The following is a 47,670-nucleotide window of genomic DNA, read 5'->3' as shown; positions in this document are numbered from 1 at the left end:
TCAATTAAATTTTGTTGAGTCATGTATTCATTGATTCCACAAATATATTTTGTGTTGGTATCATCAATTTTATCTTGAGCAAGATGAAACAAACGCCAGTTAGTTTTAAGTGCTTTATATGGTCTAGATTTCTTATCTTGAATGCCTTTTAAAACAGAAGTTCTAACGTTGTCAAAAGCGCGATTTACCAGTTGTACAATGTGAAATCTATCTACAACAATTTGTGCATTTGGAAAAAGTCGATGTACAAAAGATTGATAAGACGGATTTAAGTCCATAACAATCGTTTTTACTGCTTGACGTTCTGATAATTTGTATCTATTTTCAAAATAGTCACAAATATCTTTGGATAATCTTGTATCTAGAACTTTAATAATTGAATGCCCTTCGGCATCAATGCATATAAATGAAAAACCTTTATTAACAGATCTAAATTCATCCCAATTCATATGAGTGCCTAAATTTTTAACCCTGTATGGCTCTTGATTGTTGCTGTACAATAACCGTTCTGCCGAACTGGGCGAAATATTTAAAACTTTTGCGATAGAAATAACAGAATGCGAAAGGCGGGCTTGTTCTACAATTTTTGCTTTGATATTAGTAGCTAAACTATGATTTGGTTTAACAATTGGAGTGTGCACACCACATGTTAAATGGCACGTTTTACATTGATACCGTTGTTTCTTTAAATACATGTATGTTTCAGGACCAGAAATAGTCGCCAAACGAATATGGTGCATAGTATATCCATTTTTAATTAGAGTTTCAGTTCGGCATTTAGGACACGTCGTACGGCTGTACGTGAGTACAGCATTGATAATTTTGATGCGCTTGACGATACCATTTTTTACTATTTTTTTATCTTCAACATTAATTGCATTAATATTTTCATCTGTTAATTCACAGAGACTTAGTATAGAGTTAGATTGGGGCATGACAATACCTTCTTTCGATTTTTGTTTAGGCGCTTAAATCTTACCATAGGATGTCATGTCCTTTTGTACGCAAAAAAATCTGATATTAGTTTTCACCAATATCAGATAGTGTAGACCCTAAATAACCGGGAGGAACTTGTGTCATGGAATTAAACCAAAAAACAATTGAAGATTGGCTCAATGGACTCGGCATTGATTTTGCTGGGGCCGTAGAAGTAGTTTAGAATGACAATGCGCATATTATTCACGTTACCGTTGATGAAGATAAAATTACGGAATCTCGTGAAAAGATTATTGCCATCGTGAAAGATAACCTTGCTAAAGGGGTTATTACGGAATATAATGCCAAAGAAGTGATTGAACACCTCTTTGTCACTGAATTTTACTTAGAGGGATTCTAAACAAGCCTAGGTATTGTTAAAAATCAATGGTAAAATATTGTTAATTTGATTAGAAGGAGATTTTCATGACAGAAGTAATTGAAACAAAAATGCTCCAGCAGCTTTAGGCCCATATTCACAGGCGATTAAAGTTGGCAACACCTTATATGGATCCGGTCAAGTTGGAATTGATCCAGAGACCGGTAAATTGGTTGGATTAGATATCGAGAGCCAAACCAAGCAAGTCTTTGATAATATCGCGGCAGTGGTAGCGCACGCTGGCTTCACACGCAATGACATTGTTAAAACTGTGATTTTTCTCGATGATGTTAATCAATTTGATAAGGTAAATGAGCTCTATGCAGATTTCTTCTCAAACAATCTAATTTTACCAGCTCGCTCAACGGTAGAAGTTTCTAAACTACCAGCGGGTGCATTAATTGAAATTGAATATGTTGTTAGTAAATAACATGAAAATACCAAAATCGTAAATATTATGATTTTGGTGTTTTTTTATCGTAAATTACAAAATTAGTTAGGTAAAACCATTTAAACACGAACATTAAATGATATTGTAATATAAATGTATGCAAAACGCGTTGACTATCTGACAGTTCGTTGTTACACTAAGAGTGAAATTTGAATAGTAGGGAGAACATGATGAACAAAATCGCCGTTGTGATGGGATCAATTTCTGATTGGCCCACAATGCAATTAACAACCCAGTTACTTGAACAACTCGGATTAGACTTTGAACCAAAAATCATTTCTGCACATCGAATGCCACAAGAACTACAGACGTTTTCACAAAATGCCAAACAAGATGGCTTTTCAGTTATTATCGCTGGTGCTGGTGGAGCAGCACATTTACCAGGGATGCTAGCCGCCAATACCATTCTACCAGTGATTGGTGTTCCAATTGAAAGCCACGCATTAAAGGGAATGGACTCACTACTTTCAATCGTCCAAATGCCAAGCGGAGTACCAGTAGCTACGACAGCCATTGGGAAAGCCGGCGCAAAAAACGCTGCTTTATTAGCAGCAGAAATCTTAGCAATCAATGATGAACAAATCACTCAAAACTTACTAGATTTTCGCCAGAAACAAACCGAGGAGGCCATCAAAAGTGCAGACCAACTCAAATAAGGTCGTATTGCCAGGACAAACCATTGGAATTGTAGGTGGCGGCCAACTTGGACAAATGATGTCATTTGCCGCCAAACAAATGGGTTATAAGGTGGGCATTTTGGATCCGACTCCTGATAGTCCAGCCGGGCAAGTCAGCGATTTTCAAATTGTGGCTGAATACGATGACCATGATGCGTTAATTAAATTGGCCAAACAAAGCGATGTCTTAACTTATGAGTTTGAAAATGTCGACGTCCAAACATTAAATGAAGCAGCACAATATACGCAATTACCTCAAGGAACCAAAATCCTTGAAATCACTAGTAACCGAATTAATGAAAAAAACTTCTTAAAAGAACACGGAATTCCGGTGACACCATTTAAAGCAATCGAATCTTTAGATCAACTTGAAGGGGCAGTCGCAGCACTCGGGTTTGGTAGCATTTTAAAAACGGCGAGTGGTGGCTATGATGGTCACGGCCAGCTCGATATCAATGATCAAATTGACATTGAAGTGGCAGATGATTTGTTAAGCCACGGCGAATGCATCTTAGAAAAGAAACAAGATTTTGTGAAAGAATTGTCAGTCATGGTGACTCGCAGTAGTCAGGGTGAAATTCAGGTTTTTCCAGTTTCTGAAAATATTCATCGACATCACATCTTGATGGAAAGCATCGTGCCCGCACGTGTGAGCGAAGCCACCAAACAAATGGCGGATAATATTGCGACACAGATTGCTCAAGCATTTGAATTACGAGGCGTGCTTGGCATTGAATTTTTCATGTTAGCCAATGGCGAGTTGTTGGTTAATGAGTTAGCGCCACGACCACATAATTCGGGACACTATTCAATCGAAGCTTGTAACGTGTCTCAATTTGAAGCCCACATTCGTAGTATCTGTGGTTTGGCGATACCACAGATTTTTATGTATCAAGCAGCGGTGATGGTCAATATTCTAGGTCGCCAGCAGGAATCAACAAGGGACTTGTTACCGACGCGACCTAACTGGCATTATCACGGATACGGCAAGGCCGAGCCAAAAATTAACCGGAAGATGGGCCACATTACCATTTTGAATAATGATTTAGAAGCAACACTCAAAAATTTAAAATCAGAAAATATCTGGGAGGCATAACAATGCAAAAACTTGCAGTGATTAAAGAGGGAAAAGCAAAACGCTTTTACGAAACTGATGAAGATGGCGTCGTTTGGGTCGAATATTTAGATCAAGCCACTGCCTTAAACGGTAAGCGAAAAGATCACATTGAAGGTAAAGGGAGTCTGAATAACCAAATTGATACAATTTTATTTGAAAATTTGATGGACAATGGGATTAAAACCCATTTCATTAAGCAAGTTTCAAGTAATGAACAGTTGGTCAAAACTATGAAGATGATTCCTCTAGAAGTTGTGATTCGTAATGCAGCTTCTGGTAGCTTTCAACGTAAATTTCAAATTGATTACCTCAAGCCACTGAATCCACCAGTTGTGGAAACCTTCTATAAATCAGATGCCCTCGATGACCCATTTATCAATGAGAGCCAAATCTTAGCCCTAGAAATTGTGACTGATGAAGAATTAAATTTCATTACTGATTATGCTTTAAAAGTAAATCAAGTTTTATCAACTCGCTATGCGCAAGCCGGCTTGAAGTTAGTTGATTTTAAACTTGAATTTGGTAAAACCAATGATGGCGAAATTGTGTTAGCTGATGAAATTTCCCCAGATAATTGTCGCTTAGTCGATCAGGACACCTTAGCATCGTTTGATAAGGATGTTTTCCGTAAAGATACAGGTGATTTGGTAGATGTTTATTCAGAAGTGTTACGTCGGTTGGTAGAAAGCAAGGAGGCTGCAAATGTATAGTGTCAAAGTGTATGTAACCTATAAAGCATCAATTCTGGATCCCCAAGGTGAAGCAGTCAAAACCGCCTTACATCGTCTCGATTTTACAAATGTCGAATCAGTGACTCAAGGTAAGTATTTCGAATTAATGATTAAAAAAACTGGCAAAAATATCGATGAACAAGTTGAAGAAATGTGTACGGAACTATTAACCAATACCAACATGGAAAGTTACACTTACGAAATTGAAGAACTGACAACCGTGGAGGGCTAATCAAATGAAATATGCTGTGATTCGTTTTCCAGGCTCGAATTGTGATTGGGACATGTTCTATGTTTTACGTGATCAATTACATGTCGAACCAATCTTTGTCGATTATCGTGAAACTGAATTACCAGAAGATGTTGCTGCGGTTTTAGTACCGGGTGGCTTCTCATATGGTGATTACTTACGAAGTGGTGCAATTGCTCGTTTTGCCCCAATTATGACGGACGTCAAACGGTTTGCCGGTGAAGGAAAACCTGTTTTAGGAATTTGCAATGGTTTCCAAATTTTGACGGAAGCTCGTTTATTGCCCGGAGGTTTACGTAAGAATCAACATCTTGAATTTGTTTGTCAGCAACAAGAACTGTTCGTTCAAAATAATCAAACCGCCTTTTCGAACCAATTTGAACAAGGTGAAAAAGTGATGATACCAGTAGCTCATGGTGATGGCAATTATTACTGTGATGAATCAACCCTTCAACAACTGAAAGATAACCATCAAATTGTGTTGACGTATTCTGAAAACCCAAATGGCAGTATTGATGATATTGCTGGAATTGTCAATGAGCAAGGCAATGTGATGGGGATGATGCCCCATCCTGAACGTGCGAGTGAAGATATTTTAGGCGGAACGGACGGATTACGTTTATTTCAAAGCTTTGTTGAAAACCAACAATTACAAAAATAAAAACACACGGTAAATACCAAGGGGAGAATAACCGATGATTGAGTTGCAACCACGCGAAATTGAAGCGCAAAAATTGTATGAACAATGGGGTTTAAGCGAAGCCGAATTTGATAAAGTTCAAGAACTATTAGGTCGCTTACCAAACTTTACTGAAACTGGTTTGTTCGCGGCAATGTGGAGCGAACACTGTGCATATAAAAATTCAAAGCCACTTTTGAAGCAATTTCCAACCACTGGTAAAAATATTCTGCAAGGACCTGGAGAAGGAGCCGGTATTATTGATATTGGTGATGGCCAGGCCGTTGTTTTCAAAGCTGAAAGTCATAATCATCCAACTGCAGTAGAACCTTATCAAGGTGCGGCAACAGGGGTTGGTGGAATCATTCGCGATATTTTCTCCATGGGTGCTCGTCCCATTGCTATGTTAGATAGCCTTCATTTTGGCTCACTAGATGACGCGCATACCAAGTATTTAATTGATCAAACCGTTGCTGGCATTGGCGATTATGGTAATTGTATTGGTATTCCAACTGTTGGTGGCGAAATGACTTTTGAAGACGTTTATCAAGGCAATCCTTTGATGAACGGAATGTGTGTTGGACTTTTAGATTCAGTTCAACAACAAAAAGGTGCCGCTGCTGGTGCCGGAAATTTAATTTTCTACGTGGGTGCCAAAACTGGACGTGATGGTATTCAAGGGGCAATTTTCGCGTCTGCTGAATTTAACGATGAACAAGAATCACAACGGTCTGCCGTTCAAGTTGGTGATCCATTTGCAGAAAAAATGGTGATGGAAGCTTGTTTGGATTTAATTGAAAATCACGCAGATATTTTAGTTGGAATTCAAGACATGGGTGCCGCTGGATTAGTTTCATCTTCTGCTGAAATGGGTGCGAAAGCTGGTTTTGGAATGGATTTGAATCTTGATTTAGTTCCTCAACGTGAAGATGGCATGATTCCTTATGAATTGATGTTGTCTGAATCGCAGGAACGGATGTTGTTATGTATTAAAAAAGGGTATGCAGCTGAAGTGATTGACTTGTTTAACCAATATGAAACTGAAGCAGTCGAAATTGGCACTGTTCGTGATGACCAACAATATATCTTACATCAACATGGTGAAGTAGTTGCAGATGTTGACGTGAAGGCGTTAGTTGATGAAGCGCCCGTTTATCGTAAACCTAGTGCTCGTCCCGCTCGTTTAGATCAGCCGAGTGCAGGCTTTGAACCTGATGCTTCCAAGTTAGCTGACACATTGATGTCAGTCTTACAACAACCAGCTATTGCTAGTAAAGAAAGTGTTTATCGTCGTTACGATTCACAAGTCCAAACCAATACGATTGTCTTACCTGGTTCTGACGCAGCTGTGATTCGCGTACGCGGGACTAACAAAGCCTTAGCGATGACCACGGATGCCAATCCACGTTACTTATTCTTGGATCCTCATCAAGGCGGTCAAATTGCGGTTGCCGAAGCTGCTCGTAACATTGTCGCTTCTGGAGGCGTACCACTAGGAATTACTGATTGTTTGAACTTCGGTAGTCCTGAAGATCCAGAAGTGTACTATGAACTGGAACAAGCTACTAAAGGAATGTCAGAAGCATGTCGCCAATTTGAAACACCCGTTATTTCAGGAAATGTTTCCTTATATAACGAATTCAATGGTGAAGCCATTTATCCAACTCCAATGGTTGGAATGGTTGGCTTGATTGAATCACTCGATTACGTAACCACCCAGAGTTTTAAGAATTCCGGTGATTTACTTTATGTCGTTGGTGAAACCAAAGCCGACTTCAATGGTACTGAAATTCAAAAAATGCAAACTGGTCAAATCGAGGGTCAATTATTCGATTTCGATTTAGCCACCGAAGCTGCTAATCAACAATTAGTCCAACAAGCTATCCGCACCGGATTGGTCAATAGTGTTCATGACATTTCTGAAGGTGGATTGGCCGTGGCAGTTGCAGAAAGTACTTTTGATAATGAAATTGGCGCTCAACTTAACGTTGATATGCCAGCCAGCTGGCTCTTTTCTGAGACACAATCACGCTTTGTTGTTTCAGTTCCCGCTACTCACCAAGCCGCCTTTGAAGAGTTAACTGGCGCACAAGCCATTGGTCAAACTGGTGGCGACCAATTAACCATTACGACTAATGATTTTGATATGAATCTTGATGTTAAAACTGCGAAGAAGGCATGGAAGGAGGCACTCGCTTGGCAAATGAAGTAAAAGGCTTAAACGAAGAATGTGGTGTGTTCGGTGTTTGGGGCGACAATCAAGCCGCGCAACGCACTTATTTTGGACTCCATAGTTTACAACATCGCGGTCAAGAAGGTGCTGGGATTGTGGTACGTAATGATGACGGGAAACTTGTTGGCCATAAGGGAATGGGTTTATTAGCCGACGTTTTTGATCGACAAGAGACAATTGATGAATTAATTGGCACTGCCGCCATTGGCCATGTGCGTTATGGAACGGCTGGCAGCCACGGGATTGAAAATATTCAACCCTTAAACTTTCATTACACTGACTACGACGTTTCGTTGGCCCACAATGGTAATCTGACTAATGCGGTCAGTTTACGTCGTCAACTTGAAGAAAACGGCGCAATCTTCCAATCTAACTCGGATACTGAAGTATTGATGCATTTGATTCAACGTCAACCACAAGCAAAATTTGAAGATCGTTTAAGTGCCAGCTTACGCCAAATTGAAGGTGGCTTTGCCTATTTGATTTTGACTGACCATGCCTTGTATGCTGCACTTGATCCAAATGGATTCCGTCCACTAGTCATTGGTCAACTCGAAAATGGTTCTTGGATTGTAGCAAGTGAGACCTGTGCTTTAGACGTTGTCGGAGCCAAATTTGTGCGTGACGTCCAACCTGGTGAATTAATTACCATTGATGACGAAGGTTATCGCGTGAGCAAATATACTGAAAATACCCAGTTAGCAATCTGCTCAATGGAATATATTTATTTTGCGCGTCCTGATTCAGATATCTATGGGGTTAATGTACATTTAGCTCGTCAACGTATGGGGCGCCAAGTGGCTCGAGAAAACAACATTGATGCTGATATTGTGGTCGGCGTTCCTAATTCTTCCTTATCAGCCGCATCTGGTGTGGCATTGGAGTTAGGCATTCCGGACGAAATGGGATTGATGAAAAACCAATATAGTACGAGAACTTTTATCCAACCTACGCAAGCTTTACGTGAACAAGGCGTCAAAATGAAATTGTCTGCCATTCGTGCAGTGGTCGAAGGTAAAAAAGTCGCGTTAGTTGATGATTCAATCGTGCGCGGTACTACCAGTACTTATATCGTTAAAATGTTACGTGATGCTGGGGCCAAAAGCGTCCACTTGCTAATTGCCTCACCACCGTTAAAATACCCATGTTTTTACGGAATTGACATTGAACATACGCGTGAATTGATGGCTGCTAATTATACGGTTGAAGAAATGCGCGAACAAATTGGTGCCGATTCATTAAGTTTCTTGAGTCTTGAAGGATTAATCAAATCAATTGGTTTAAATCAAGATGCACCGAATGAAGGCTTATGTGTTTCTTACTTTGATGGCGAATATCCAACGCCCCTCTATGATTATGAAGCCACTTTTGAAAATCCAAAAACGGCAAATGATCATGTACTTACCGCAACTTTAAATCAGGAGGTCAATACAAATGCCTAACGCATATGAACGGGCCGGAGTGAACATTGCTGCCGGGGATGAAGTAGTTCAAAATTTGAAGAAAAAAATGTCGCAACAAGATTCTCATGTCCTCGGACAATTGGGAGGTTTCGCAGGCCTGTATGAAATGGATGAGAGTCAACTCGATTCACCTGTTTTAGTAGCTGGAAGTGATGGCGTGGGGACTAAAGTGTTATTAGCCTCCGCGGCGAATAAAGTTGATACGATTGGGCAAGATTTAATTGCCATGTGCGTCAATGATTTGTTGGCACAAGGAGCATTACCTTTATTTTTCCTCGACTATATGGCGTTAGCCGAAGTCAAACCCGAACAGATTGACATTATTTTGAATCGAATTTTAACTGTCTGCCAAGAAAACGGCATTGTGTTGTTAGGTGGAGAAACAGCTGAAATGCCCGGGGTATATCAACCTGGACACTTTGATTTAGCTGGTTTTGCAGTTGGCTTGGCTCCCAAAAGTCAGTTGCTAAATCCGGCTAATGTTACAGCTGGTGATATTTTAATTGGTTTACCTTCAAGCGGATTACATAGTAACGGTTTTTCGTTAGTCCGCAAAATTTTGTTTGACGATAATGATTTTCAATTTGATGATCATTTGGATGAATTAGATGCAACATTGATTGATGAATTATTAAAGCCAACCAAACTGTATGTGGAAGCAATGAAACCATTGTTACAAAAGAAGCTAGTCGCTGGTGCAGCACATATTACTGGCGGAGGTTTGTTGGAAAATGTACCACGGATGTTGCCAGCAGATTTACAAGCTGAAATTGATATCAGTACTTGGTTAAATCAACCAATCTTTGATGTCTTAGTCCAAAAAGGTGATTTATCGGTTGAGGACCGATACGAAACCTTTAATATGGGGTTAGGGATGGTCTTAGCAATTCATCCAGAACAACTTGCAGAGGTTGAATTGGCTTTGGGTGATGAAGTCCATTACCAAATTGGTCAAGTGACACCATTAACTGGAGATCAACAAGTAAAATTGTTGGGAGAAAAAGATGATTAATATCGCAATTTTCGCATCAGGAACAGGCACAAATTTTTCTGCATTATTAGACAAAATTCAATCTAGTGAATTGAATATTAATGTGGTTTGTTTGGTTTGTGATCATCCCGATGCATTAGTCGTACAACGCGCTAAAGACGCTAATATTCCTGTGTGGGCACACGAAATGAAAGAGTTTGAGAATAAGCACGATTATGAAACAGCAATTGCACAATATTTAACATCATTAAAAGTTGATTTACTTGTCTTAGCTGGCTATATGAAAATTGTTTCGGATGTCTTACTGACAGCTTATCCGGGAAAAATTATTAACATCCATCCTGCGATGTTACCAAAATTTCCAGGCCGTCATGGGATTGAAGATGCGTTTGCTGCCGGAGTTAGTTCTACAGGTGTTACGGTTCATTACGTCGATTCCGGCGTTGATAGCGGCCCCATCATCGCACAACAAGCCGTCGAAATCTTGCCATCAGATGATATTGACACTTTAGCCAATCGTATTCATGACGTTGAACATGTTTTATATTTTGACAGTTTATGCAAAGTAATAGAGCGTGATTTCAATCGGTAAGTGGAGTGTGAGGCATTTCGCACAGCGGCTGAGCATAGTGAAGAATAACAAAGATTACGGGTTCAGTAATCGAGTTATTCAAGGCTAGGCGGAAGTCGTTGAAATGAGGAGCCGATTCAAGTAGAACAAATTGTTAGGGACTTCAAAAAATTAATCAATTAAAGGGGTAAATAAACACATGAAAACAGCATTACTAAGCGTTTCAGATAAAACAGGTGTCGTTGATTTCGCCAAAGGTTTAACTAACTTAGGTTATCGATTAATTTCAACTGGGGGAACCAAAAAAGTAATTGAAGATGCAGGTATTGATGTGACTGCAGTCGAAGAAGTTACGGGATTTCCTGAAATGCTAGATGGGCGTGTGAAAACACTTCATCCACGAATTCATGCTGGCTTGTTAGCTCGTCGTGATTTGCCAGAACATATGCAAGCACTCAAGGATCATAATATCGATACGGTCGATTTGGTCGCAGTTAATCTTTATCCATTTAAAGAAACAATTCAAAAGGATGGAGTGACTGAACCAGATGCAATTGAACAGATTGATATTGGTGGACCAAGCATGTTGCGTGCCGCTGCAAAAAACTTTGCTGATGTGATTACAGTTGTTGACCCTAACGAATATAATAATGTCTTAAATGCAATCCATGATGGCTCAGATGACCGAGCTTTCCGTCGCAATTTAGCTTTACAAGTATTCCGCCACACTGCGGCCTATGATGCACTAATTGCTCAATATTTGGGCGGTGACGAAGAATTCCCAGATAGCTTAACGTTGACCTACAATAAAGTTCAAGCACTGCGTTACGGTGAAAATAGCCACCAAAAGGCAGCTTTTTATGAAGACGCAATGCCAGAACCATTCTCAATCACTCAAGCTGAACAGCTTCATGGTAAAGAATTGTCATTTAACAATATTAAGGATGCTGATGCCGGTTTACGGATGAGTGCAGAGTTTGATCAGCCAGCTGTGGTGGCAGTCAAGCACATGAATCCATGTGGGATTGGACTAGCAGATAATATTGAAGAAGCTTGGGACCGCGCGTATGCTGCAGATAGTACTTCAATTTTTGGTGGGATTATTATCTTGAATCGGAACGTTGATTTAGCAACGGCTGAAAAAATGCATGCGTTATTTTTGGAAATGATTATTGCACCAAGTTTTGACGATGATGCATTTGAAGTGTTAGCTAAGAAGAAAAACTTGCGGTTATTGACGGTTGATTTCGATGCGCGTCCAGAAGCCGCATTAGAAACAGTCTCGGTGATGGGTGGATTGTTGCGTCAAGAACAAGATTTAGTTCACGAAACAATTGCTGACTTCAAAGTCGTTTCTGAAAAACAACCAACAGAGCAAGAATTAAAGGCATTAGAATTTGCACAAATTGTCGCTAAACATGTTAAAAGTAATGCAATTGTCGTGGCAACCGATGAAATGACACTCGGGATTGGGGCTGGCCAAATGAATCGGGTTGGTTCAGCTGAAATTGCCATTACACAGGCAGAATCTGCTGATAATTATGGTCAAGCCGTCCTAGCTTCTGATGCATATTTCCCAATGGGCGATAGTGTCGAATTTGCAGCCAAACATGGTATTAAGGCAATTGTTGAACCAGGTGGTAGTATACGTGATCAAGAATCTATCGACAATGCCAACAAATATGGTGTCGCCCTTGTCTTTTCAGGAAGAAGACACTTTAGACACTAGAAATGAGTGCAACAAGAAGCGTTCAGCTGCTGAGGATTAACAGAATAACTGTGTTAATCGGTTTAGGATTAATACAGTTATTATTGTTAAACGTAGGCAGTTGCTTTGTGGAACACGATTATGAAAAGTTGTGTCACTGACCGTAAAGCCAATGAGCATTAACAAAGCATCTCTAATTGTGATTTATACAATTGGAGATGTTAAGTTAAGCGGAGTTGGTTGTTCAGTGAAAGCACGATTATAAAAAAGTTGTGTCACTGACCGTAAAGCCAATGAGCATTAACCTAGACAAAAATTTTATCTGGTTTATGATAAAGGTGTTTTCGTAGTTAGGTAAGTGATTTGCTGATTTGAGCACATTTCAGATCAAAAGTGAGATTAACCAAAACCAAAATAATGATTACAGGAGTTTTCATCATGGCAAAAGTTTTAGTCATTGGTAGTGGGGCAAGAGAACATGCCATCAGCCGCCAATTTTTGAAAAGTGAACAGGTCGAAAAAGTATTCGTAGCACCGGGGAATCCTGGGATGGCTACGGCCAATTTAGAATTAGTTCCAATTGACGAATTAGCGTTTGGTGACTTAGTAAGTTTTGCTAAAACTGCTAGTATTGATTTGACTTTTGTCGGTCCAGAAGTGCCACTTCAAGCGGGAATTGTTGACTGCTTTTTGGATGCGGGACTCAAGATTTTTGGCCCCACCAAGAGTGCCGCTCGGTTAGAAGGATCGAAAACTTTTGCCAAAGAACAAATGGCGCAAGCCAATATTCCAACCGCTAAATATCAAAACTTTTCAGATGAGGCCAAAGCTGATCAGTATTTGAAGACAGTTGATTTCCCGATTGTGATCAAATCAGATGGTTTAGCGGCCGGTAAAGGCGTAGTCATAGCTCAAAATTATGATGATGCAATTGAGACTGTTCACGAAATGCTGGCAGAAAATAAATTTGCTGCGGATGAAATTGTGATTGAAGAATTTTTAAAGGGACAAGAATTCTCGTTTTTTGCATTTGTCAATGGCACAGAAATCATACCAATGCCATTAGCACAAGATCATAAGGCAGCTTATGATGGTGATAAGGGCCCTAATACGGGTGGCATGGGTGCGTATAGTCCAGTTCCTCAAATACCAGATGAAATGCAGGCAGAAGCGTTCGATACGGTTATTAAACCGATTGTGGAAACTCTACAAGCAAATGAAAATCCATTTTGTGGCATTTTATATACCGGTTTAATTGCCACCGATAATGGTCCTAAAGTAATTGAGTTCAATGTCCGCTTTGGCGACCCTGAGACCTCGGTTGTATTGCCTCAATTAAAGAGTGATTTTTTCAGTCTGTTAATCAAATTATTAGACAACCAACCACAAAAGGTTGAATGGGATATTGGGCAAACGTACTTATGTGTCGGTGTTGCATCAGAAAATTATCCAATGAGTTCTGGCTCAGGGGTTAATTTAAACGCGTTTAATCAATTACCAGCTCAGTTACATGTCGATTATGCGGGGACTAAACTTGATGGTAAAGCACTAGTGAGTGCTGGCGGCAGAATCCTAAGTGTCGTAACCAATGCAGATAGCGTTGAACAAGCACAAGATAATATTTATCAATGGTTGGATCAACAATCACTTGATGGATTACGTTATCGGCATGATATTGGTGACAAAGGATTAGAACCATTTCATGTAAATAGCTCGAGATATAAATAAATCAAAATATGGGTTGACGGAAAGTAATTTCTGGCAATCCATTTTTATTTTCCAAAATCACTTGCATTTGAGGTGAAAACAATTTATAGTGTAATAGTAAACTAATACACTAGCAAACGAGGAGGGCTGATTGAAATGCAGTTCGACGATAAAGTACCAATTTATTATCAAATCAAACAATACATTTACAAAGAAATTATCATTGAACACCTTAACCCAGGCGACAAGTTACCTGCAGTTCGACAATTAGCGGTTGATTTGACAGTCAACGTTAATACTATCCAAAGAGCGTTGAGCGAGTTAGTGGAAGAAGAAGTTCTAATCACACAACGCGGTAAGGGGAATTTTGTGACAACCGATATGGAAAAATTAGTTAGTTTAAAACAACATGTAGTTGAAGAACAAATTGAAGTGATGTATGACCATTTAACGGAACTACAAGTCACTCCAGATGAAGTCTTAGAATATTTAACAGCCTACATGAAGCAAAGAAAGGAACAAGATAATGGATAATTTATTAGTCATTAATCAGCTCACTTACAAGCGCAACATGCGGGTCTTGTTAGACGACGTTTCGTTAAGTATTCCAGCCGGATCAATTATTGGTTTGCTGGGAGATAATGGGGCTGGTAAAACAACTTTAATGCGATTAATTTCTGGTGCTGCAACCAATTATAGTGGGAGCATCATCATTGATGGTGAAGTTGATAAGCCTACTATGAAGGGGCTCGTTAGCTTCAGTGAACAACTTAACGGGGCGGCAACTGACGCCAAATTAGAGGATTTAGCCAAATTTTATGATACGATTTATCCAGAATTTAGTATGGATAATTTCAATCAATTAGTTTCGAATTTTAATTTGAATCTCAAACAGAAACTCAGTCAATTATCCAAGGGGATGCGTCGTAATTTTGTCATTTCAGTTACTTTAGCACGACGAGTAAAACTGTATTTATTGGATGAACCTTTTGATGGAATCGACAGCATGAAACGTAAAAAAATCATTGAAAATATCTTGGCCTGGATGCCAGATGACGCCTCAGTGATTATTAGTGATCATCATGTCACGGACATTGCTAATTTATTGGATCAAGTGGTGATTATCAAGAATCGAACGATTGTTAATCAGATTGATGCCGATAAGATTCGTGAGGAATATAACCAAAGCATTGAAGAATATTACGAAAGTTTCTATAAGGAGGTAAATGACCATGCCTAGTTTTGCAAAATTAACGGGTGCACTTTTTCGCGACAAGGTTCGCGCTGTGCATATGGTAGTGGGTATCGAAATTATTGGAATAATTGTATCTATAATTTTAATGTTCATATCTAATTCAAAAGGGTCAATGACGGATTCAATTTTAGCGACAACCCTTGGAATTGTGATGTTAGCAGCAGGAGTCATGTTTTTGGTGTTGGCAATTCGACAGGAACGAGTTTGGACGAAAAACTTTTACCGTTTAATTCCTGTCTCTGATGCGAAGTTATACCTGGCAAATGTCTTATCCGTCGTTTGTAATTATATTTACTTCGGTATTTTACAATTGATTCTTTTATTGGTATTCAATATTGGTAGTTGGCATTATTTTAAATACATGAAGGAACTTACCCCTTCATTGTACGGAGTGACCTTTTCAACTTTGTTAATTTTAGTTGTGACCACGCTATTCTTTTGGATTTTCTTTTCATTAATTCATTTGATTGTGGAAGCTCTGAGTTCATTTTTACCAACCTTACATGAGCGGTTGTATCGGATTGTCTTGTACGTGGTTGTCTTTTATGTGGTAATCAAAGTAATCAGCTACATTAGCGGCATGGTGGTTAAAGTGGTATCTAGTGTCTTTTCATTGAATATGACACATGCGGATGCGATGAGTACTGCTGCCGTTTCAATGCTAGTGGCATCAGGTTATATGGCAGTAGCTATTATTTTACTTTCATTTATTAATGTTTTCATCTTAAATAAATGGGTTGAAACTAATCCACAAAGTATTTAAAAAAAGTAAGTGTGACATAAGTCGTTCAGCTCTTGAGGATTGCTACGACGTCCATTGAACTACGGCGAAATTCGCCAAGTTCAAATGGCAATTTCGAATGATGGATGATTTGCACTTAGAATCTTCCATCATTCGTTATTAAACGAAGAGAGTTGATTTATGGAACAGATTAAAAAAAGTCTCATCAATCCTTGATTGATGGGGCTTTTCTGATGGAGTTATTCTTCTGCTAGTTCCACTGGGACATCGTAAGTCATTAGATCTGATAAATTCGCGATAGTTACAACAGGATGAAGAACGCCTTCGAATCGGTATTCTTGGGCGTTGAGATTCATTACACCGTAATAATGGGTGTAATCGTGGTTGTCATTTCGTTTTGGGATGGTGACGGTTTTTAAAAAGTCGGTCACAGTTGTGCTGTTAATTGTCAGGTTTCTACTATCGCGCCAGCGCCACAAATTAGTTTTAATGAATCGATCAGTTGTAATTGAACGATTGGGGGTTGGTCCCGTATAGTTTGCGAGTGAAGAGCGAATTGAATTCCAAGCTGTGAAGTCAGTTTTCATTAACTTCTTCAGATTGGTGAGTTGTTTATCTAAATTGGGAGTATTCGTTAAGACGTTACTTGGGTTCTCACGTAAGGTTAGCAAATGGTCAGTTGGTTCAATGATGTAAGTGCCAGAGGCATCTGTGATGATCCAATGAAACGGATATATGGCTTCATTGTCGTACCATTGGACCCCAATTAAGGCAATTTGAGCAAGCTTCGCACGAATTTCTTTAACCGTACCATTTTGAGTTAGAAGCCATGTGGTAAAGTCTTGCGGGGATAAATTGATTTTTCCTTCAACGGGCGCATCGTAGTAATTTGACTCAACGGGAAAATATAATTCAGCCACTGACAGTCCAGCACTATTGACGCCGTCTCCAATCAGATACCAGTCTTGAATGTGTCGCATGCCACCCAGGACTGCAAACTTAGATTGATATTTGGTTGTACCGGTAACTGGTTGCCATTCAAAGTTAACTGGCAAATAAGTGAGTCGCCAAGGTGTTTTAGTTGGAAAATCCATGGTTCTCCCAAGGAGTTGCTCATTTGAATAACTGGGAACAGTTAAGCTAGTGCACATAATGTAACCTCCAATTTTTACTTCTGTAGTCTTTAAGGTCATTATATGCTTTTTTTATGGTTTGTTTAACAAAGATAGATTTAAAATAAAATCGACTAATCAACAATTTTATTTGGCATCAATCGTTAAGCATTTTATTCAATTCTGAATGGTTGGTGGCACCTTCGAGTTTTAAATTACCGGATGCATCATGGATTACTTCAAAAAAACTGCTCAATACTTCTTGATTAGGTACACCGAGTTCTTCTGTTTTGATTTTACTGTCAGTACGAATATCAACATGAGAATCAAATTTTTTTTGGCTATTATTCATATGGTTTCACTCCTAAAATAAAAGTGTACGAGACTGCTGCATCTCAAGAATATTACATGATTTCCTTTATTACAAATATATGCAACAATGTTTGCTACTCATACATTTCATCGATAGTTGATATGGTATACTTTGGTCATCTATCAGTTTGTAGGAGGGGTTAACAATGTTGGAGATTCGCGGACTAACAAAAACGTTCGGATCGATGGTAGCGTTGGATGATGAATCATTTACGATTCAACCAGGTGAAATCATGGGGTTAATTGGCCAAAATGGTGCCGGTAAAACAACTACTTTTCGGATGATACTAAATTTTATTACTCCGGATCATGGTGACATTTTATGGGATGGGCATCCATTGACGAGTGAAGATTATGATATTTTGGGGTATTTGCCCGAAGAACGTGGGTTATATCCCAAAATGAGAATCAATGATCAAATCGCTTATTTTGCTCAGCTACGAGGTATGAAAGTTCGGGACGTAAATGCTCAACTAGATCAATGGTTTAAACGTTTCAATGTAAAAGGTAAAAAGACCGACAAGCTAAAAGATTTAAGTAAAGGTAATCAGCAAAAAATTCAATTGATTACCACATTAATCCATATGCCAAAATTAATTATTTTAGATGAGCCTTTTTCTGGTTTAGATCCAGTTAATGCGAGTCTACTACAAGATGGTATCAATATGATGCGCGATTCGGGCGCCTGCATCATTTATTCCAGTCATGACATGTCCAACGTTGAAGCTTTGTCTGATAAGCTGATTATGTTAAAAAATGGCAAAACAGTTTTAAATGGCACCGTTGATGAAATTCGTAATTCATATGGACGCATTAAGTTATTTATTGAATCTAATTTAACTCGCGATGAATTGACGAGTTTTGACGGCGTTATTGATGTCAAACATGAAGGTAATCGATTTGAATTGATGTTGAAATCGCCTGAAGTAGGACAAGAAATTTTTGTAGCTGCCACTAAGAATGGTTATATTCCTGAATTCAGCCAACAAGCTCCCACGCTTGATGAAATCTTCCGAATGAAAGTGGGTGAAGCTGATGCATAAAATGTTGATTATTGCCAAACAAGTCTTTATGAAAAACGTGCGCAGTGCTTCTTGGATTTTTCTCGTTCTATCACCAGTTTTGTTATTAGGGATTTCAATTGGAATTGGCCATTTAGTCCAGAGTTCGCAAAGTAAACCAACAATTGGGGTGGTAAGTAGCGTACCAGCAATTCGTAAAAATTTTGCTGACAGTTTGCCTGGGATGAAAGTTAAAGAATATCATAGTCAGGATAAAGCTGAGACTGCCATGCAGAATAAAAAATTAGATGCTGTGCTGGCAGTACCAATTAAAAATGGAGAAATTGCAGCTAATTTACAATTAAGAGATGGTGGTAAAGTTGTTTCCACCAAGACAATTCAAGCAGTCTTGTCACAAATTCAGCTACAAGCACAAGCTACTAAGTTGAATTTGAATTCTGAACAGTTGCAAGCTTTGCTCAAACCGGCTGTTTTGAGGTCTAAAACGGTTGTCGTTGACCACGGTAAGGCTTCAACAAAAAATCAGAAGACCGACACTAGCAATCACTTAATTGCTGTTGCAATTACTGTGTTAATGTTAGTTTTCACTTTGAGCTATGGATCGATGATAGCTCAAGAAATTGCGACGGAAAAGGGTTCAAGAATTATGGAGACTATTTTGTCGTCCGTTAGTGCTACCACTCAATTCTTTGGCAAACTGGCCGGAATACTAGCGTTATTAGTGGTAAATATTTTATTTTATCTGCTATTAATCTTAGTTGCCTGGAAACCTTTGATGAAAATTGATATTGTGAAAACGATGTTGGGTAATTTTGATTTTGGTGTTTTGACATCAACAAATGGGTTAATCTTCTGCGTATTTTTCATTTTGGCAGTATTAACTTATTCTGTCTTAGCGGCATTAACAGGTTCTCTTGTGGCTAATCAAGAACAAGTACAACAAGCTGTCATGCCTATCTCAATGATTGGATTGCTTGGGTACGTGTTTGCTTTGGCTGTTCAGGGTGGCGATAGCTTAATTGTTAAAATAGTTAGCTATCTGCCATTTGTTGGCGCCTCGGTCATGCCGGTACGCTTGGCCATGAGTTTTGCGACTGTGGGGGATGCTTGGATTAGCATTTTAATTTCAGTTATCTTTTTGATTCTCTTTACCTGGTTTACTGCCAAGGCGTACAAGAGTAACGTGTTGGTTTATAACCAAGGTGGTTTTTTGAAATCCATCCGGAGTACCTTTTCAATCATGAATGCAGAACGGAAGAGTAAATAATGATGAAACTTATCCTAATAGGGGTAAGTTTTTATTTTGCCTTGACAACGTGTCGAATTGACCTATAATTGTTTGGGTCGGTTCGACATATATTGGAGGTAAAAATGTACGAATTATTAATTTTAGGTTCTTTAATGCAACGTGATATGTCGGGGTATAAGCTCCGAATTATTTTGCAAAATTCGATGATACCACGTCGTCCAATTTCAAATAGTGTAATCTATCCAGTGTTAAAGAAATTGGCAGAACAACAATACATTGAGTTATATGACGAAAAGGAAAGTGAACATTCTGGCAAAATGGCGCGTATTACTGAAGCGGGAGCAGCTTATTTAAAAGAGTTGATGCTTCAGCCAGTTGAAATGACAGCTAAACGGGAATCAATTTATCGTTGTAAGCTCAGAGCCTTGGCGGTAGTTTCAAAACCGGAACAAATTCAAATCTTACAAGCGTACCAACATGATGTGGCGGATGATTTGGACACTTATCAAGAAGTAATGGATCATCTGACTTACCTGTTAACGGTTAATGAAAATAAAAAAGATTTCCTCAAATGGAGTATTAAAAATTTGGAGTTAGCGATTAAGTTAACTTCGACTACGCTTGAGTGGCTGCAAGCAGAAATAACAGAGATTGAAGAGAGTATTGGAGAGTAATATGAAAAAAACAACACCTGGGCAATGGATAGCATTGTCCGCAATGGCCTTAGGGGTCTTTATGGGATTACTAGATGTGACGGTCGTAAATGTTGCCTTACCCACGATGGCCACCGATTTAAATGAAACCTTCACCAATTTACAGTGGGTTTTAAATGCTTATACCTTAGTTTTTGCCGTGACCTTGCTCATTATGTCCAAATTAGGTGATATGTTTGGCCGCAAGAAAATTTTCGTGGCTTCCATGGTGATTTTTACCTTAGCTTCGATTATGAATGGCATGTCGACCTCGCTCACGATGTTGAACATCGGTCGTGGCATTCAAGCAATTGGGGGTGCCGGAATGATGTCACTCTCAATGGCATTAGTGGCGTCTAATTTTGCCGGTAAACAACGTGGAACTGCGTTAGGAATCCTTGGGTCCGTAATTGGCTTATCATCAGCTTCTGGTCCGTTAATTGGTGGGTACTTGGTCGAACACTTTGGCTGGCAGTCAATTTTCTTTATCAACGTACCTGTTGGAATTATCTCTGTCATTTTATCGGTGATTTTTATTAAAGAAACGCCAAGTTTTGGTGCGAATCAAAAAATTGATTTCGCGGGGATGTTTTTATCAGCTGCCGCGTTATTTACCGGTATCTATGGATTGATTCAAAAAGAAGGCCACTACAGTTGGGGATGGACTGATCCTCGTGTCGGTGGCTGGTTGATTGCTGCGATTATTTTATTAGTACTCTTTATAATTATTGAAAGTAAATTGAAAAATCCAATGATGAACCTCAAAATGTTTAAAAATCGGCATTTTGTTGGTGCCGTGTTAGTTGCCTTAGCATTAGGTTGGGGTATTTACTCATATAATGCTTATTTAACGGCATTAATGCAAAACTACATTGGTTATTCAGCTTTTGATACTGGTGTTCGTCAATTGACGATTAGCGTCTGGTCATTAATTTTAGGACCGTTAACTGGGATCTTAGGAGCACGTTTTTCTAATAAACGATTAATCAGTGGCAGTTTGTTTCTTGGAGGAATTGGATTTTTATTACTAGCAAACGCAATGACGACCAAAGTTTCCTTCGTTGAATTATGGCCAGGGATGGTCTTAATGGGAATTACTAACGGAATGGTTAACCCATTGTTAAATACGGCCGGAATGGAAGGCGTGGCAATGGAAGAAATGGGAATGGCCTCTGGACTATTGAATGTGTTCCGCCAATTTGGAACCACAATCGGTGTAGTTAGCTTAGGATTAATCCAAAGCTCACAATATGAAAATTATTTAAATGGACATATTCATTCAATTCCTGCTACCACGGCTGTCGCAGATAAAATTAAAGATGCTTTGATTGAAGCAGGTCCTTTTTCAGGCCACACAATTGCCTTTAGTGACAAAATGAATTTAGCGCCATTTGCCCACGAGTTACAACAAGTCGTTTTGCACGCATACGATAAGGGGATGACAGCTGCCACCTTATTGTCAGCGGGAGTTGTTTTCGTTGGTGCCATTGCTGCTGGTTTATTATTAAAGAAGAATAGTTAAACATTGTCAAAATGAAGTGAAAGAAGGGTTACAGATGTCGGAAGAAACACAAATTCCAAGTAAAAAAGTTTGGATTATTATTGCAGCAGTGGGGATGTTTGCGTTTATGTCGACGCTCGATTCTTCGATTGTGAACATTGCCTTACCAATCATGTCTAAACAATTATCAATCCCCATGAACCAAGCAACTTGGGTAGTTTCAATTTATTTAATTATCATTTCTGGATTACTGACTTTCTTTGGTCGTTTAGGTGATCAAATTGGTAAAATTCGAGTCTTTAGATTTGGCACTTATATCTTTACGGTTGGGTCATTAATTGCAGGAATTAATCTGGGATTGTGGTTCTTGTTGTTTGCCCGTACTATTCAAGCGATTGGTGCTGCAATGACAATGAGCAATAGCTTTGGTATTGTCACCACGATTGCACCACCTTCACAACGGGCACGAGGGATGGCCTTAAATTCCTCATTTGTGTCATTGGGTACGATTGCTGGGCCAGGTTTAGGTGGGATTATTTTACAGCACTTCAGTTGGTCATATATTTTTTGGATTAATGTGCCGGTCGGAATTATTGCGATTATTATTGGACGGTTAGTCTTTCCTAAAAGTGCAGAAATTGATCATGATGCATTGAAATTTGATTATGTCGGTATCTCAACGCTGTTCTTATTTATCACGACCTTTTTCTTAGCTATCAATATCGGTCAAGAACAAGGGTTTTTGAGCAGCATTCCAGTGACATTAACCGTGTTTGCGTTAATTGTGTTTGTTATTTTTATTGTGCATGAATTACATGCTGAAATGCCATTATTAGATCTCACAATTTTTAAATCAAAATTATTTACTATTAGTTTAGTCGCGGCCTTTTTGGTGTTTACTAGTAACTTTTTCATTAATGTTATTTCGCCATTTTATTTTGAAAATTTGAAAGGCATTAATGCTGGTACGGCTGGATTGTTCTTGATGGTTTGGCCAATTTCAATGTTGATTGCCACTCCAATTTCTGGATATATTGCTGATTATTTTGACCAGGAATATATTACGTTATGTGGATTAACTATCTTAGGATTATCGTATTTTGGTTGGTGGATTGCAGATGCACAAACATCATCATTGTTTATTGTCTTATTGCTGGTATGTGGTGGAGTAGGGATGGCCTTTTTCCAAACACCTAATAACGCCTTAATCATGTCGAATGCGCCAGTTTCTAAATTAGGTGTTGCTGGTTCATTAAATGCCTTAGCTAGAAATCTGGGGATGATTACTGGGACATCATTAGTGACTACCGTTTTGTACGCAGCGATGAGTAAAAAAATTGGCCACAATATTACTAGTTATCCATCAGGACACGGTCACATATTTGTTTACGGGATGCACGTAGCATTCTCCTTAGCAATTGTGTTGGTGGCAATTACCTGGTTGATTACTATTTATCGGGTTATTTTAAAAATTAAGCATAACCATATGGCGACAAATTAAAAAGTTCTAGGGTCAGTAAAATTGACTCTAGAACTTTTTTTTAAGCAAAAATGACGACTGCATCTAAATTGACGCGGTCGTCATTGTCTTAGATATTATTTAATTTGGACGACAAGTACATCATTTTTGGAGATGCGGTTGACGTACGTGGTAACTGAGCCAACCATAAAACGCTCAACGGCAGACATTCCTGTGGTACCAATGACAGTTAAATCGGTGCCATGGTCGTCTGGAAATTCGCGGGCAATAACAGGCTTAGGATTACCAAATCGTACATGGGTGCTGACGTCAGTTAAACCAGCTTCAGATGCTTGTGTTTTCAAACTATCTAACCGAGCTTCGATGTCTTCTACCAAACTGTAGACTACATCGCCACTGATTGCTCCACCGTAACTATCACTAAATTGATTAATTTCGACCACGTTCAAGATGTCCAGATGAGCGCCGTTGGTCTTAGCAATTTGAATTGCACGTTCAATTAGTTGAGGTGTTGCCTTAGAACCATCAACAGGTACGAGAATTGTTTTATATTGTTGTGACATGGGGAAAACCCTCTTTCTGTTATGTTTAACATTATTATACTATTCTAAAAGGAAAGTGTAATCCCTTTCGGTAAAAAATATGTGATTTAATGATCAATCTTTCACATTATCGGCGCATATCCAATCTTTTTAGCACAACTACGATCATATTGTTGAAATCGGTTTCAGTGGGTGGTAAACTCAAAATGTTCAAGCATTTTAATAATTTTTAAGAAGAAGGGGAACGACTATGCGTTATATTTCAATGACGTCACATAATATCGGTGAGAATCTGGCAACAGAACAGTACTTAATGAACAATAAAGACTTTGGTGAACCATTACTGTTATTTTATTATGAAGAACCATGTATCATCGTTGGTCGTAATCAAAATACTCTAGAAGAAATTAATCAAAAATATGTAGATGAACATAATATCCGCGTGACTCGTCGCCTTTCTGGTGGTGGAGCCGTGTATCAAGATTTAGGTAACCTATGTTTTAGTTTCGTTGTTGATAGCGATAGCGAAGAATTTGGTGATTTCAAATCATTTACTCAACCAATCGTTGATGCTTTACATGAAATGGGAGCAACAACTGCTGAAGTTAGTGGTCGTAACGATATTTTAGTTGATGGTAAGAAGTTCTCTGGAAATGCTATGTACTCTCGCAATGGTAAAACCTTCTCGCATGGAACTTTAATGTTAGATGTTGACTTGGATGTTGTTGGCAAAGCTTTAAATGTGCCAGAAGACAAGATTAAGTCAAAGGGTATCAAATCAGTTCGTTCCCGAGTAACTAATTTGAAACCTTATCTTGCCCCTGAATATCAAGATATTACCGTTCCTGAATTCCGCGACACACTCTTGAAGAAACTATTCAAGGTTGATAGTCTGGATGAAATTAAGGACAAAGAAGTGGTTGTCACACCAGAAGAACAAACTAAGATTGATAAGATCTATGAAGATACTTATAACAACTGGGATGCCGTTTATGGTAATTCACCAGAATTTACTGTTAAGAAACGTCAACATTTCGATATGGGAACTGTTGATGCACGGATTAAAGTTGATGATGGTAAGATTTCCAATATCAAGTTCTATGGTGATTTCTTCGGACCAGGTGATGTTGAAGAATTAGCAACTGCATTAAATGGTAAGAAATACGAACGTAATGAAATTAAAAATGTTATTGATAGTGTTGATACCGCCAAGTATATTGTCGGTGTTTCAAAAGAAGAATTAGTTGATTTACTAGTTTAATCAATCCAAGAACCTGAAATGAGGTTCTTTTTTTGTGGTTGACATAGTACAATAGAAGTAATCATTAAAAACGGAGCGATTATTTTGAAATATCATAAATTTGTTTTTCTGTACCTATCCATCTCGACGGTAATTTACTATGTCGTCAATATTATTATGAATTTACAAACCGGAACGGAAATTTTTAGTTCTGAAGTAATGCCTAACTTTGGGATTATTTTAGGCTTCTATTTGTTGAGTATTTTCTTTAGCTGTAAAGAAATGCGCTTTTCGGCTTATTTAACTATTTTCATGTTGATTGTACTGTCATTTACTTTTGGTGGCGCAATGATTGTGAGCGGCGGGAGTGACATGAGTTTACTTACCAAAGTATTTATCGATGTGTTAAGCTTAGCGGGATTAGCACTGAATGTTTTGTGCTTTATTGCAGCCGGTAAACAACGAGCCAATTATCAAAATCCAAAATTAAAAGGGAAGTAAATCATGCAAATTAAAATTCAACAATTTATGGAAGACGCACTAGATGAAAAAATTACGGCCAAGGTCGTTGAAACTGATTTGGCATCAATTCAGCAAGTTGAGACCGTTACAATGGGATTAACCTTTGTTGCAGACGCTACTAAAAAAAGTGAGATTGCGCAATATAACTGGGTTGTCGACATGCCAGAAGGTGAAAAAGTTAGTGTTCGAATTGAAACTAGCGTGATTAATTTGCCCCTTGAGGATTCAAAAACCATTTCAAAGATTTTAAATGTAGAAGATGAAGCAGAAATGAACGTTTACTTAATTGCAGAAACTCCCGACATGAATAAATCTGGCCTAAGAATCGATAAATTGGCATCTGTGACTGCAGTTCAAGATGATACAGATGGCGTTTCCCACAGCGCTAGCAATTGGATTAATGATCAGCTCGCTGCGATTGTTGATATCCGTCAGAATAAAGATGATAAAGACGACGAAAAATAGGCAGCTTGCAAAAAGAATGAAAGCTGCTATACTGGAATGTATGCGATGAGTCGAATGGTCAGGCAATCTTCGGATTGTTTCGCGCAAGCGATTAATGACATTCTCATGGGACACATTTACCTGACGTATTTCAGGGTGTCCGGCAGTAGGATATTGTGGAATTGATGACTGCCTGAGATAGCTTTTGCTATCAATACACTAAAAGAGGAACCATAACAAACTTTGTTTGTTGTGATTCCTCTTTTTATTTGACTAAGTAAACTTTCTCGTCAATCAAATCGAAACTATGATAATTTTGGTTTAACTTGTTTGTGTCTGTAGAATCGATCAAGTCAGCGTATTTCCAAAAGGCTTTTGAATTGGTCGCTCCGTTGTATTCACCAATCACAATTAGTTGAATCTCAGGATAGCTGGTTCTAAGCAGTTGTAAGATTTCCCAATCGGTTTGCTGGGTATCTGGTGCCCAAGAGATGATGACAAAATCAACTGTTGAGCCATATTTTTTGATTGATTCAAGCGCATCTAAATTCTCGACGGCAGTCACGGCAGGTAAGTTAGTTTTTACTTTGGTTTGCCAGTCAAGATTATCAGTTGTCATAATTGTTTGAGTTGGTTGTAAATTACGAAGGCCTTTGGAGATGAATCCGCGACCAGCCATGATTTCAAGAACCGTGCCATCATTCGTGAATTCAGATAGATTTTTGATAAAAGGAGCGTTGATGTAAGCCCACATTCCATAAGTCGTTTCAAGATATTCACGATAGTTACGTAATCGTTGATCTAATTTAGGTAACGCTGCAGACAGTTTTTCCCAAAACTGGTCGCCCTCTGGATCACCTTGTGGGTATTTTGAAGCGAGTTTTTCAAAAATTTGATCTTGAATATCGTCTGGTAACAATAGTTTTGGTAATGGTTGGGGCAGTAGCCCATTTTTTAAAAGGCGATCACTTTCCAGCACATTATTAATTAGAAACTTAATGGTGGGATAATCTTCAAATAAGTTGGCGTATTCAGTTAGCTCAGTAATGTATTCGTCGGCACTCGCCTGATGCGCTGCTTTATGGCGCTTTTTTAATTGCTTCAGTTGTTTGGGATTCATAATTAAGTATTCCTGTCTATAAATCTAAATCAAGTTCTTCTTGAGAAGAATGAGTATTGTAGAAACGTTCAGTGTCGCGACGGTTTTGACGTCCATGGACGTAGCCATCAATTAATTGAAAAATCTCATAGCGATCTTCACTGGTTAGTGGCGTATGGTTAAATGACAGTTCTTTGCCCGAAACAAATAACCGGCCCAAATCAGTATCATTTTGATCAGTTTTACCAGTTAAGTAATCCAAACTGACATCAAAAAATTCGGCTAGTTTTCTAGCTTCAATATATGAAGGTGTTCGAATTCCACGTTCCCAGTTACCAATTTGTGAAGGAGAATTTTTACTTTCACCTTCTGTTAAGTGTTCGTTTAAAGCATTTGCTAATTCTTTAAGCGTAATATTTTGTCCTCGTCGAAGTGCGCGTAATCGTTCAGGGAACATGAAATTCACATCCTTAATAGTTATTATTGAGACTATTTTACCACTATTTGAGCAGATTGTTTTTGAGCCACACATTGATAAATTGATAGACTTCTTTTCTGGAGACTTCGTTCAGAATTTCATGGCGCAAGTCTTCAAATAATTTCAATGTGACATTCTTAAATTGGGCATTCGTGAGTAGATTAAAGTGGTACTCGGGACCCTTACCGAATTTACCAACGGGATCGTTGGTACCACTTGCAATTAAAATAGGTAAGCCCTTGCGAACGTTGTCAACCCAATGCGGACTGGTGGCAATTTTGGTCAGACTCAGTAAAGTATAAAACCCGTTGTTAGTGAAAATAAAGCCTGACTTTGGATCATCTTCATATTGTTTTAAGACTAATGGATTGTGAGTTAACCAAGAGTATTTGACATGTTTATTGAATGATTTGGAAAAACCACCAAATGAAAGTCGGTCCAGAAAATGACCAATCTGTTTAGGCTTAGTTTTATTTAAAGCTGAAATCAGTGGCCAAGCTGGCAGCAACTCTGGGTGCGTGGCACTAGTGCCAATTAGTATTGCTGCATCAATCTCAAAAGAGATTTTCCGCAAAATTGCTTGTAAAATCATTGCCCCCATACTGTGTCCAAGCATTACGTATGGTAAACTAGGATTAGCTTTTTTAATGAGATGCATTAATTTGATTTCATCTTGTTGTAAATGTTCAACAGGATGGTCGGCACCAAAATAGCCCAGGTGTGAAATTGTGGCGGTCTTACCATGACCAAGATGATCATCACCGACCACTATCCACCCGTGGGCAGCTAAATTTTCCGCGAATTCCGCATAGCGTTGAATATGTTCTGCCATGCCGTGGATGATTTGAATAATCCCCACTGGTGCAACTGTAGGCATCCATTTGCGAGCATAAATTGTAGTTTGACCATCACTTGATGGAAAATTAAATTCAATAGACAAGGTGAACTCCTTTTGAAGAAAAAGTATATATACATAATTATATTAGTGTTTCTGATTATATGCACTGGTTTTATTGGCGCAGCCCTTTATTTTTTTCATGAAGCGGTGATTCCTAGCCATAAAAGTTTCTTAAGCGATACGAAAACACTAAAGAAATCAGATCCACTTTATAAGCAAAAAAAATGGTATTTGGATGCTGACAAGCAACTGTGGACCATGAAATCAGCAACTGGTAATTTGAAACTAGTAGCCAACTATATTCCGGCTGCTACACAAACTGACAAAACCGTGGTGGTCGCACATGGCTTCATGGGCAGTAAGAACACAATGGGGGCCTATGCCTATTTGTTCCATCAATTAGGGTACAATGTCTTACTACCTGACGCACGGGCACAAGGAGACAGTCAAGGCCAATATATCGGTTATGGCTGGCCTGAGCGAAAAGATTACGTAAAATGGATTAATAAAGTAATTGATACGAATGGGCAAAATTCTCAAATTGTGATGTTTGGTGTTAGCATGGGTGGCGCAACGACAATGATGACCAGTGGTGAAAAGCTGCCATCTCAAGTCAAAGCCTTTGTTGAAGACTGTGGGTATACTAATGCTCGGACGGAAATTGCGTACCAAGCCAAAGAACTCTACCACGTACCTAGTTTTCCACTAGTAAATGTCGTGAGTGGAATTAATAAAATTCGTAATGGCTTTTTCTTTGGACAAGCCAGTGCCGTGAAACAAGTGCACAAAAATCAGCGGCCGATGTTTTTTATCCATGGTGCAAAGGATGAATTCGTCCCAACTTCGATGGTCTATCAAAATTATTCAGCCACGCGTGGTCCCAAAGAATTATGGGTGGTGAAAGGGGCGAAACATGCTGCCTCATTAGATAAAAATCCAACTGAGTATCAACACAAGGTGGCACAATTTTTGAGTAAATATATTAAGTAAAGTTGTGTAACGTAATTCGTGAGAGAGTTGCCTTATGGAACTGATCAAAAATGAGCTTTGGCAAAATATTATTTTTGTCAAAGCTCATTTTTTAGTTCAGCGACTGCATATAAACTAGTTCATCAGTCGAAATTTGTTCATTTAAGTTATTCGCAACATTCGTTGAAATTTGACCACTGGCCAACTGTTGTTGAACAAAGGAATGTTCATATTGAAAGGCTTGAATAAACAAATTACTCATCAAGTCATCATCGAGATTTTCATTGCTTTGATAACGTTGCAATAATTGATTGTAGTATTCCAAAATGAAATTAATTTCATGGGCATTCTCTTTATCGTTCAATGTGCGCAGATAATCTTGGACTGCTTCTGTTGTTTTGATAATAATCGATAGCATCTTTTTACGATCAATTCGATTGTGTTGCTCTGCGCGTTGTCTCCATTCTTCAATGCGGCGACGGCGGTTGCAGCCAAAATGAAATTTACGTCGCAAGTTTCTGGACAGAAAATTGAAGGTCGAAACAAAGACATGATTGCTAAATATGTCTAAGGATTTACGCAAAATCTTTTCTGAAATCATCCGTTCTTGATGGGTAATTTCGTTGTTATCTTCCATTTGATCCAGGGTATCTAGTTCGACTTGATGAACTTGATCAATTAATTTCACGTATTTTTTTCGATCCGGTTGTGTCGTGAACGAACGAGTTTGGCTACCAATTGTGCCGCTGACTCGGTCAACTTCCTTTGATTTAGGATTTGAATTACGCAGTTGAGATTCAGCGTAGTAAATTAAATCGCGGAAGATATCTGACAATTCTTGTTGCGAAAGTTCATCTTGTTTTTTAGGCGCAATGTATGGGAACACAAACGTGGCAACTAACAAGCTAACTAAAATGACAGTGGCAGTGACAAATATGAGTTGACCCCGTAACTCTGTTAATGTTGAATTGACGCCAGTTGGGATAGAGAAAGCCATTGCTAACGCAATAGTGCCGTGAACACCGCCAATCGCACCATTTAAGGCGTTATTGTTACTGGAATTAACACTAGGAGCAAGATTAAATTTGAACCATACGTAGCGGATTAAAGTAATCAGCACGTATATAATAACTCCACTGATTAACAGAATCGAGATATCTTGTGCGCCCCAATCAGACATCACGGATGGCAATGTTGCGCCTAATAATACAAAAACAAATCCATTTAAAATGTCAGAAATAATCGCCCAAGTTGTCGTGGTGACAATTTGTAACTTGGTTGAAGTCAACCGTAAGCGAGTTTGGAAAGCAGCAAACACTAAACCGGCTGCTACCACGGCCAAAATACCGGAGACGCCAATTTATTCTGCCACCCAATAGACAAACAATGGAGTCATGATTTCAACCGGAACAATGATGGCACTGATATCGGTATGAGTTCTAGTCAAATTGAGTCTTAAAATCGTGACTAGGTAACCCAAGATAAAGCCGATTATGATACCGCCAAAAAAAGTTTTGCCAAAATCTAAGATACTAGTGAATACAGAAAAATTACCGGAAGTAATTGAAGATAAGGCGATTCCAAACAACACGATACCGGCTGCGTCATTGAAAAGTGATTCGTGTTCTAAGGCTTGATGCACGTCAGTTGGAACTTCGACATTCCGGGTGATTGACGAAACAGCAACTGCATCAGTTGGGGTGATGATTGCCGCTAGTAAAAAGGCAATTGGTAAGGTTGCAGCACTCCAAATCCAATTAATAAAGAACCATGCAATAATTACCGTGACGACTGAGAGTCCGACTGATAATGACAAAATCGTCGATAAGTTAGTGCGCAAGGCTCGCAATGAAGTTGATTTTCCATCTTTAAACATCAACGGTGCAATGATGATTAACATAAATATTTCTGGGTGAATCACGAAATGATGGAACTGCGAATCAAAAGATAACACCATCCCCACAGCAATTTGATATAAAGCTAATGGTATTTTTGGATAAACCAAATTGACGGTATTCGCCACAATGACTGCAAGTAACAGTACCACGACCATGAGAATAATTTCCATACTATACTCCTCAACGTTAAATAATAGCTCTATTGTAACAAAGTTTGTTTGAAATGGTAGTCAATGAATGATGGTATTTTATAGAGTGTTAAGTAAATTTAGTAGACAATTCGCATAAAATTGCATAGTATACTAGTAACCAGAAACCGGTGGGGAGGTAAGCTAATGTTTAGTACAATTGGTCAAATAATTTTTGATAATGAAGCAGTTGCAAAAACCCAAGACTTTACGATGGGACTTGAAATCGAAATGCAACGTGTGGATGAAAATGGTGAATTAAGTAAGGAGCCGTATCCATCAGGTGTGGGGGATGAGAAGACTAACCCCTGGGTCACCAATGATTTTTTGGAAACCATGTCTGAAGTAGTGACACCACCGGCATCTCATGCGTTGGATGCGATGCATTATTTGTTTGGACTAAATAATGCCCTCAGAACAGCGTTATCACCAGGTGAACTGCTATGGCCATTGTCCATGCCACCAGCTCTACCGGCAGATCTCGATGAACAGCGAAGTTTGTTGGCAAAAGCTGATCCCAGTAAGGAAGAATACCTGGAAGAATGGCTTAATCGACATGGCTTTTCAGAAGGGACTCCCAGTGGTGCACACATCAATTTAAGTATTGATAATCGCGTGTTTGACTTGGTCTATCCTTATTTAGAGGACCGATTTGAAAACCGTATTGAATTAGAAAATTATATGTACACTAAAATTGCCCAAGGATTCATGCGTTACCGTTGGCTGATTACATATTTATTTGGTGCCAGTCCGATTGCAGAAAAAAATTATTTTGAAACGGGTGAAGGCCCAGCCAATCCCATCAGATCTGTTCGACAAAGTTCATATGGGTTCGGCACAAAATTTCAGGGTGATTATTCCGACGTCCAAAGTTACGTCGATCGAATCTTGCAAGGAGCAGAAGACGGCACTCTGATCTCTGATTACGAATTTCACGGTGCAGTGCGTTTCAAAGGAGAAGGGCCCCTCAAAGATTTACCTCAAAGTGGGGTGAAATATCTTGAACTCAGAATGCTCGACTTAGATCCTAGTAGCTCTGTTGGCGTTCGGACCAACACGCTCCGATTTATTCGATTAATGGCCAGCTACTTCATCATGACGCCACCGCTACGGCCAGAAGAAGTCGGTAAAGTGTTAGAACGCGCCAATCAAATGAATGAAGAAGTTGCCACCGAAATTCCAACCGAAATCAGTAAATACCAAACTAACGCTCGTGCCTTTTTGAATCGACTCGAAATGTACGCTAATCAAATTCAATTAGGCCCAGAGTACCAAGAAGAAATCGAAGACCTCGAAGATCGAATTGAAAATCCACGTACCACTCCCAGCGCTCGCCTAGTCAATCATATCAAGGATGATTCCTTAGTTGAATATGCGCTAATCCGAGCCAAGCGTTACCAAAATTCAGCTTTGCAGTCGATTCGTCCATTCACTGGTTTTGATATTGCTGGTAATTTGAGCGCAGAAGATTTAAAATTACAGTTGTTTAAAGGAAATTGGGAACCAGGTATGGATAAGTAGGGTGAATTCGGGGGAGTGGACTTATGGATTATGGGTATGGAATAGGCCGACAAATTAGTCGTAAGGAAGCCAACTATGATGGGATTCCATTTGATGAGTTAGAACTATTTAATTCTAAAACGCGTCGTGGAGATCAAAAAGCCGTCGTTGCAATCATGAAATATTTGCAATCGATTCAGGGCGTGATTAGTTGGGACGATATATTAACGGGTGCGACTTGTGATGAACTGTTTTCGGAAACGGAACGCAAAGCTCAAATTAAATACACCCGTTATCATATGATTTTGGCCATGCGTAATTTGGAATTAGCTGGCCTAACGAATCGAATTGGCGAAGATTCATTTGAGTTGACCAAAAAAGGGAAAAAGATTTCGATGACTAACTTCGATGTTTGGGAAGATGTTTATAAACTTTCCATCGTTGAGTTGTATCATTTACACGTCTATGGCGAAAAATTTGATAGTAGCAAAACGGAATTTGTGTTCAATTTTAAAATTAAAAACCGAGATAATTAAAAAATGCTGTTTATCCTAAGTTGGATAAGCGGCATTTATTTGTATAAGCACTAGTTTGTCAATTCCATATCTAAGTGCGGGATATCGTCTTCTAAATAGACGTCAGATGTGGCAACGAAGCCAAATGATGCGTAAAATTGTTTAATATAATTTTGTGCACTAATTTTGATTGTTTGGTGGGGATACAGCTCGTGAATCGTTTCAATCGTTTTTGCTACAAGTTGGTGTCCTAGCTGTTGGTTACGAAACTCTTTGACTACCAATACTCGGCCAAAACTGAGATGTGTTCCGTCATCATGGGGGATGATTCTTGCATAGGCGACTAATTGCTCGCCCTCTGTTAAAATGACATGAATTGCGTCGATATCCTTATCATCAATTTCTGGATAAGGACAATTTTTTGTTCAACCACAAAAACGTCTACTCTGGCTTTCAAGATTGCGAGTAATTCTGAACTGCTTAATTCTTTGGTAGTTTTAATTTGTGTTGTTAAATTGTTCATTGACGCGATTTATCCCTTCAGTGATTTTTGCATTAAAATATCGGTTTGTCGATCAGTGCCCATCCAAAATGAATGTGAACTAAATGGAACGAAGCCTAAGTGTTCATAAAAGTGCTGCGCGTTATTATTATGTTCCCAAACGCCCAGCCAAATTAACTTTTTATGTAATTGCTTGGCCTGCTGCTCTGCAAAGTAAATTAATTTTTTACCTAAACCAAATTTTTGGTAATTGCTGGTCAGATAAATTCGTTCCACCTCAAGTGCTTCACCGCCCATGTTTTCAGATTGGGCGTGATTAACATTTAGTTTTAAGTAACCAGCGATAGCCTCATCCACATACAAAAAATAAAAGTATGAATCTGGATTACGCAATTCGTTGGAGAGTGTTTTCAGATTATATGCGTCGTCCAAGTAATGCTGCAAGTTATCGGCTGTATTTTGTTGACCAAAGGTTGCGGTGAAGGTTTCAATTGAAATTGCTTGTAATTCATTTAGTTGATTGTGCCTAATTGGTTTAATTTTAAAGTCCATCTGTTCTCCTAATATTGACGATGATTGCCTTTTTTGACGAATTCCCAGTCAATGGCCACATTTTTTCTGACCCGAGTTAACAACCGTTCGAGTTGCTCTTGTTCTTGATTGGTGAAATCATGCAGGGCAACGCAAGTTGAGTAATTATTTTCCCTAATGACAGTTTGATAAGCCTTCAGTCCAGTTTGAGTGGGGTGCAGGTGTTTAATTTTTTTATTGGTTAAATCAGCTTTTTTTATGATGAAGCCGGTGGTCTCTAGTCGCTTAACGGCTCGAATGACGGTTGAACGATCAACCATGATTAGTTCACCTAATTGTTCTTGAATGATACCAGGGTTTTCACAGATTCTGGCCAAGTACAAGTATTGTCCTTTGGTCAAATTGAGTTGCCTAAATTCGATGTTACTGATTGAGTCCAAAGCTCGCGCAATCATACCAACTTCTCTAAGTACATCTGTCATGTGTTATTCCTCCATGAAATTATTATAGCTTAATTTTGATGTAAATGCATCAAAAAATAATGAAATAAAATACGACTCCATGGTGGAATCGTATTTTAACATGGCTATGAGATGAAGATTTGCACTGCTTTAACTATATTGTAGATAAATAAAACAAAAGAAACGATCGCTAAGATTCCAATCAGGATAATCGACAGCCAGCCCACATGAGCTGCGTTTCCTGTGAATAATCCGACTGACCCAATGAAAATAACACTAATCATTGTTAAAAGCGTTGGGATTAAATGTAGCCAGAAGGCCCTAATAGCGTGGTATCTCATTTCTGCACGGTCGCCGGCTAACAGCCAGACGATTAAAGGAAAAATGATTGGGAGAAATAAGATACTTAAGTAGCTAAAGCCATTGACGATTTTATATGATTGGTTGGTTTCCATGATAAAATCTCCTCTCAATTTGTATACCTTTATTTTACCAATATTATACGTCGTTGGGTATTAAAAAGCTCAAGGTAACAAAAATAAGAGGGGTTGAATGATTAATATCGGAACAATCATGTACGCCCAATCAGTGGATTTGATTGGAATCGTAGCGGCGTAGGTTCGTGTGGTATCTTCTACGTAGCCATGTGAAAGCATCGCCTGAGCTAGTTCATCAGACCAGTTCATTGCGATTAATAGTGCTTTGAAATATAACTTCGGTGACCAATATGATAAGGTAATCCCCCGCATCAAGGCCGCTTTTTGTAAGGTTAAGATGGTTGATTTCATCTTGGGTAAAACACCAAAGGCAGCTAAACTACCGTAAGCAAATTTTGATGGTAAATGAAGATTTTGTTCGAGTGAGCGTGCCAACTCTATTGGTGAATTGATCAACGTGAATGAAGTTCCAAGTAACACATAGGCAAACATCCGAGAGAATAGCACTAAGGCAAAGTGATAATCTTGTGCTGGTGTGAAAAATGCAATAGTGATACTGAGCGCTACTGCCGGAATCACTGGAATTAACAAAACAATACCAAGCGTCTTGAGCTTAATCTTATGTATCATCAAATATATTAAACAGACCGCGATTAACACACAGTTGGCGGTTAAGCTGCGAGTAAATGAAATCTCAAAGGAAATCAAGATGATTAAGATTAATTTGAAACTAGGATTCATGAGACAGTCTCCACATAAGTTAGTTTTTGGTTGGCAAAGTTCAAATGGTAATCGACAAATTGATTTAAGCCGCTAAATTGGTGGCTAATCATCACAATCGTTTGTTGGTGTTCAGCACGATAAGCGTTTAGAATCGTCACAATTTGGTGGATTGAATCAATGTCCAGTCCTTTGAGTGGCTCGTCTAATAAGAGAACTTCAGGTTCGACAATTAGCATTAATAAAATTTGTAATTTCTTCTTTTGCCCTTCGCTTAGGGTGTAAACTACTTGATCTAATAATTCATTTAAATTCAATTGGGTTAAACACGAGGTAATCATGGCATCATTGAAGTAATCTGACTTACGGTGTTGCTTGCTGAGTTCAATTTCTTCACGCATGGTGACAGTCAAGAACTGATTTTCTGAGTCTTGAAAAATTAGTGCAACTTCTCGGGCGTATTTTTTGGCCTTAATTTTTTGAATATTGGTTTGATTCATTTGAATTTCGCCTGAAAACTTCATCAATTTGGCCATTGATAGGAAGAGGGTGGATTTACCTATTCCATTCTCACCCGTAATCAGTGTGACTTTGCCACTAGGTATTTGTAATGATGACTGTGACAATAGCGCATGTTGCTGGATTTGAATCTGTAATTCGTCGAAATTAAAGGCAACTTCAAGGTTAGCGATGGGTAAAGTCGAAGTGATGGCAGGAACTTGTTTTTCAAAGTCAGTCAGTAATTGCAATCCATCTTCACGAGAAAGCGTCTGAATCGTTTGATTATGAATCGTATAGACGTGATCCACGACCTGTTTATAACCTAACAAGTCATGATCTGCGATAATGATTGTCTTTTGTTGCTGGTCTCTAAGAGTAACGAGTTTGGCAATTAATTCAGCTCTAGATTGCGGATCAATACTGGCAAATGGTTCGTCCAATAAGATAATATCGCGTTCCATCGCAATCACGATGGCTAAAGCGACCTTTTGCTTTTCACCACCGGACAAGGTGTTTAACTGACGATCAATCAATGACTCAATTTCACAAAATGCCAATGCTGAATTTATTTTAGCGGGCATTAATTCCGGATCAACTCGCAAATTTTCTAATACAAATTCAAGTTCATGCCGAGGCGTATCCAAGGTGAATTGATGATTAGGATTTTGGAAAACCAAACCAACTTTCAACTGATTTGGAATTGAAAATGTTCCATTTGCGATTTCACCGCCAAATTCAGGTAACAGCCCGGTTAAAATTTTGAGTAAGGTGGATTTACCACTTCCTGATGGACCAACTAACAAATAAAATTGACCAATTTCAAATTGGACATTAACGTCAGATAAAGTAGTCGAATTGGGTTGGTAATTGAAATTCAAATTTTGAATGTCGATGCTAGACATTAGAACCACCAAACTTCGCTAACATATGACTGCGGTCAAGAAGGGCCGCAATCATTTTGGTTAAGATGCCACCAAAGAAGAAGATTGAGATAAAGCGAACGACGAAGAGCAGGATGAGCATGCCAAAATGAAATTCAGCATAACCGTTTTTAAACATATCCCACGCAAAGGTGACAATCGTAGTTGTTAAGCATGACAGGCACAGTGAGAACCAGTTGTAAACTTTATAGCCGGTTAAAGTGAAACCAAGTTCAGAAGCAATTCCTTGAATGGCACCGGAAATGAGAGTTGAAGCACCCCATTGGCCACCGAAGAACATTTCACCAACTGCCGCTAAAAATTCGCCTAGGAAACCTGCACCAGGTTTTCTAAGGATAAAGCCTGTCAGTGGACCGGCCATTACCCAAATTCCCATGTTAATGTCATTAGCCATTGGTGCTAAGCCAACTGGCGTTAAGACGACTGTCAAAAAGTTATAAATAAAGTTAGTACTGATGAAAATGGCACCAAAGGCGATACCAATTAAAGTGATAAAAATAATGTCGCGAACGTGATAATGATTGCTTAGATTCATAATAGAACCCTCCAAAAATGTATTATCAAATAACATTAGGAGTGTGTGAGTAACTAAATACTCCACACGTTTTAATCAATAACTATATAACTCGAAAGTCGAAAAAAGCGACCCTCCAATTTTAAAAGGAGAGTCGCTTAACAAATTTGTTAGTCGAGTTAAATATAGGTTATCTCCCTTCGCTGGTATTAACCAGAGCAGGTTCAATGGGTATATCTCAGCCAAGTGGGCACCCCAGATGTAATATTTGATTAATGCAAATATAACTTATTATCTCGCAGAAAGCAAATTAATGATTCTTGAAAAGTTTAGTTAAATAATCCATGAAGACACCGAGATAACGATCCTTATCAACGTTGACTGCAACTTTGACATTGGTAGTCGCATCATTTAAGCGGGCGTTATCCCCGATGGTCCGGCCATAATTGTTTTCGTCATAGGTTACTTTCATATTAAGATCGATTGTGTCGACAAATGAAGCGTCAAGCGCAACCCCAACGGCTAATGGATCATGAAGGGCACAGCCGGTTTTATCGATACCCAAATTGTAGTAGGCATCAATGTAAAAATCGGTGATATCAGCATAGGCTTTACCAGCTGTCGTGCCTAATTCACGCCAAGTTGAAGTTTCATTTTTCGTGAGTAATGTTCGTAATGTAACATCTAATCCAACCATCACAATGTTTAAATCACTACGCATTACACGGTCAGCGGCTTCAGCATCTTGGTTGATGTTAGCTTCGGCATATGGAGTCACGTTACCTTCAACGGTCAAGGCACCACCCATAAAGGTGACGTTGCCAATTAATTTGGCAATGGCCGGATCTTTAGCGAGTGCGGCGTCTAAGTTGGTCATTGGACCAGTTGGCACGAAAATTAAATCTTTGGTGTATTTGTGGGCGGCTTCAATCAAGAAGTCGACCGCCGTTTGTGATTCAACAGGGCGTTTGGCCTTTGGTAATTCAACTTCACCAATCCCATTGTTACCATGGATATCTTTACTTACTTGCATTACATCAAAATGATCAGTAGTACTTGAGTGACTAGCGCCGATAAAGACAGGTACGTCAGTTGCACCCAAAATTTCAAGTAGCTTTAAACTATTTTCAGCCGATTGTTCAACGAGACAATTGCCGTACGAACTCACGATACCAATCAAATCGACTTCTGGTGCAGCTAGTGCGTAAGCAATTGCTAAGGCATCATCAACACCAGTATCTAAATCAAGAATCATTTTTTTTGTAGCCATGTAAATCCCTCCGAGTTATTTAATGTAAGCCATTACATACTTCAATCATAAACAACTAACCTTGGAAAAACAAATTAAACTTTGATGAGTTTCTTTAATTGTCAAAATGATTTTGACATTGAAACAGTCAGTAGGTTAAGCTAGAAAATAACATTAGGAAGGTGCAAATTAAGATGAGTGAAGAAATTTATGATTTAACAATTATCGGCGGTGGGCCAGCAGGAATGTTTGCCAGTTTTTATGCCGGTTTGCGCGAAATGAAAGTGCAAGTAATCGAAAGCTTGGAACAATTTGGTGGCCAGGTGGACGCCTTATACCCAGAAAAACATATTTTGGATGTGGCCGGTTCAGTCAATATTCCAGGGCATGAACTGATTAGTAATTTAGAAGAACAAATGCGTTTAGTGAAAGTTGAAGCACGCTTGGGCGAGACGGTTGAAGATGTAATCAAGCAAGATGATCAATTCGAAATTGTCACTGATAAGCGGACAACTCATTCTAAAACAGTCATTATTGCGTTGGGCAATGGGGCATTCAATCCTCGCAAACTAGCCGTGGACGGTGCTGATGAACTCGAAAATAAGCATTTATTTTACTTTATTAAACAAAAAGAACATTTCCGCAACAAGCGAGTTTTAGTCGCTGGTGGTGGGGATGCTGCCTTAGATTTGACGATGATGCTGGAACCAGTGGCTAGTCAAGTTTATTTGATGCATCGCCGTGAAACTTTCCGTGGATTAGAACATATGGTGACGGCGATTGAGAAATCAAGCGTTCAACTAGAAGTACCCTATCTATTAAAGGACTTAAAACAAAACGCTGATGAATCATTAGAACTAACCATGAAGAAGATGAAATCTGATGATACCAAGCAATTAACGGTGGACGATATCGTTGTAAGCTATGGATTCACTTCGAACAACAAAGCGTTAACTGCTTGGTCACTCGATTTGGAATCAGAACGTCATGACATTAAGGTTGATTCAGAAATGATGACTAATATTGACGGCGTTTATGCCATTGGGGATGGCGTGATTTATCCGGGAAAAGTTAAGTTAATTGTCACAGCATTTGGTGAAGGACCAACTGCAGTGACTGCAATTATGAATAAACTCTATCCAGATAAAAATTCGCAATTACACAGTACGGCCATGCATTTAGATCAGAAATAAAACAAACCATCATTCAATTTGCGAATGATGGTTTTAATTTGGCACAATTTAGTTTTGTGTATCATCTGGATTGGTAATCTTAATCCGGTTGGAATCTGTTGAAGCAGTATTTGCTTCTGGAGCATCGGTGAAGTATTCATCAACCGTACTCTTATTGTTATTTTTAGAGTAGACACTGGTTGATTTGGTGCCTAGTTTCTTTTCAATATTAATTGCTTTGTCGAGACCATCTGAATAGTTATATGAGGATGCATCCACGGACTTGAAGCCCTTTGGAGTGTAGAATCTCAATAAGTTCTTGGTATTCAGTGAATCAGACAATGACAATTCCTTGGAAACTTTCTTTTGATCTGCTTCCAGTTCTTTCTTTACTTTGCCAGTTGGCGTAATTTTCTTACCGGTACTATTATCGTAAATTACTCCCGAAATACTGGTGTAATTTGGAGTAATAAAGTCTTTATTTCTAAAGGCAACCACTTGATCATGGCCACTCGAGAAGAGGTCGGTCCCAAATTGAATGTATCGTTTGGAACTTATGCCTAACAAGTGCATCAAGGTTGGTAAGACATCAACTTCACCACCGTATATGTGTGAAATGCCACCTTTGCCACCAGAATTTGGCACAAGGAACATTAATGGAACCCGTTGCATTTGGGCGTCATCGTAACTTGTCCAAGTATCAGAAGATCTACCTAGGACACTAGCTAACTTCTTATTTTCGGTGTCAGAAATGCCATAATGATCACCGTAAATTACAAACATTGAATTGTCATAGAGACCAGCCTTCTTCAAGTAGGTGAAGAATTCTTGTAATGATTGATCCAAATAGTGGGCGGTGACAAAGTAATTGTCGACTGAATCAGAGCCGGTATCAACCGTGGTAAAGTTACTATCTTTATCTTCATCGTCCAATTCATAAGGGAAGTGATTCGTGACGGTAATGAACTTAGCATAAAATGGTTGTTGCAGTCTTTGTAAATATTGCACTGAATCATTGAACAGCAATTTATCTTTGAGTCCATAACCAGTCGCTTTATCACCGGAAGTATCGTAATAACTAGCATCAAAGAAATATTGATAACCAAGATTCTTGTAAGTATTATTACGATTCCAGAAACTAGCAACGTTACCATGGAAGACGGCGGAAGTATAGCCAGCGCGTTGGTTTAAAATTGCGGGCGCTCCTTGGAACGTATTATCACTACCTAAAGTAGCAAATAATGAACCTTGCGATAAACCATAGGTACTAGTTTCAAGCAGGTTTTCAGCGTCACTGGTTTTTCCTTGGCCCACTTGGTGAAAGAAATTATCAAAGGCATACGTATTGGAGCCGTGATAAATAGAATTGAGGAATGGAGTCACTTCTTGACCATTAATCTTTTTATCAATTAAGAATTGTTGGAAACTTTCCAAATGAATGACAAAGACATTGCGACCTTTAGCGATACCGTACATGCTTTTATTTGGCGAAGCATAATGCGAATCGGTGAAGTCTTTAACTTTTTCCAGTTCTGACTTCGTCGCGGTTTTTCGTAAATGATCGGTTTGACCGGTTTTCAAGGCGTCGTAAACAGTAAATGAATCGAGGCCTAAGTATTTGACCAAATAAGTTCGATCAAACGTCCGGGTTAATAATTGAGGACGGCTCATTTCTGCTAAACTCAAATTGACTCCAAAGGCTAACACTGCGATGGAAGTCATTGAAAATGCCAACCGATGATTGACAGCTCGTGGATCAAAGTGGATTTTACGCATCAGCATCATAATAATAATGATGACCACGTCCAACCAGTAAAAGACGTCGTGGAAATTAGTTAGGGATAACGAACTCCCACTCAGTCCTTGATTAACCTTTGAATAGCCGGTCATTGTGGCTACGGTCATAAAGTCGGTAAATTCACGATAGTAAATCACATTCATGTAAAGTAAGAATGAATTGATTAGGTATATCGCGCCGAGCACAGGGTAAAAGAAGCGTGATCGTTTAAAATATAATGCAATCCCTAGAGTTAACAGCGTAGTGGCAAACGGATTAATTAAGAGAATGATAAATTGAAAAACATCTTCGACTCCTAAATTAAAATCCATAAAGTACGCAAAAAGGGTTTTTAACCAAAAAAGAGCAACTAGAATTGAAAGTAAGCCAATTCTAGTGTCTTTTAGTTTGATAAGCTTCTTCATTCGGTGAATTCCTCACAATAATTTTATTCGGCCCAGATTCGGACATATTAATTATTGCTATTTTATCACAGTTTAGAATACTTAACCCAATTCACGAAATTTGTAACTAAATGTTAAGCCTTTGCTGTTTCAGGAACTGCCATCCAATCATATTGTAGCAACTGATGGAGTTTTTGATTGACGGGGATCCACAGTTCAGCATGCCAAATATCTTTTAGTGAAGGGAGAAATAACACGTCTTCGCGTTCAGATTGAGTGACGGGTACCAGTAAGTGTTGCCCATCTTGAGTGATAAAAGTAATCATTTTGTTGGTGAGTGCAATAATTTTAGCGGAAACGATAATGTTTGATTTTTGAATAGTATTTTCGATAACGGCCATGTTAGCCACCTGCTTTCTTCTTGATGCTTGTAATATTACTGTAACATTGTGAAGATTTTGTGGTGAATTAGTGATTAGTGGACTAAACTAAAGTTAAATAAATTTAAAAAGGAAGTTGTAAATATGACGAAATTAAATGTATACGCGGTAAGACACGGACAAACGTATTTCAATATTTATAATAAATTACAAGGATGGAGCAATTCACCATTGACCCAAAAGGGAATTGATGATGCCCATGACGCTGGGAAACGATTGGCCCAAATTAAATTTGCTGCCGCTTATTCAAGTGATACCACCCGTGCTGAACAGACTGCCAAAGTCATCCTCGGTGAAAATCAAGTTAGTGCGGTGAAAGTGCCGGAGACACAACCATACTTTAGAGAGCAATTCTATGGTTCATTTGAAGGTACCAACATGGATGCGGCCTGGTACTCAACAGGAGCTCCTCATGGGGTTCCTACCTTTAAAGCCATTGTCGACAAATATTCGATTGGCAAAGCCAAAGATTTTATGAAAGAAGCTGATCCATTCCATCATGCTGAAAGTGATGACGAATATTGGCTGAGAATTAATAAAGGCATCGCGCTTATTAGAAGCAACGATACCTTAAAAGATGGAGATAATGTTTTATTGATTAGTCACGGTAATACTTTGTTGAGTTTAATGGAACGCTTTGGACAAGGAAAATTTGACTTGTCTGTACGTCCTGCAAACGGCAGCGTCACTAAACTCATCGTAACTGATGATGACGTGACGGTTGATTTTTATAATCAAACGGATTGATGAGCGAAGTTGTCTTCAATTTCTGCTCGACGTGGTTCCAGCCATTTTGGTAAGACTAGTGATTCGCCTAACGTTTCTAACGGCTCATCCACGGTAAATCCTGGGGTGACGGTGGCTAATTCAAGTCGGTTATCACTCGGGTCACGCAAGTAGATGCTTTTGAACCAAGTCCGGTCTTTGTAAACTTCTTGTTCCCACCCCTGGTCTGCTGCTCGACTCCAAGCGCTAAATAAGTCGTCGTCAGTTGGGGATGCGAGGGCAAGATGATCTGTGCTGCCACGACCAAAGCGAGTGCGTTCGTCGGGTTGATCACTTTGAATTAATTGAATGAATTGATTTTGACCTACTTCAATGCGATGATTTTGATCAATATTTAAGTTGAGATATTGCTTGAAAAAGTCTTCTGAAGCGGCAATGTCAGGACCAATCCAATCAGTCCCAATAATTTTGATAATTTGATTTTCTGCCGGCACGGGTGAGGTGGGAATGATTTGATTTGGTTGCAGTGATTCTTCAATTTCCTGGAGCGTAATTCTGAAGTCGTCAGGGTCGTTGAAATTAATGCCATGTTTGGTGGTTTCGACCTCGATATCTTGAGACTTAATCCAAGTGGTCCACCAAGAGAGGGTGCCAGTGGGGATGCCCAAATAAACACCATAAATATCATGATTACCATTCACCCGTCGTCCTAAAAACGGCACAATGAAAAACGTAATAACCGTCCCAGGAGAACCTAAGTAATCACCGTAAAATAAGTGCACCATGTGAGGATTTTCTTGGTTAACGGTATATTTGACTTGTCGAAGCCCAAGCACTTGTGTGTAAAAATGCTGATTTGGTTTTGTTTTGGCAGCTAAACTAGAAATATGATGGATATCCATGAAGGTCACCTCGTTATTTTAATCAAATCTAGCTAAATTATAGGTTGAAAATACTTTTAATGCACTTAAAGTGTATTGAGCGAGTATAATGGTTGTATCGATTATTTTAAGTGAGGAACAAATTTTGGAAATTAGAGAAACAACGGATACTGAATCACAGATTTTTCATGATGCGATGAATATTCGACTGACCGTTTTTGTCAAAGAGCAAAACGTGCCAGAAGAACTAGAACGTGATGAATTTGATAATGTATCACACCATTTTGTTGGTTATCAAGATGGCCAGCCGGTCACAACTGTTCGCATTAAAAAAGAAGATCAAAACTGGCATGTTCAGCGAGTTGCGACAATGAAAGATGCTCGTGGTCATGGATATGCACAACAGTTGATGGAAGAAATTATCAAGCGAGCTAAACTTGAACCTGGAATTAATTATCTAGTATTAGGAGCGCAATTAACCGCCATATTGTTTTATGAAAAAGTTGGATTCAAGGCTGTAGGGCCTGAATTTACTGAAGCCGGAATCCTACATCGTGAAATGAAACTAGCTGTTAAATAGGAGTTAACTATGATAGTAGACGACATAATTCGAGAAATATATAATACTCAAAAATTCCAGTTTAAGATTGGTGAAATCAGCGAAATGGCAGGAGTATCAACTCGTCAATTGCGATATTGGGAAAAGCAAGGTTATTTAAAATCTAATGATCGTGCTGGTGAACAAAATGCCCGAGTGTTTAGTTTTAGAATGTACGTTAAATCACGGCTCATGAAAAATTATCTGGATGAAGGGTTCACTTTGGCTAAAGCCAATGAAAAAAGTAGCGCTTTGTTGGGTAAGATGGAGTGGATGCATAAATTTGCCACGTTAGCCCACGTTGGGTTAGAAGAAGTTGATGGTCAAAAAGCAGTTTATCTAGGGCTTCTAGATGATGATAAAAGCAAAAAACTATACGGGTTTATAGACGATGATGGAGTGCATTATCGGACAATCGGTTAATTATCTTAGCTTTTTCAGGTGAAAACGCTTATATTTATTATGTATTGTGATAAAATAGTTTAAAATTTTAAAAGTGAGGTTTTTTCCAGTGAGTGAATACAATGTAGCAATCGTCGGAGCCACAGGAGCTGTTGGTACCCGAATGATTCAAATGGTCGAAGAATCTAGTTTGAACGTCAAGTCAGTTAAAATGCTGGCATCATCACGGACAGCTGGGACCAAAGTTAAATTTAAGGGTAAGGATTATACCGTCGAAGAAACTACACCAGATTCATTCGAAGGAATTGATTTGGCCTTATTTTCTGCAGGAGGGTCAGTTTCTAAGAAATTTGCACCCGAAGCAGTTAAACGTGGGGCAGTAGTGGTTGATAATACTTCTGCTTTCCGAATGGATCCAGAAGTACCATTGGTAGTGCCTGAAGTGAACTCTGAAGCATTGCAAGATCATAATGGTATTATTGCTAATCCAAACTGTTCAACTATCCAAATGGTAATGTCACTGGAACCAATCCGTGAACGTTATGGATTGGCTCGAATTATTGTGACAACCCTTCAAGCCGTTTCTGGTGCTGGTAATCGCGCAATTCAAGAAACACTTGATGAAAGTCGCGATGTATTGGATGGCAAAAAGGTTACACCAAAAGTGTTGCCCGTTGCTGGCGATAAAAAGCACTATCAACAAGCATTTAATGTCTTGCCACAAATTGATGTCTTTGAAGACGATGGTTATACCCATGAAGAATGGAAAATGATTCATGAAACCAAAAAGATTATGTGTGAAGGCGATATGGATAGTGATGCAATTCAAGTGACTGCCACTTGTTCACGTGTGCCAGTACCAGTAGCTCATAGTGAATCGGTTTATTTTGAAGTATTAGATAAGAGTGCCACGGTAGAAGGAATTCATGAAGCTATCAGTAATTTTGATGGTGATATCTTAGAAGATGATCCAGCTAATCAAATTTATCCACAACCAATTAATGCTGAAGGTAAGCGCGAAACGTTTGTTGGACGGGTTCGTCCAGATTTAGAAAATAAAGGTTCATTCCACCTCTGGAATGTTTCTGATAATCTATTAAAGGGTGCCGCTTGGAATTCAGTTGAAATTGCTGAATATCTTGATAAGATGGACTTACTCAGGGTTCCTGGCTTTACTAAATAAATTGTTAATAACAAATCGAGTCCTCCGTTATTGGAAGACTCGATTTTTGAGTGCGCCCGGCATGGGCGCCAACTAGGTGGTGAAAGTCCACTGTGGGCCGTAGTAGTCGGAACCACTAGCCAAGGACAAGGGTGTCCACTGTGAAGTGGAATCTGAAGGAAGTCTGAGGAGCAAAATACCGCACCAATGAACAAGAAGTAGCTATAAGGCCAGAACTGATTGGATAAGATTGCTCAACAAATCGAAGTCCGATACTACTCAAAATCACTATGGTAAAGCTAATGGTGACATGGTATGAAAGTTGACGTTCTTACCCGGGGAGGCCTGATAGACAAGTCCCGACAAGAAGAGCAATCAAGTTCTACAGGACAACTGTTTCAGTGATGGAATACTGAGTTTATCAGGAGTCAGCCGAGGCCATAGTAGTGACTTCGTCACGAAGGGCTGAACAGTAATAACTCACATTGATTATGGAGGTGGAATTTATGCGACGATCGCAGAAAACAGAAAACAAAGCTGACCACCAGTGGATGGTAGGTCTGGAAGACCAAGAACAAACTGGGGCGCGTAGGATGAATTCT

At 39.0% G+C, this 47,670-nt stretch carries 49 protein-coding genes, 2 pseudogenes and 1 riboswitch; of the genes and pseudogenes, 31 read left to right on the top strand and 20 right to left on the bottom strand.

What is annotated here, in order from left to right; translation table 11 throughout:
- Positions 1-935: ISL3 family transposase (locus tag FFM59_RS02480; RefSeq protein ID WP_137601486.1), on the bottom strand; the 935-nt coding region annotated here is incomplete at its 3' end.
- A gap of 492 nt (positions 936-1,427) precedes the next feature.
- On the opposite strand from FFM59_RS02480, the pseudogene FFM59_RS02475 reads away from it, so the two are divergent.
- The 15 genes and pseudogenes from FFM59_RS02475 to FFM59_RS02405 form a co-directional block, all read left to right on the top strand.
- A pseudogene (locus FFM59_RS02475) lies at positions 1,428-1,784 on the top strand (Rid family detoxifying hydrolase); the annotation flags it as partial.
- Positions 1,785-1,975: 191 nt separating this feature from the next.
- A complete protein-coding gene (gene purE, locus FFM59_RS02470; RefSeq protein WP_137601487.1) occupies positions 1,976-2,461 on the top strand; it encodes a 5-(carboxyamino)imidazole ribonucleotide mutase in 486 nt (161 codons plus the stop codon).
- Positions 2,442-3,578 (top strand): 5-(carboxyamino)imidazole ribonucleotide synthase, encoded by a 1,137-nt coding sequence (purK, locus tag FFM59_RS02465; protein WP_137601484.1) that lies wholly within the window; start codon positions 2,442-2,444, stop codon positions 3,576-3,578. Before purE ends, purK begins: the two co-directional genes overlap by 20 nt.
- Positions 3,579-3,580: 2 nt before the next feature.
- Positions 3,581-4,309: a phosphoribosylaminoimidazolesuccinocarboxamide synthase gene (purC, locus tag FFM59_RS02460; protein ID WP_137601483.1), complete on the top strand. Its 729-nt coding sequence runs from the start codon at positions 3,581-3,583 to the stop codon at positions 4,307-4,309.
- Positions 4,302-4,562 carry a phosphoribosylformylglycinamidine synthase subunit PurS gene (gene purS, locus FFM59_RS02455; RefSeq protein ID WP_137601482.1) on the top strand — a complete coding sequence of 87 codons (261 nt, stop codon included), beginning with the start codon at positions 4,302-4,304 and terminating at the stop codon, positions 4,560-4,562. The genes purC and purS overlap by 8 nt, the downstream gene beginning before the upstream one ends.
- A 4-nt stretch (positions 4,563-4,566) precedes the next feature.
- Positions 4,567-5,241, top strand: coding sequence for a phosphoribosylformylglycinamidine synthase subunit PurQ (gene purQ, locus FFM59_RS02450; RefSeq protein ID WP_137601481.1), 675 nt, complete (start codon positions 4,567-4,569; stop codon positions 5,239-5,241).
- A 34-nt stretch (positions 5,242-5,275) separates the two neighbouring features.
- Positions 5,276-7,471: a phosphoribosylformylglycinamidine synthase subunit PurL gene (gene purL / locus FFM59_RS02445; protein WP_137601480.1), complete on the top strand. Its 2,196-nt coding sequence runs from the start codon at positions 5,276-5,278 to the stop codon at positions 7,469-7,471.
- Positions 7,456-8,934 (top strand): amidophosphoribosyltransferase, encoded by a 1,479-nt coding sequence (purF, locus tag FFM59_RS02440; RefSeq protein ID WP_137601479.1) that lies wholly within the window; start codon positions 7,456-7,458, stop codon positions 8,932-8,934. Before purL ends, purF begins: the two co-directional genes overlap by 16 nt.
- Positions 8,927-9,967, top strand: coding sequence for a phosphoribosylformylglycinamidine cyclo-ligase (purM, locus tag FFM59_RS02435; protein WP_137601478.1), 1,041 nt, complete (start codon positions 8,927-8,929; stop codon positions 9,965-9,967). The genes purF and purM overlap by 8 nt, the downstream gene beginning before the upstream one ends.
- Positions 9,960-10,538 (top strand): phosphoribosylglycinamide formyltransferase, encoded by a 579-nt coding sequence (gene purN, locus FFM59_RS02430; protein ID WP_137601477.1) that lies wholly within the window; start codon positions 9,960-9,962, stop codon positions 10,536-10,538. The genes purM and purN overlap by 8 nt, the downstream gene beginning before the upstream one ends.
- A gap of 178 nt (positions 10,539-10,716) precedes the next feature.
- Entirely contained in the window at positions 10,717-12,246 is a 1,530-nt protein-coding gene (purH, locus tag FFM59_RS02425) for a bifunctional phosphoribosylaminoimidazolecarboxamide formyltransferase/IMP cyclohydrolase (protein ID WP_137601476.1), read from the top strand.
- Positions 12,247-12,663: 417 nt separating this feature from the next.
- Entirely contained in the window at positions 12,664-13,953 is a 1,290-nt protein-coding gene (gene purD / locus FFM59_RS02420; RefSeq protein ID WP_137601475.1) for a phosphoribosylamine--glycine ligase, read from the top strand.
- 135 nt (positions 13,954-14,088) lie between these two features.
- On the top strand, positions 14,089-14,466 hold the full coding sequence (locus FFM59_RS02415; protein WP_137601474.1) for a GntR family transcriptional regulator: 378 nt from the start codon (positions 14,089-14,091) through the stop codon (positions 14,464-14,466).
- The gene (locus FFM59_RS02410) at positions 14,459-15,172 is read left to right on the top strand and encodes an ATP-binding cassette domain-containing protein (RefSeq protein WP_137601473.1); all 714 of its coding nucleotides are present in this window, start codon (positions 14,459-14,461) and stop codon (positions 15,170-15,172) included. Before FFM59_RS02415 ends, FFM59_RS02410 begins: the two co-directional genes overlap by 8 nt.
- On the top strand, positions 15,165-15,950 hold the full coding sequence (locus FFM59_RS02405) for a hypothetical protein (RefSeq protein ID WP_137601472.1): 786 nt from the start codon (positions 15,165-15,167) through the stop codon (positions 15,948-15,950). The genes FFM59_RS02410 and FFM59_RS02405 overlap by 8 nt, the downstream gene beginning before the upstream one ends.
- A gap of 218 nt (positions 15,951-16,168) precedes the next feature.
- On the opposite strand, the gene FFM59_RS02400 is transcribed toward FFM59_RS02405, so the two are convergent.
- Positions 16,169-17,080: a linear amide C-N hydrolase gene (locus FFM59_RS02400; RefSeq protein ID WP_170175906.1), complete on the bottom strand. Its 912-nt coding sequence runs from the start codon at positions 17,078-17,080 to the stop codon at positions 16,169-16,171.
- A gap of 118 nt (positions 17,081-17,198) precedes the next feature.
- Positions 17,199-17,393: a hypothetical protein gene (locus tag FFM59_RS02395; protein WP_137601470.1), complete on the bottom strand. Its 195-nt coding sequence runs from the start codon at positions 17,391-17,393 to the stop codon at positions 17,199-17,201.
- Positions 17,394-17,559: 166 nt separating this feature from the next.
- On the opposite strand from FFM59_RS02395, the gene FFM59_RS02390 reads away from it, so the two are divergent.
- From FFM59_RS02390 to FFM59_RS02370, 5 genes are all read left to right on the top strand, one after another.
- Positions 17,560-18,456, top strand: a complete 897-nt coding sequence (locus FFM59_RS02390) for an ABC transporter ATP-binding protein (RefSeq protein ID WP_137601469.1) — start codon at positions 17,560-17,562, stop codon at positions 18,454-18,456.
- Positions 18,449-19,702 (top strand): ABC transporter permease, encoded by a 1,254-nt coding sequence (locus FFM59_RS02385; RefSeq protein ID WP_137601468.1) that lies wholly within the window; start codon positions 18,449-18,451, stop codon positions 19,700-19,702. The genes FFM59_RS02390 and FFM59_RS02385 overlap by 8 nt, the downstream gene beginning before the upstream one ends.
- A gap of 104 nt (positions 19,703-19,806) precedes the next feature.
- Positions 19,807-20,358 (top strand): PadR family transcriptional regulator, encoded by a 552-nt coding sequence (locus FFM59_RS02380; RefSeq protein ID WP_137601467.1) that lies wholly within the window; start codon positions 19,807-19,809, stop codon positions 20,356-20,358.
- 1 nt (position 20,359) lies between these two features.
- Positions 20,360-21,898, top strand: a complete 1,539-nt coding sequence (locus tag FFM59_RS02375) for an MFS transporter (protein ID WP_137601466.1) — start codon at positions 20,360-20,362, stop codon at positions 21,896-21,898.
- A gap of 34 nt (positions 21,899-21,932) precedes the next feature.
- Positions 21,933-23,378 carry an MFS transporter gene (locus FFM59_RS02370; RefSeq protein WP_137601465.1) on the top strand — a complete coding sequence of 482 codons (1,446 nt, stop codon included), beginning with the start codon at positions 21,933-21,935 and terminating at the stop codon, positions 23,376-23,378.
- A gap of 95 nt (positions 23,379-23,473) precedes the next feature.
- Here FFM59_RS02370 and FFM59_RS02365 read toward each other — a convergent pair whose 3' ends face one another.
- Complete coding sequence (locus tag FFM59_RS02365; RefSeq protein WP_137601464.1) at positions 23,474-23,920, bottom strand: universal stress protein; 447 nt, start codon at positions 23,918-23,920, stop codon at positions 23,474-23,476.
- A 229-nt stretch (positions 23,921-24,149) separates the two neighbouring features.
- Between FFM59_RS02365 and lplA the strand changes: the two genes are divergently transcribed.
- The 3 genes from lplA to FFM59_RS02350 all read left to right on the top strand — a co-directional run bounded on the left by lplA (position 24,150) and on the right by FFM59_RS02350 (position 26,126).
- Positions 24,150-25,160 (top strand): lipoate--protein ligase, encoded by a 1,011-nt coding sequence (gene lplA / locus FFM59_RS02360; protein ID WP_137601463.1) that lies wholly within the window; start codon positions 24,150-24,152, stop codon positions 25,158-25,160.
- An 84-nt stretch (positions 25,161-25,244) separates the two neighbouring features.
- Positions 25,245-25,640 carry a hypothetical protein gene (locus FFM59_RS02355; protein WP_137601462.1) on the top strand — a complete coding sequence of 132 codons (396 nt, stop codon included), beginning with the start codon at positions 25,245-25,247 and terminating at the stop codon, positions 25,638-25,640.
- A gap of 3 nt (positions 25,641-25,643) precedes the next feature.
- On the top strand, positions 25,644-26,126 hold the full coding sequence (locus FFM59_RS02350; RefSeq protein WP_137601461.1) for a hypothetical protein: 483 nt from the start codon (positions 25,644-25,646) through the stop codon (positions 26,124-26,126).
- 244 nt (positions 26,127-26,370) lie between these two features.
- Here FFM59_RS02350 and FFM59_RS02345 read toward each other — a convergent pair whose 3' ends face one another.
- Genes FFM59_RS02345 through FFM59_RS02335 form a run of 3 tightly spaced genes read right to left on the bottom strand, consistent with a single transcriptional unit; the run spans position 26,371 to position 28,622 of the window.
- Positions 26,371-27,225 carry an SAM-dependent methyltransferase gene (locus FFM59_RS02345; RefSeq protein ID WP_137601460.1) on the bottom strand — a complete coding sequence of 285 codons (855 nt, stop codon included), beginning with the start codon at positions 27,223-27,225 and terminating at the stop codon, positions 26,371-26,373.
- Between the two features lie 16 nt (positions 27,226-27,241).
- Entirely contained in the window at positions 27,242-27,661 is a 420-nt protein-coding gene (locus tag FFM59_RS02340; protein ID WP_137601459.1) for a helix-turn-helix domain-containing protein, read from the bottom strand.
- Between the two features lie 43 nt (positions 27,662-27,704).
- Entirely contained in the window at positions 27,705-28,622 is a 918-nt protein-coding gene (locus FFM59_RS02335) for an alpha/beta fold hydrolase (RefSeq protein ID WP_137601458.1), read from the bottom strand.
- Positions 28,623-28,634: 12 nt separating this feature from the next.
- On the opposite strand from FFM59_RS02335, the gene FFM59_RS02330 reads away from it, so the two are divergent.
- Entirely contained in the window at positions 28,635-29,570 is a 936-nt protein-coding gene (locus FFM59_RS02330) for an alpha/beta hydrolase (RefSeq protein WP_137601457.1), read from the top strand.
- Between the two features lie 91 nt (positions 29,571-29,661).
- On the opposite strand, the gene FFM59_RS10385 is transcribed toward FFM59_RS02330, so the two are convergent.
- Both FFM59_RS10385 and FFM59_RS10380 read right to left on the bottom strand, forming a co-directional pair.
- The gene (locus FFM59_RS10385) at positions 29,662-30,891 is read right to left on the bottom strand and encodes a cation:proton antiporter (RefSeq protein ID WP_170175905.1); all 1,230 of its coding nucleotides are present in this window, start codon (positions 30,889-30,891) and stop codon (positions 29,662-29,664) included.
- A gap of 18 nt (positions 30,892-30,909) precedes the next feature.
- Positions 30,910-31,617, bottom strand: a complete 708-nt coding sequence (locus tag FFM59_RS10380; protein WP_137601455.1) for a cation:proton antiporter domain-containing protein — start codon at positions 31,615-31,617, stop codon at positions 30,910-30,912.
- Positions 31,618-31,782: 165 nt separating this feature from the next.
- Here FFM59_RS10380 and FFM59_RS02315 point away from each other — a divergent pair, with 165 nt between their 5' ends.
- Positions 31,783-33,156 (top strand): glutamate--cysteine ligase, encoded by a 1,374-nt coding sequence (locus FFM59_RS02315; RefSeq protein WP_137601454.1) that lies wholly within the window; start codon positions 31,783-31,785, stop codon positions 33,154-33,156.
- 23 nt (positions 33,157-33,179) lie between these two features.
- Entirely contained in the window at positions 33,180-33,671 is a 492-nt protein-coding gene (locus tag FFM59_RS02310) for a hypothetical protein (protein WP_137601453.1), read from the top strand.
- A gap of 50 nt (positions 33,672-33,721) precedes the next feature.
- On the opposite strand, the pseudogene FFM59_RS02305 reads toward FFM59_RS02310, so the two are convergent.
- From FFM59_RS02305 to FFM59_RS02270, 8 genes and pseudogenes are all read right to left on the bottom strand, one after another.
- A pseudogene (locus tag FFM59_RS02305) lies at positions 33,722-34,173 on the bottom strand (GNAT family N-acetyltransferase).
- Between the two features lie 9 nt (positions 34,174-34,182).
- Positions 34,183-34,704, bottom strand: a complete 522-nt coding sequence (locus tag FFM59_RS02300) for a GNAT family N-acetyltransferase (RefSeq protein WP_137601452.1) — start codon at positions 34,702-34,704, stop codon at positions 34,183-34,185.
- Between the two features lie 8 nt (positions 34,705-34,712).
- On the bottom strand, positions 34,713-35,165 hold the full coding sequence (locus tag FFM59_RS02295; protein WP_137601451.1) for a MarR family winged helix-turn-helix transcriptional regulator: 453 nt from the start codon (positions 35,163-35,165) through the stop codon (positions 34,713-34,715).
- Between the two features lie 104 nt (positions 35,166-35,269).
- Entirely contained in the window at positions 35,270-35,599 is a 330-nt protein-coding gene (locus FFM59_RS02290; RefSeq protein WP_137601450.1) for a magnetosome magnetite crystal formation protein family, read from the bottom strand.
- Positions 35,600-35,668: 69 nt separating this feature from the next.
- The gene (locus FFM59_RS02285; RefSeq protein WP_137601449.1) at positions 35,669-36,322 is read right to left on the bottom strand and encodes an energy-coupling factor transporter transmembrane component T family protein; all 654 of its coding nucleotides are present in this window, start codon (positions 36,320-36,322) and stop codon (positions 35,669-35,671) included.
- Positions 36,319-37,704, bottom strand: coding sequence for an ATP-binding cassette domain-containing protein (locus tag FFM59_RS02280; protein WP_137601448.1), 1,386 nt, complete (start codon positions 37,702-37,704; stop codon positions 36,319-36,321). Before FFM59_RS02280 ends, FFM59_RS02285 begins: the two co-directional genes overlap by 4 nt.
- Positions 37,697-38,278 carry an ECF transporter S component gene (locus FFM59_RS02275; RefSeq protein WP_137601447.1) on the bottom strand — a complete coding sequence of 194 codons (582 nt, stop codon included), beginning with the start codon at positions 38,276-38,278 and terminating at the stop codon, positions 37,697-37,699. Before FFM59_RS02275 ends, FFM59_RS02280 begins: the two co-directional genes overlap by 8 nt.
- A gap of 157 nt (positions 38,279-38,435) precedes the next feature.
- Positions 38,436-38,525: riboswitch (TPP riboswitch) on the bottom strand.
- Between the two features lie 42 nt (positions 38,526-38,567).
- Complete coding sequence (locus FFM59_RS02270) at positions 38,568-39,527, bottom strand: nucleoside hydrolase (RefSeq protein WP_137601446.1); 960 nt, start codon at positions 39,525-39,527, stop codon at positions 38,568-38,570.
- Between the two features lie 173 nt (positions 39,528-39,700).
- On the opposite strand from FFM59_RS02270, the gene FFM59_RS02265 reads away from it, so the two are divergent.
- On the top strand, positions 39,701-40,699 hold the full coding sequence (locus FFM59_RS02265) for an NAD(P)/FAD-dependent oxidoreductase (RefSeq protein WP_137601445.1): 999 nt from the start codon (positions 39,701-39,703) through the stop codon (positions 40,697-40,699).
- 48 nt (positions 40,700-40,747) lie between these two features.
- Here the strand turns inward: FFM59_RS02265 and FFM59_RS02260 are convergent, their stop codons facing one another.
- Positions 40,748-42,880: an LTA synthase family protein gene (locus tag FFM59_RS02260; protein WP_137601444.1), complete on the bottom strand. Its 2,133-nt coding sequence runs from the start codon at positions 42,878-42,880 to the stop codon at positions 40,748-40,750.
- A gap of 113 nt (positions 42,881-42,993) precedes the next feature.
- The gene (locus tag FFM59_RS02255) at positions 42,994-43,260 is read right to left on the bottom strand and encodes a hypothetical protein (protein ID WP_137601443.1); all 267 of its coding nucleotides are present in this window, start codon (positions 43,258-43,260) and stop codon (positions 42,994-42,996) included.
- Between the two features lie 123 nt (positions 43,261-43,383).
- Here FFM59_RS02255 and FFM59_RS02250 point away from each other — a divergent pair, with 123 nt between their 5' ends.
- Complete coding sequence (locus tag FFM59_RS02250) at positions 43,384-44,046, top strand: histidine phosphatase family protein (protein WP_137601442.1); 663 nt, start codon at positions 43,384-43,386, stop codon at positions 44,044-44,046.
- Here FFM59_RS02250 and FFM59_RS02245 read toward each other — a convergent pair.
- Positions 44,034-44,927: a VOC family protein gene (locus FFM59_RS02245; RefSeq protein WP_137601441.1), complete on the bottom strand. Its 894-nt coding sequence runs from the start codon at positions 44,925-44,927 to the stop codon at positions 44,034-44,036. The two genes, FFM59_RS02250 and FFM59_RS02245, sit on opposite strands and share 13 nt — an antisense overlap.
- Positions 44,928-45,051: 124 nt before the next feature.
- On the opposite strand from FFM59_RS02245, the gene FFM59_RS02240 reads away from it, so the two are divergent.
- The 3 genes from FFM59_RS02240 (at position 45,052) to FFM59_RS02230 (ending at position 47,089) form a co-directional block, all read left to right on the top strand.
- The gene (locus FFM59_RS02240; RefSeq protein ID WP_225420270.1) at positions 45,052-45,486 is read left to right on the top strand and encodes a GNAT family N-acetyltransferase; all 435 of its coding nucleotides are present in this window, start codon (positions 45,052-45,054) and stop codon (positions 45,484-45,486) included.
- Between the two features lie 9 nt (positions 45,487-45,495).
- Entirely contained in the window at positions 45,496-45,927 is a 432-nt protein-coding gene (locus FFM59_RS02235; RefSeq protein WP_137601439.1) for a MerR family transcriptional regulator, read from the top strand.
- Positions 45,928-46,015: 88 nt separating this feature from the next.
- Complete coding sequence (locus FFM59_RS02230) at positions 46,016-47,089, top strand: aspartate-semialdehyde dehydrogenase (protein ID WP_137601438.1); 1,074 nt, start codon at positions 46,016-46,018, stop codon at positions 47,087-47,089.
- The last annotated feature ends 581 nt before the right edge of the window (positions 47,090-47,670 follow it).

This window comes from Paucilactobacillus nenjiangensis (assembly GCF_005405445.1).
Lineage (GTDB): Bacteria > Bacillota > Bacilli > Lactobacillales > Lactobacillaceae > Paucilactobacillus > Paucilactobacillus nenjiangensis.
The sequence above is the reverse complement of the archived record's forward strand: the minus strand, read 5'-3'. Positions and strand labels throughout refer to the sequence as shown.

Bases quoted from the DNA above. Each gene is read 5' to 3' on its own strand.
- purE (WP_137601487.1), top strand. From the start codon at position 1,976: ATGAACAAAATCGCCGTTGTGATGGGATCAATTTCTGATTGGCCCACA.
- FFM59_RS02295 (WP_137601451.1), bottom strand. From the start codon at position 35,165: ATGACAGATGTACTTAGAGAAGTTGGTATGATTGCGCGAGCTTTGGAC.
- FFM59_RS02285 (WP_137601449.1), bottom strand. From the start codon at position 36,322: ATGAATCCTAGTTTCAAATTAATCTTAATCATCTTGATTTCCTTTGAG.
- FFM59_RS02275 (WP_137601447.1), bottom strand. From the start codon at position 38,278: ATGAATCTAAGCAATCATTATCACGTTCGCGACATTATTTTTATCACT.
- FFM59_RS02400 (WP_170175906.1), bottom strand. From the start codon at position 17,080: ATGTGCACTAGCTTAACTGTTCCCAGTTATTCAAATGAGCAACTCCTT.
- FFM59_RS02265 (WP_137601445.1), top strand. From the start codon at position 39,701: ATGAGTGAAGAAATTTATGATTTAACAATTATCGGCGGTGGGCCAGCA.
- FFM59_RS02315 (WP_137601454.1), top strand. From the start codon at position 31,783: ATGTTTAGTACAATTGGTCAAATAATTTTTGATAATGAAGCAGTTGCA.
- purD (WP_137601475.1), top strand. From the start codon at position 12,664: ATGGCAAAAGTTTTAGTCATTGGTAGTGGGGCAAGAGAACATGCCATC.
- FFM59_RS02370 (WP_137601465.1), top strand. From the start codon at position 21,933: ATGTCGGAAGAAACACAAATTCCAAGTAAAAAAGTTTGGATTATTATT.
- FFM59_RS02365 (WP_137601464.1), bottom strand. From the start codon at position 23,920: ATGTCACAACAATATAAAACAATTCTCGTACCTGTTGATGGTTCTAAG.
- FFM59_RS02380 (WP_137601467.1), top strand. From the start codon at position 19,807: ATGTACGAATTATTAATTTTAGGTTCTTTAATGCAACGTGATATGTCG.
- FFM59_RS02405 (WP_137601472.1), top strand. From the start codon at position 15,165: ATGCCTAGTTTTGCAAAATTAACGGGTGCACTTTTTCGCGACAAGGTT.
- FFM59_RS02280 (WP_137601448.1), bottom strand. From the start codon at position 37,704: ATGTCTAGCATCGACATTCAAAATTTGAATTTCAATTACCAACCCAAT.
- lplA (WP_137601463.1), top strand. From the start codon at position 24,150: ATGCGTTATATTTCAATGACGTCACATAATATCGGTGAGAATCTGGCA.
- purS (WP_137601482.1), top strand. From the start codon at position 4,302: ATGTATAGTGTCAAAGTGTATGTAACCTATAAAGCATCAATTCTGGAT.
- FFM59_RS10380 (WP_137601455.1), bottom strand. From the start codon at position 31,617: ATGGAAATTATTCTCATGGTCGTGGTACTGTTACTTGCAGTCATTGTG.
- FFM59_RS02250 (WP_137601442.1), top strand. From the start codon at position 43,384: ATGACGAAATTAAATGTATACGCGGTAAGACACGGACAAACGTATTTC.
- FFM59_RS02310 (WP_137601453.1), top strand. From the start codon at position 33,180: ATGGATTATGGGTATGGAATAGGCCGACAAATTAGTCGTAAGGAAGCC.
- FFM59_RS02245 (WP_137601441.1), bottom strand. From the start codon at position 44,927: ATGGATATCCATCATATTTCTAGTTTAGCTGCCAAAACAAAACCAAAT.
- FFM59_RS02350 (WP_137601461.1), top strand. From the start codon at position 25,644: ATGCAAATTAAAATTCAACAATTTATGGAAGACGCACTAGATGAAAAA.
- FFM59_RS02260 (WP_137601444.1), bottom strand. From the start codon at position 42,880: ATGAAGAAGCTTATCAAACTAAAAGACACTAGAATTGGCTTACTTTCA.
- purQ (WP_137601481.1), top strand. From the start codon at position 4,567: ATGAAATATGCTGTGATTCGTTTTCCAGGCTCGAATTGTGATTGGGAC.
- purM (WP_137601478.1), top strand. From the start codon at position 8,927: ATGCCTAACGCATATGAACGGGCCGGAGTGAACATTGCTGCCGGGGAT.
- FFM59_RS02270 (WP_137601446.1), bottom strand. From the start codon at position 39,527: ATGGCTACAAAAAAAATGATTCTTGATTTAGATACTGGTGTTGATGAT.
- FFM59_RS02340 (WP_137601459.1), bottom strand. From the start codon at position 27,661: ATGTTCCCTGAACGATTACGCGCACTTCGACGAGGACAAAATATTACG.
- purC (WP_137601483.1), top strand. From the start codon at position 3,581: ATGCAAAAACTTGCAGTGATTAAAGAGGGAAAAGCAAAACGCTTTTAC.
- FFM59_RS02255 (WP_137601443.1), bottom strand. From the start codon at position 43,260: ATGGCCGTTATCGAAAATACTATTCAAAAATCAAACATTATCGTTTCC.
- FFM59_RS02375 (WP_137601466.1), top strand. From the start codon at position 20,360: ATGAAAAAAACAACACCTGGGCAATGGATAGCATTGTCCGCAATGGCC.
- FFM59_RS02300 (WP_137601452.1), bottom strand. From the start codon at position 34,704: ATGGACTTTAAAATTAAACCAATTAGGCACAATCAACTAAATGAATTA.
- FFM59_RS02235 (WP_137601439.1), top strand. From the start codon at position 45,496: ATGATAGTAGACGACATAATTCGAGAAATATATAATACTCAAAAATTC.
- purH (WP_137601476.1), top strand. From the start codon at position 10,717: ATGAAAACAGCATTACTAAGCGTTTCAGATAAAACAGGTGTCGTTGAT.
- FFM59_RS02385 (WP_137601468.1), top strand. From the start codon at position 18,449: ATGCATAAAATGTTGATTATTGCCAAACAAGTCTTTATGAAAAACGTG.
- FFM59_RS02415 (WP_137601474.1), top strand. From the start codon at position 14,089: ATGCAGTTCGACGATAAAGTACCAATTTATTATCAAATCAAACAATAC.
- FFM59_RS02395 (WP_137601470.1), bottom strand. From the start codon at position 17,393: ATGAATAATAGCCAAAAAAAATTTGATTCTCATGTTGATATTCGTACT.
- FFM59_RS02345 (WP_137601460.1), bottom strand. From the start codon at position 27,225: ATGAATCCCAAACAACTGAAGCAATTAAAAAAGCGCCATAAAGCAGCG.
- FFM59_RS02410 (WP_137601473.1), top strand. From the start codon at position 14,459: ATGGATAATTTATTAGTCATTAATCAGCTCACTTACAAGCGCAACATG.
- FFM59_RS02390 (WP_137601469.1), top strand. From the start codon at position 17,560: ATGTTGGAGATTCGCGGACTAACAAAAACGTTCGGATCGATGGTAGCG.
- FFM59_RS02290 (WP_137601450.1), bottom strand. From the start codon at position 35,599: ATGGAAACCAACCAATCATATAAAATCGTCAATGGCTTTAGCTACTTA.
- purN (WP_137601477.1), top strand. From the start codon at position 9,960: ATGATTAATATCGCAATTTTCGCATCAGGAACAGGCACAAATTTTTCT.
- purL (WP_137601480.1), top strand. From the start codon at position 5,276: ATGATTGAGTTGCAACCACGCGAAATTGAAGCGCAAAAATTGTATGAA.